General features: G+C 41.5%; 44 protein-coding genes, 2 tRNA genes and 1 pseudogene (1 of these 47 running past the window's edge). 18 read left to right on the forward strand and 29 right to left on the reverse strand.

Annotated features, from left to right (window positions below):
- Positions 1-280: 280 nt before the first annotated feature.
- Entirely contained in the window at positions 281-646 is a 366-nt protein-coding gene (locus HWQ42_RS00755) for a VOC family protein (protein ID WP_292808450.1), read from the forward strand.
- Between the two features lie 23 nt (positions 647-669).
- Here the strand turns inward: HWQ42_RS00755 and HWQ42_RS00760 are convergent, their stop codons facing one another.
- On the reverse strand, positions 670-1,965 hold the full coding sequence (locus HWQ42_RS00760) for a hypothetical protein (RefSeq protein WP_292808452.1): 1,296 nt from the start codon (positions 1,963-1,965) through the stop codon (positions 670-672).
- A 38-nt stretch (positions 1,966-2,003) separates the two neighbouring features.
- Positions 2,004-3,077: an undecaprenyldiphospho-muramoylpentapeptide beta-N-acetylglucosaminyltransferase gene (gene murG, locus HWQ42_RS00765; RefSeq protein ID WP_292808454.1), complete on the reverse strand. Its 1,074-nt coding sequence runs from the start codon at positions 3,075-3,077 to the stop codon at positions 2,004-2,006.
- Between the two features lie 84 nt (positions 3,078-3,161).
- Here murG and HWQ42_RS00770 point away from each other — a divergent pair, with 84 nt between their 5' ends.
- The 4 genes from HWQ42_RS00770 (at position 3,162) to HWQ42_RS00785 (ending at position 7,085) form a co-directional block, all read left to right on the forward strand.
- Positions 3,162-4,001: a nuclear transport factor 2 family protein gene (locus HWQ42_RS00770; RefSeq protein WP_292808455.1), complete on the forward strand. Its 840-nt coding sequence runs from the start codon at positions 3,162-3,164 to the stop codon at positions 3,999-4,001.
- Between the two features lie 125 nt (positions 4,002-4,126).
- The gene (locus HWQ42_RS00775; RefSeq protein ID WP_292808457.1) at positions 4,127-4,900 is read left to right on the forward strand and encodes an SDR family oxidoreductase; all 774 of its coding nucleotides are present in this window, start codon (positions 4,127-4,129) and stop codon (positions 4,898-4,900) included.
- Between the two features lie 597 nt (positions 4,901-5,497).
- Positions 5,498-5,570 (forward strand) — tRNA-Ala (locus HWQ42_RS00780).
- 387 nt (positions 5,571-5,957) lie between these two features.
- A complete protein-coding gene (locus HWQ42_RS00785) occupies positions 5,958-7,085 on the forward strand; it encodes a sulfate ABC transporter substrate-binding protein (RefSeq protein WP_292808459.1) in 1,128 nt (375 codons plus the stop codon).
- An 8-nt stretch (positions 7,086-7,093) separates the two neighbouring features.
- Here HWQ42_RS00785 and HWQ42_RS00790 read toward each other — a convergent pair whose 3' ends face one another.
- The 3 genes from HWQ42_RS00790 to HWQ42_RS00800 all read right to left on the reverse strand — a co-directional run bounded on the left by HWQ42_RS00790 (position 7,094) and on the right by HWQ42_RS00800 (position 9,410).
- The gene (locus HWQ42_RS00790; RefSeq protein WP_292808461.1) at positions 7,094-8,500 is read right to left on the reverse strand and encodes a 1-acyl-sn-glycerol-3-phosphate acyltransferase; all 1,407 of its coding nucleotides are present in this window, start codon (positions 8,498-8,500) and stop codon (positions 7,094-7,096) included.
- Between the two features lie 112 nt (positions 8,501-8,612).
- The gene (locus tag HWQ42_RS00795) at positions 8,613-9,059 is read right to left on the reverse strand and encodes a DUF2127 domain-containing protein (RefSeq protein ID WP_292735095.1); all 447 of its coding nucleotides are present in this window, start codon (positions 9,057-9,059) and stop codon (positions 8,613-8,615) included.
- 278 nt (positions 9,060-9,337) lie between these two features.
- A tRNA-Ala gene (locus HWQ42_RS00800) sits at positions 9,338-9,410 on the reverse strand.
- 71 nt (positions 9,411-9,481) lie between these two features.
- Here HWQ42_RS00800 and HWQ42_RS00805 point away from each other — a divergent pair.
- Positions 9,482-10,396, forward strand: coding sequence for a rhodanese-related sulfurtransferase (locus HWQ42_RS00805; protein ID WP_292808463.1), 915 nt, complete (start codon positions 9,482-9,484; stop codon positions 10,394-10,396).
- 15 nt (positions 10,397-10,411) lie between these two features.
- Here the strand turns inward: HWQ42_RS00805 and HWQ42_RS00810 are convergent, their stop codons facing one another.
- The 3 genes from HWQ42_RS00810 to psbA all read right to left on the reverse strand — a co-directional run bounded on the left by HWQ42_RS00810 (position 10,412) and on the right by psbA (position 16,169).
- Positions 10,412-11,911, reverse strand: a complete 1,500-nt coding sequence (locus HWQ42_RS00810) for an ATP-binding protein (RefSeq protein WP_292808465.1) — start codon at positions 11,909-11,911, stop codon at positions 10,412-10,414.
- A 10-nt stretch (positions 11,912-11,921) separates the two neighbouring features.
- The gene (locus HWQ42_RS00815; protein ID WP_292808467.1) at positions 11,922-14,246 is read right to left on the reverse strand and encodes a PAS domain S-box protein; all 2,325 of its coding nucleotides are present in this window, start codon (positions 14,244-14,246) and stop codon (positions 11,922-11,924) included.
- A gap of 840 nt (positions 14,247-15,086) precedes the next feature.
- Complete coding sequence (psbA, locus tag HWQ42_RS00820) at positions 15,087-16,169, reverse strand: photosystem II q(b) protein (protein WP_094348373.1); 1,083 nt, start codon at positions 16,167-16,169, stop codon at positions 15,087-15,089.
- A gap of 722 nt (positions 16,170-16,891) precedes the next feature.
- Here psbA and HWQ42_RS00825 point away from each other — a divergent pair.
- Positions 16,892-17,263 carry a DUF2237 domain-containing protein gene (locus HWQ42_RS00825; protein ID WP_292719525.1) on the forward strand — a complete coding sequence of 124 codons (372 nt, stop codon included), beginning with the start codon at positions 16,892-16,894 and terminating at the stop codon, positions 17,261-17,263.
- Between the two features lie 104 nt (positions 17,264-17,367).
- Here the strand turns inward: HWQ42_RS00825 and HWQ42_RS00830 are convergent, their stop codons facing one another.
- The 6 genes from HWQ42_RS00830 to HWQ42_RS00855 form a co-directional block, all read right to left on the reverse strand.
- Complete coding sequence (locus tag HWQ42_RS00830; protein WP_292808469.1) at positions 17,368-19,608, reverse strand: response regulator; 2,241 nt, start codon at positions 19,606-19,608, stop codon at positions 17,368-17,370.
- Positions 19,609-19,612: 4 nt separating this feature from the next.
- On the reverse strand, positions 19,613-20,185 hold the full coding sequence (locus tag HWQ42_RS00835; RefSeq protein WP_292808471.1) for a chemotaxis protein CheB: 573 nt from the start codon (positions 20,183-20,185) through the stop codon (positions 19,613-19,615).
- Between the two features lie 64 nt (positions 20,186-20,249).
- Positions 20,250-21,113, reverse strand: a complete 864-nt coding sequence (locus tag HWQ42_RS00840; RefSeq protein WP_292808473.1) for a metal ABC transporter permease — start codon at positions 21,111-21,113, stop codon at positions 20,250-20,252.
- 44 nt (positions 21,114-21,157) lie between these two features.
- Positions 21,158-21,937, reverse strand: a complete 780-nt coding sequence (locus tag HWQ42_RS00845; RefSeq protein ID WP_292808475.1) for a metal ABC transporter ATP-binding protein — start codon at positions 21,935-21,937, stop codon at positions 21,158-21,160.
- A gap of 150 nt (positions 21,938-22,087) precedes the next feature.
- Entirely contained in the window at positions 22,088-23,089 is a 1,002-nt protein-coding gene (locus HWQ42_RS00850; protein ID WP_292808476.1) for a metal ABC transporter substrate-binding protein, read from the reverse strand.
- 671 nt (positions 23,090-23,760) lie between these two features.
- Positions 23,761-23,901 carry a hypothetical protein gene (locus tag HWQ42_RS00855; RefSeq protein WP_292808478.1) on the reverse strand — a complete coding sequence of 47 codons (141 nt, stop codon included), beginning with the start codon at positions 23,899-23,901 and terminating at the stop codon, positions 23,761-23,763.
- Between HWQ42_RS00855 and HWQ42_RS00860 the strand changes: the two genes are divergently transcribed.
- Positions 23,883-24,383 carry a DUF2231 domain-containing protein gene (locus tag HWQ42_RS00860; RefSeq protein WP_292808480.1) on the forward strand — a complete coding sequence of 167 codons (501 nt, stop codon included), beginning with the start codon at positions 23,883-23,885 and terminating at the stop codon, positions 24,381-24,383. The genes HWQ42_RS00855 and HWQ42_RS00860 overlap by 19 nt on opposite strands.
- Positions 24,380-24,997: a DUF2231 domain-containing protein gene (locus HWQ42_RS00865; protein ID WP_292808651.1), complete on the forward strand. Its 618-nt coding sequence runs from the start codon at positions 24,380-24,382 to the stop codon at positions 24,995-24,997. Before HWQ42_RS00860 ends, HWQ42_RS00865 begins: the two co-directional genes overlap by 4 nt.
- Before the next feature lie 18 nt (positions 24,998-25,015).
- Here the strand turns inward: HWQ42_RS00865 and HWQ42_RS00870 are convergent, their stop codons facing one another.
- A complete protein-coding gene (locus HWQ42_RS00870; RefSeq protein WP_292808657.1) occupies positions 25,016-25,234 on the reverse strand; it encodes a hypothetical protein in 219 nt (72 codons plus the stop codon).
- Here HWQ42_RS00870 and HWQ42_RS00875 point away from each other — a divergent pair.
- The 3 genes from HWQ42_RS00875 to HWQ42_RS00885 all read left to right on the forward strand — a co-directional run bounded on the left by HWQ42_RS00875 (position 25,152) and on the right by HWQ42_RS00885 (position 28,463).
- Complete coding sequence (locus HWQ42_RS00875) at positions 25,152-26,066, forward strand: cytochrome c oxidase subunit II (RefSeq protein ID WP_292808482.1); 915 nt, start codon at positions 25,152-25,154, stop codon at positions 26,064-26,066. The two genes, HWQ42_RS00870 and HWQ42_RS00875, sit on opposite strands and share 83 nt — an antisense overlap.
- Before the next feature lie 13 nt (positions 26,067-26,079).
- Positions 26,080-27,741 (forward strand): cytochrome c oxidase subunit I, encoded by a 1,662-nt coding sequence (gene ctaD, locus HWQ42_RS00880; RefSeq protein ID WP_292737995.1) that lies wholly within the window; start codon positions 26,080-26,082, stop codon positions 27,739-27,741.
- A 119-nt stretch (positions 27,742-27,860) separates the two neighbouring features.
- Complete coding sequence (locus tag HWQ42_RS00885; RefSeq protein ID WP_292737997.1) at positions 27,861-28,463, forward strand: heme-copper oxidase subunit III; 603 nt, start codon at positions 27,861-27,863, stop codon at positions 28,461-28,463.
- 114 nt (positions 28,464-28,577) lie between these two features.
- On the opposite strand, the gene HWQ42_RS00890 is transcribed toward HWQ42_RS00885, so the two are convergent.
- Together HWQ42_RS00890 and HWQ42_RS00895 are read right to left on the reverse strand one after the other, a co-directional pair.
- The gene (locus HWQ42_RS00890) at positions 28,578-29,174 is read right to left on the reverse strand and encodes a hypothetical protein (protein ID WP_292738152.1); all 597 of its coding nucleotides are present in this window, start codon (positions 29,172-29,174) and stop codon (positions 28,578-28,580) included.
- A 202-nt stretch (positions 29,175-29,376) separates the two neighbouring features.
- A complete protein-coding gene (locus HWQ42_RS00895) occupies positions 29,377-30,729 on the reverse strand; it encodes an OB-fold nucleic acid binding domain-containing protein (RefSeq protein ID WP_292808484.1) in 1,353 nt (450 codons plus the stop codon).
- A gap of 353 nt (positions 30,730-31,082) precedes the next feature.
- Between HWQ42_RS00895 and gatA the strand changes: the two genes are divergently transcribed.
- Positions 31,083-32,543 carry an Asp-tRNA(Asn)/Glu-tRNA(Gln) amidotransferase subunit GatA gene (gatA, locus tag HWQ42_RS00900; protein WP_292808486.1) on the forward strand — a complete coding sequence of 487 codons (1,461 nt, stop codon included), beginning with the start codon at positions 31,083-31,085 and terminating at the stop codon, positions 32,541-32,543.
- Between the two features lie 99 nt (positions 32,544-32,642).
- Here gatA and HWQ42_RS00905 read toward each other — a convergent pair whose 3' ends face one another.
- Both HWQ42_RS00905 and HWQ42_RS00910 read right to left on the reverse strand, forming a co-directional pair.
- The gene (locus tag HWQ42_RS00905; protein WP_292808488.1) at positions 32,643-33,107 is read right to left on the reverse strand and encodes a helix-turn-helix domain-containing protein; all 465 of its coding nucleotides are present in this window, start codon (positions 33,105-33,107) and stop codon (positions 32,643-32,645) included.
- Between the two features lie 294 nt (positions 33,108-33,401).
- Entirely contained in the window at positions 33,402-37,649 is a 4,248-nt protein-coding gene (locus tag HWQ42_RS00910) for a Calx-beta domain-containing protein (protein WP_292808490.1), read from the reverse strand.
- A gap of 639 nt (positions 37,650-38,288) precedes the next feature.
- Here HWQ42_RS00910 and HWQ42_RS00915 point away from each other — a divergent pair.
- Both HWQ42_RS00915 and HWQ42_RS00920 read left to right on the forward strand, forming a co-directional pair.
- Entirely contained in the window at positions 38,289-39,416 is a 1,128-nt protein-coding gene (locus HWQ42_RS00915) for an acyltransferase family protein (protein WP_292808492.1), read from the forward strand.
- A 264-nt stretch (positions 39,417-39,680) separates the two neighbouring features.
- Positions 39,681-40,385, forward strand: coding sequence for a CAP domain-containing protein (locus HWQ42_RS00920; RefSeq protein WP_292808494.1), 705 nt, complete (start codon positions 39,681-39,683; stop codon positions 40,383-40,385).
- 139 nt (positions 40,386-40,524) lie between these two features.
- On the opposite strand, the gene HWQ42_RS00925 is transcribed toward HWQ42_RS00920, so the two are convergent.
- The 6 genes and pseudogenes from HWQ42_RS00925 to HWQ42_RS00950 all read right to left on the reverse strand — a co-directional run bounded on the left by HWQ42_RS00925 (position 40,525) and on the right by HWQ42_RS00950 (position 50,612).
- The gene (locus HWQ42_RS00925) at positions 40,525-41,907 is read right to left on the reverse strand and encodes a carotenoid oxygenase family protein (protein WP_292808496.1); all 1,383 of its coding nucleotides are present in this window, start codon (positions 41,905-41,907) and stop codon (positions 40,525-40,527) included.
- A gap of 131 nt (positions 41,908-42,038) precedes the next feature.
- On the reverse strand, positions 42,039-45,230 hold the full coding sequence (locus HWQ42_RS00930; protein ID WP_292738012.1) for an efflux RND transporter permease subunit: 3,192 nt from the start codon (positions 45,228-45,230) through the stop codon (positions 42,039-42,041).
- Between the two features lie 113 nt (positions 45,231-45,343).
- Positions 45,344-46,918: an efflux RND transporter periplasmic adaptor subunit gene (locus tag HWQ42_RS00935; RefSeq protein ID WP_292738014.1), complete on the reverse strand. Its 1,575-nt coding sequence runs from the start codon at positions 46,916-46,918 to the stop codon at positions 45,344-45,346.
- A gap of 379 nt (positions 46,919-47,297) precedes the next feature.
- Positions 47,298-47,393 (reverse strand): annotated as a pseudogene (locus HWQ42_RS00940) (TetR family transcriptional regulator); the annotation flags it as partial.
- 484 nt (positions 47,394-47,877) lie between these two features.
- Entirely contained in the window at positions 47,878-49,167 is a 1,290-nt protein-coding gene (locus HWQ42_RS00945; protein ID WP_292808498.1) for a glycosyltransferase family 4 protein, read from the reverse strand.
- A gap of 866 nt (positions 49,168-50,033) precedes the next feature.
- Positions 50,034-50,612: a PEP-CTERM sorting domain-containing protein gene (locus tag HWQ42_RS00950; protein WP_292808500.1), complete on the reverse strand. Its 579-nt coding sequence runs from the start codon at positions 50,610-50,612 to the stop codon at positions 50,034-50,036.
- Positions 50,613-50,864: 252 nt separating this feature from the next.
- Between HWQ42_RS00950 and glyS the strand changes: the two genes are divergently transcribed.
- Positions 50,865-53,018, forward strand: coding sequence for a glycine--tRNA ligase subunit beta (glyS, locus tag HWQ42_RS00955; protein ID WP_292808502.1), 2,154 nt, complete (start codon positions 50,865-50,867; stop codon positions 53,016-53,018).
- Positions 53,019-53,102: 84 nt separating this feature from the next.
- Positions 53,103-54,614, forward strand: a complete 1,512-nt coding sequence (gene murD, locus HWQ42_RS00960) for a UDP-N-acetylmuramoyl-L-alanine--D-glutamate ligase (RefSeq protein ID WP_292808504.1) — start codon at positions 53,103-53,105, stop codon at positions 54,612-54,614.
- Between the two features lie 442 nt (positions 54,615-55,056).
- On the opposite strand, the gene HWQ42_RS00965 is transcribed toward murD, so the two are convergent.
- The 4 genes from HWQ42_RS00965 to HWQ42_RS00980 all read right to left on the reverse strand — a co-directional run bounded on the left by HWQ42_RS00965 (position 55,057) and on the right by HWQ42_RS00980 (position 56,970).
- On the reverse strand, positions 55,057-55,281 hold the full coding sequence (locus tag HWQ42_RS00965) for a type II toxin-antitoxin system HicB family antitoxin (RefSeq protein ID WP_292719064.1): 225 nt from the start codon (positions 55,279-55,281) through the stop codon (positions 55,057-55,059).
- A complete protein-coding gene (locus HWQ42_RS00970) occupies positions 55,281-55,472 on the reverse strand; it encodes a type II toxin-antitoxin system HicA family toxin (RefSeq protein WP_292808506.1) in 192 nt (63 codons plus the stop codon). Before HWQ42_RS00970 ends, HWQ42_RS00965 begins: the two co-directional genes overlap by 1 nt.
- A 125-nt stretch (positions 55,473-55,597) precedes the next feature.
- Positions 55,598-56,206 carry a hypothetical protein gene (locus HWQ42_RS00975; RefSeq protein WP_292808508.1) on the reverse strand — a complete coding sequence of 203 codons (609 nt, stop codon included), beginning with the start codon at positions 56,204-56,206 and terminating at the stop codon, positions 55,598-55,600.
- Positions 56,207-56,382: 176 nt separating this feature from the next.
- Positions 56,383-56,970: a thylakoid membrane photosystem I accumulation factor gene (locus HWQ42_RS00980; protein WP_292738028.1), complete on the reverse strand. Its 588-nt coding sequence runs from the start codon at positions 56,968-56,970 to the stop codon at positions 56,383-56,385.
- 360 nt (positions 56,971-57,330) lie between these two features.
- On the opposite strand from HWQ42_RS00980, the gene HWQ42_RS00985 reads away from it, so the two are divergent.
- On the forward strand, positions 57,331-57,671 hold the start of the coding sequence (locus HWQ42_RS00985) for a Mur ligase family protein (RefSeq protein WP_292808510.1). The gene runs 1,018 nt beyond the window's last position; only the first 341 of its 1,359 coding nucleotides appear in the window; the start codon lies at positions 57,331-57,333; its stop codon lies off the right edge, out of view.

Raw genomic sequence — 57,671 nt, forward strand, 5'->3', positions numbered from 1 at the left:
AAGTCTTTGCCTGTGAAACTACTTTACACTGCTTTACAATTTTTAATCAAGTTTTATTACTTCAGGAAACCTGATGCAAGTTATTAGTTTTGCTTATTTAAGCTCGATCTTTCTAGTGTTTGCGGGTGTTCCAAATACAGTGAACACAGAATTTAGATATGTTTACTCTGGTGTTAGTGTTCGCGCCCAAAAGATAAAATAGATAAGGAACATTGTTGTTGTCGACTCTGAATAAAGAGTTGATATGAATTACTACCAAAATTAGGAGGGAAGGTGTGACATGACAATTACTCTAAATCACACCATAGTGCCCGCACATGACAAAGAAGCGTCGGCGAGGTTTTTTGCAAAAATTTTCGGTTTAGAGGTCGAGCTTCCCGTTGGTCACTTCGCTGCTGTGCATATAAATGATGCATTAACGCTCGACTTCGCCGACGCTGAAGCGTTTGAGCCACATCATTATGCGTTCCATGTCAGTGATGAAGAATTTGATGCAATTTTTGCACGCATCAAAGAGGCAGGTATTGAATACAGTAGCGACCCCATGCATCAGAATAAAGGACAAATTAACCACAGAAAGGAAGGTCGTGGCTTCTATTTCTATGACTCCGATGGCCACAACTTAGAATTGTTAACCCGTGCATAGATTTTTGATATCGGGTCAATGCATTATTTCTTGACTAAAAAATATGCTGTGGCATGGTCTGGTAATTGGCTAATATTCTGCCCAAATTCTTTTTTATTCTTAAAAATACCTGCCAAAAAATCGAGCTGATAAAGATTGGGTAAAAATGCTCCGCCTGTATCGGCGATGACTCCCATTTGCAGATGTTTGCGTCCACCTTGAGTATGCTCAATCACAATCACCTTACCTAAACCGATATTCAAAACATCTCCAGCAAAAGTAACTCCGGGTTTGATAGAAATTTTGGCATCTATTTTGTATCCATAGCCTTTAATAGCATCAACTTCTCTAAAATACCAATAGCGCTTTTGTGCTGTTGCCTTTAATCCCCGGATATAAGCCATTCCATTGTTTCTATCTACATTAAAAAAGGCCTTATAACCATCGGTAAAATTAATCAGGATTGTTCCTTCCATAATTGCTTCTTCTAAGCCATTTCTGGTTAGATAAGCAAGAGTATTAACTTTTCCAAATTCTCTACCACCTGGTTCATAAATACCAGATAAAACATCTTGCTTTGTGTAGCGAGTGTAGAACTTATCGTTATTAGAGTTATCTTTTAAGCTATAAATTGGTATATTAAAAGTAGAGGTTTTCTTGCGGGAACCAGGGTGAGTAAATACAGCATATTTGGTAATTCGTAATTGTTTTTGCTGTTTACTTTTGGGGTTGTAGGGAGACCATTTAATGACTCGAAAATTAGTATTAATAAATTTAGAGTCTTGTAAACGAGTAGCCCGATTATTCGCAATATCCTCCTTCAAAACAGCAATCATAAAATCCAAAGTTTTGAGGACATCTGGTACAGTAACTCCTTGAGTAGCAAGCACTCCTGTACGCATAATATCCGGGTCTTCGGAAGCATAATCTTGAAAATATTTTCTAGTATTAACAAGAACAGTTAATAAATCTCCTTGATTGAATTTAACCTTACTATTTGGTAGTTTTCCTGGAGTAGCAATCTGGCTACCATTAATGTTAAATTTATATTTTTTGAACTCATCAACAACTGGATAGGGTGCAGATGCTGCTAACAAATTCTGTCGAGATGAAAAAGCATTTTGAAACCTTGAGTTAAGTTGTTCGGCAGCTTGATTTGAGGTCAGCGAAATCTGTGATTGAAGTAGGACAGAATTTTCTTGTTGAGTAAATGACTGATTTTGTTGAGCTAGTTGTTTAGTTTTTGAGTGGGTATATAGATAACTACTTGCTAAACTGACAATTAATAAAGCAGTACAACCTACTGTGAAGCGAAATTTTTTACTCAATAACATATTCATAACTGGAAAAATACATTTCTAATGCTAAATAATTAACGTTATGTTTCTATTACCTCACGCACTAATTGCGCCAACTTTTCGGCACTATCAGGAACTGCGATCGCATAAGCTTTTTCCCTCATCTTTGCTAACTCTTGCGGTGACTGCAATAAATTCAACACATTATTTTGCAATACTTCAGTCGTCAACTCAGATTGCTTCAACGTTAACGCTGCACCAGCTTTTGTAAATACGTCTGCATTGTAAGATTGATGGTCTTCTGCGGCAAAGGGGTAAGGAATCAAAATCGCTGGCGTTCCACACACTGCCAATTCTGTTAAGCTACCTGCACCAGAACGACTAATAGCCAAAGAAGCACGTTGCAACAACGCCGCCATATTGTTGTAAAAAGGTAAGGCTATGTACTGTGGATGTTTGAGACTATCTGCTTCGGGATCGCGATCGCCAGTTAAATGTACTACATAAACACCAGCATCAAACCAAGCTTTTGCAGATTCGCGCACCAACTTATTCACTGCAACTGCACCCTGGCTACCACCAAAAACAACAATTAAAGGCACACCATCAGGAATAGCTAAATCAAGTGGTGCATTAATTGCCCCATCAAGAAATTGCTCTCTTACAGGAGTACCAACATAGACATTTTTGGCACGAGGTAAATACTTAGCAGCTACTTCAAATCCCAAGGCTACCGCACTACACCAAGGGCCAAAAAAGCGAGTTACTTTACCTGGTAAGGCGTTAGATTCGTGGAAAACCACAGGTAAACCGAGAGAACGCGCCGCAATGACGGCTGGTCCAGCAATGTAACCGCCTGTGGTAAACACCCCTTGAAAATGTCCCTGTTTGAGAATTCGTCTGACTTCTAGAATCGAAAGGGCGAGTTTACCCAAAATGCGAATCGAGGAAATTCCAAACCCTTGCTGAAACCCTTCAACTGCAATAGTATTCAAGGGATACTGTTTGGGGACAAGTTGAGTTTCTAGGCGATCGGGTACTCCCAGCCATTCTATTTGATAATCTGGAAGTTTTTGCGCCAGGGCGATCGCTGGAAACAAATGTCCACCAGTCCCACTGGCAGCTATTAATAATCGTATCGGTGCGTTTGCCATCAAACCTCTACCGTTTAGCGTCTAGCTTAACTAAGATAAAACAATTTGCTTACTTTCTCTAATCAAATCAGTAAATTCTTACCAATGACTAACATTATTACCGCCTTAGTGAGACGACAACTCAAATTTCCAGCAAATATCTGGCTAGTTTCGTTTCTGCTGACTATTGGTTTAACAAGCGGTTGGCAACGCACTCAGGCGACGACACCACAGCAGTTATCTCAAGCCACAACAGCCCAAAATGCACCAGCCGATCTGAAAAACCTGTTGACACAAGTTGATAGCGCTGCTAGCCGAGGCGATGTCAAAGGGGTGTTGCAATTCTACAGTCCCAATTTCACTCATGGCGATGGATTAAACCTCCAAACCCTGGAAAAGTCTTTGACTTCACTTTGGCAACGATATCCGAAATTGCAATACAGCACGAAACTGCTATCTTCAAAACCTGAAGCCAATGGGATTATTGCTGAAACAGAAACGAAGATAACTGGCTTACCCTCCGGTAATAGTAAGAAGTTAGCTCTTAATGCCACGATTAAATCACGTCAGCGCATTGAAAATGGAAAAATAGTCCGCCAAGACATTTTGTCAGAACGCACCCTACTTACTTCTGGCAGCAACCCACCCCAAATTGATATTAAATTACCACAGCAAGTACAAGTCGGTCAGAAGTATAATTTTGATGCGATCGTCCAAGAGCCACTGGGTGATGATTTTCTACTAGGAACGGCGCTAGAAGAATCTATCCAAGCAGATAAATTTCTTAACCCTACACCCGTGGATTTAGAATTACTGACATCTGGCGGACTGTTTAAAACGGGACAAGCACCATCTACCCCAGGTAGCCAATGGATTTCTGCTGTCATCCTGCGAGGTAATGGAATGACTATGGTAACTCAGCGCTTGCAAGTGGTGAAGAAGTAGTTAGGAGTTAGGAGTTAGGAGTTAGGAGTTAGGAGTTATAGACCGACTGATGATAAATTATGAACGATGAAACTTCTGCTAATTCATAATTCATAACTGTTAACTCCTCACTCCTAACTATCCTAATGACTTCCCTACAAAATCAAATCATTTTGATCACTGGTGCAAGTAGTGGTATTGGTACTGCTTGTGCAAAAATCTTTGCTGGTGCAGGTGCAAAACTGATTTTGGCAGCACGACGGTTAGAACGTTTGCAGCAGCTAGGAGATACTCTCAATAAAGATTTTGGTACTGAAATTCATTTATTACAGCTAGATGTGCGCGATCGCCATGCTGTTGAATCTGCTATTGCAACTCTACCCTCTGCCTGGTCTGACATCGACATTCTCATTAATAATGCTGGTCTAAGTCGTGGTTTAGACAAGTTGCACGAAGCCAACTTTCAAGACTGGGAAGACATGATTGATACTAACGTTAAGGGTTTACTTTATGTCTCCCGCTATGTTGTTCCGGGAATGGTAAGTCGCGATCGCGGTCATGTGGTAAATTTAGGTTCCATCGCCGGACATCAAACCTATCCTGGTGGTAATGTCTACTGTGCTAGCAAAGCTGCTGTGAGAGCCATTTCTGAAGGTTTAAAACAAGACCTATTGGGTACGCGAGTCCGTGTAACTTCCGTTGACCCTGGTATGGTAGAAACGGAATTTAGCGAGGTACGCTTTCACGGAAATACTGAACGCGCCAACAAAGTCTACCAAGGAGTTACACCCCTAACAGCAGATGATGTGGCTGATGTGATATTTTTCTGTGTGACGCGATCGCCCCATGTCAATATTAATGAAGTTGTGCTAATGCCTGTTGACCAAGCTAGCGCTACCCTAGTTAATCGACGAATATAAATAAAAGTAACCCATCTCATACCATTCTCAAAAAGCTTACCCTTGCCACTTACTCTACTCAAGAGACATTTGGTAGAAAAAATGTTAGAGACCCAGTAGTGCTACGTCTCTATAAGGCAATACGCTTGGGTTAAGCATTTCTTTCTTCTCTTTGTTTGCGTCCTTTGCTTTGCGTCCAACTCTTACGAGACGCTGCGCGTAGCTTGCTTCCCCGAAGGGGTATGCGGTTCGTTAAAAAAATTGACTTTGGCAAAGAGTTTCCTTTAATAGCAGACTTTTTCAGAGAAGAAAATAAACCACCATTAAAATGTGAAATTTTTGGTTTTGCGACCTCAATTTGTGAAAACATTGAAAATCAATAGTCACTTTTGAATAATCATATAAATTAATAAAACCCTTGCTATACAAGGTTTTTGCAGGATAAAATTAACAACATTAATTTGTTAAACTACGACATCTAAGTTTGTGAACGTACACTGATACATAAATTAATATAGTTGTCTTGACTTAAATTAGATAAACTGGCATAATAATTAAACTAATACAGTTTATAGAGCTAATTAGTAAGCTTAAAAATACTTACTTACTAAGGGTTCTGGGGTTATAGCGCAGTTGGTAGCGCACCTCAATGGCATTGAGGGGGTCAGCGGTTCGAATCCGCTTAGCTCCATTATTAAAACCTACCTACTCAAAACCTGTTGTCACTTCAAGGATAAAGTGGCCGCTCTTAAAACCTGGAATCCTTATTTTTACGTTGACAAAATTTGTAAGCGATAAATTCGTTAAGCTCCGCTAACATATTCAATGGTCAGCTATTGGTTGTCGCTTTGGACAATTAATGTTTGTTGTCGCATCAAGCTGAGTTGAACAGCCTCCGCTTCTGGCTGGTTGATTTCGATACGGAGATAATTTGTTTAAATTTAGGTTAACAAAAAGTTATTTGTCCTTAACCACTGTTTTATAATACCTCTTAACTACAGTATCTAGATAAAGCTACCGCAGATTTAAGGGAAATTTGATGAACCAGAGGCAACGTACTTTTCAATCAAGGAGATATTTGACTGAATTAGTTCAGACTTATATTGTTAAAGCTTTACACGCTACAAGACAGTGGTATGTACAACTAATACGAAATTGGTTGTACAAGTCTTCTTCATTGAGTGTTACGTCCCTATTCTTAGTCGGAGTTAGCTTGAGTGTCATGATAGCTGCCTGCTCTCCACGTGATATCAATAATACTGGCACAACTTCCCAGAATGATGTAACACTAACGTTTGTTTCTTACTCAGTTACTAGCGCAGCATACCAGCAGATCATTCCCAAATTTATTGAACAGTGGAAGAAAAAATATAACCAAAACGTCACTTTCAATCAAAGTTATGATGGGTCAGGTTCCCAGACCCTTGCTGTGATTGACGGTAAAGAAGCTGATGTGGTGCACCTGTCACTTGCCCTTGATATTAATAAACTTGTTCAGGCAGGGTTTATTCAACCGGGGTGGGAAAAAGAAGCGCCTAATGATGCAATTGTTACCAAATCTCTAGACGCGATCGCTATTCGTGAAGGTAATCCCAAAAATATCAAAACTTGGGCAGATTTAGCACGAGATGGCGTAAATGTGGTTACACCAGACCCTAGAACCTCTGGCGGTGCTCGCTGGAACTTCCTTAGTCTTTGGGGTTCCGTAACAAAAACTGGCAAAAATGAAAATCAAGCAATGGACTTTACCTCTAAAGTCTATAACAATGCACCTTTGTTACCTAAAACGGCTCGAAATGCCAGTGAACTATTCTTTAACGATAATCAAGGTGATGTTCTGCTCAACTACGAAAACGAGATGATTTTGTTAGCAAAAAATGGTAAAAAAATCTCATATATTGTGCCTGATATTAATATCTCCATCGACAATCCTGTTGCTGTTGTAGACAAAAATGTTGATAAACATGGTACTCGCCCGATTGCCGAAGCATTTATCAAATTTCTTTACACTCCAGAGTCGCAACGAGAGTTTACCAAATTAGGATTTCGTCCTGTTGACCTGACTGTTACAAAAGAAACGGAAGGCAAATTTCCTAAAATTAAAACAATTTTCAAAGCTCAAGATTTAGGAGGATGGGACGAAATTCAAAAGAAATTTTTTGATGAAGGTGCAATCTTTGACAAAATTCGAGCGAAAAAGTCTTAGAATTTCTGTTATCTAATCATCTTCTCTAAAGCGATTTGCAAATCTTTTGTCAAATCGCTCACAGCTTGTTTAGACGCTTGGCGATCGCCCTGACAATTTCTGAAGCGTTCTGTAACTGAAATTGGCTCTCCCACAGTGATTTGTGCCTGTCGCAAACCTAACCGAGGTCGCCCCGGAAGTGTTGTATTCTGAATTCTAGAAAGCATATCGAATACAAGCAAAGCTGTTTCCGCAAACCGTTCCGCCGTTGGTTGTTCTTGAATATAAGTAGCTGTGACTGCAACAAAACTTTCCACTATCCGCATGTGCCGCATTCGCAAGTCGGCTTCTTCAGCAATCCAGTTTGCTAAACCGCGTTTGAAGGGTGCTAAAGCATTAATATCTGGCAAATCTTCTCGGTAAATGTAACTCCAGCCAGCTTCTTCTAAACGACGACAGCGGTCAATAAAATTACCCTGCCCTTGAACTTCAAAATATTGCTCGGTAACTTGTAAAGCCTTATCTAGTAGGCGATGGAGTCGGGCAATTAATACCTGATTAGCACTAGTAGATTCATCAGTTAAGATGGTTTTTGGGATGTCTTGATGATAGAAGCGACGATAAAACTCTTCCATCTCGGTAATCAGATATTCAGCCAACCTACAGAGGCGTTGATAGTAAATCTCTTCGCGATTGCCCGAATCACTTTCCAAAACTTTCAAGCCACTATCAGCTTCTAACTTACTAAATAGCCAATCCAGCTTAGACCAAGGTGGCTCAACGTAGCGATATTGGATAGCGATCGGCACAACGATCACAGTCTCAGAACGGTTAGCTTTTTGTAAGTCTTCTACACACCAGAAGCCCATTTGAGCAACACCAGGTTCTAAGGGGCTAACAATGCCACTATGACCATTAGTACCGCCTTCCGGTGCCACTGCGATCGGTAGTTCGCCATTAGCAAACAACTCTCGTGCATTTTGGATAGCTTGCCGATCTAGTCGCCTACCACGACGAACCGGCACACCCCCCAGCAGAGAGAACAGCCAACCTAGCCACTTTCCAGCCCAAACTGTCATACCTCGGTCATAAAGAAAATAGCTATGAACCAGGGATTTTAGTGTAATACCTTTTTGACGAGCAACTTGTGGCACAATACGAGAAAGCAAATACAGCATACAGAGGGGATCTTCTACCTCTGGGTGGCGAAATGCTAACAAAAAGCGAATTTTTCCAGACTGGAATTGTTGGTATAGTTCAGCTAATACTTCAACATTCTTGGCTTCAATCTTGACAATCCCAGCCGATAGCCAAGGGCGAGTACGAAACCGTAGTGCGATCGGCAGTAACCACCGAACAATCTGGAGTACCAGCGGATTCAACCGTTGAGGAATAAATTTTAGTGGTGGTTGAGTAGACTGAATCGATCTAGGCAAGTTGCTCTCCAGATTGTATTTCTAGCGATTGTACAACGTGGGGTCTTGGTTTTACGGAAACCCGTAGGCTCTTGTCGTCAAACATTTCAAGTACCTTTCTTCTTATCAAAAATTAGTTTGGATGTTTAGGAAAATTTCGGAATAGATAGCCAAATACTGCTAAGTTCAACAAAAAAACGAATATTTTTATCAGAGATATTCCCTGAATCAATTCATAAATCTCTGGTGGAATACTGATACCGACAAGTCCCAATACCAAGACATGTGCCCAACGCTTTTCGTACCATAAACCAACGGCTTCAATAGCAGTAACAATAGCATAGATGCCTGTTCCGATACCGCTAAATGCCAGAGTTCTAGGATTTAAGTTAACAACTTTTTTTAAAAGCCAATCAATAATTATCGATTTACCTTCTAAAACATAATTTTCTGAAAATGCCTCTAGAGTTTGATAATTTTTTAATGTCAATAATAAAGCGATCGAAGTAACCATAAGCAGCAAGGCGGTAAATGATTTGTATAGAACAATTGCCACTAACCCCAATGGACGCTTTTCCAAACAACCCCCTAAGTATAGATAAGTCAAATTTTGAACGATTAAAATTACCTAAGTGCTGTCAAGTCAAAGTTTACCTCCTTATCCAGAGATTCTTCTAACTAAGTACGGCTTTGAATTGGTGCAATGGATGCAATACCATAATTTCCTCTCCCCGAACCCCTTGCCTCACAAGGAAAATAACCCCATTTTTTGATGATGAATGGGGTTTTAATTGATTTGAATGTGCGTAGGCTAGTAAAAACGGCAGCCATCGCACATTTCTAATCAAAAATTTGCAATGGAGGTTAGCGGACTCGAACCGCTGACATCCTGCTTGCAAAGCAGGCGCTCTACCAACTGAGCTAAACCCCCATAAAATTAAAATAGTAGATAACTTTGATTACCGTTGTTATTCTAACTTATATTGTTCTATTACCAAAGGGATGAAGCCAGAAAATATTCAAGTTGTTGCAGCACTGTATAAATTTGTTAAGCTGCCAGACTTTGCCGATAAACGAGATCCTCTGCTGTCTTACTGCCAAGCACAAGGTGTCAAGGGGACGATTTTGCTAGCACTTGAAGGGATTAACGGTACAATTGCCGGTTCGCGTCAGGCCATTGACTCAGTTCTCTGGTTTCTACGTTCTGACCCCCGTTTAGCAGACTTAGAATCCAAAGAGTCCTATACCGAAACCCCACCCTTTGAGCGGATGAAGGTGCGGTTGAAGCAAGAAATTGTTACTTTGGGGTTGCCAGAAATTGACCCTAGTGAGCAAGTTGGTATCTATGTCAATCCTCAAGAATGGAATGATTTAATTTCCAATCCAGAAGTAATTGTGATTGATACCCGCAATGATTATGAGGTGAATATCGGTACTTTCCAAGGGGCAGAAAATCCCCAAACTGAATCATTCCGCGAATTTCCTGATTATGTGAGCCACCATCTTGACCCAACTAAACACAAAAAGGTTGCTCTCTTTTGTACAGGCGGCATTCGCTGTGAAAAAGCTTCATCCTTCATGCTTGCTCAAGGCTTTGCAGAAGTTTATCATCTCAAGGGCGGTATTCTTAAGTATTTACAGGAAGTTCCAGCACAAGAAAGTTTATGGGAAGGAGAATGTTTTGTTTTTGATGAGCGGGTAGCCGTTAGTCATGGATTGGAGAAAGGAAGTTATGAGTTGTGCCTCTGTTGTGGGCGTCCGATTTCAGAAGAAGATAAAGTGTCTCCCAAATATGAGCAAGGTATCTCCTGTCCCGATTGTTTTGATAGCCTCACCGAGGAGAAAAGAGCGCGTCAGCAAGAAAAATGGCGCCACTACCGAACCCAAGTTGGCAACAAAAATCAGGATGTGAGTTGAAGAATAATTTATAACTCATGATTCAGAATTTAATGGCAAAATTACTGTAAATTTAGTACCAATTCCAACTTCACTTGTGACACTGATTTTACCCTGATGAGCATCAACGCATCTTTTAACAATTACTAACCCCAATCCAGTACCCTGAATTGATTTGACATTTGAGGCTCGGTAGAATGATTCAAACAGTCGAGCTTGGTCTGGTTCGGGAATACCCATACCCCGATCTTGAATGTAAAAAGTTGCTACTTTCTCAATTGGGTCACATATTAAATCAAACTGAATCTTGCCACCTTGGGGAGAATATTTAACCGCATTTGAGAGAAGATTTGCAAATAGGTAATGTAAGAGTCCTTCATCCATGACAGCGGACGTATTCTCACTATGACAGGTAAAAACAATTTCACACATACTGCTTTTAACCATCAAAAAATCTTCGAGTAACTCTCGACAAAATTGCTCTAGGTTAAGGAGAGCAGGGTTGAATATGAGTTTTTCTGCTTCTGCTCTACCCATAAACAGCACTTCTTCCATGAGTTGTTCCATAGATTGGACAGCACCTTGAATTCGCTTTAAATATATGCCTCTTTTTGTATCGGTCAAATTTGCTCCTTGCATTTCCATGAGTTCTACTGCGGTTTGAACAACAGTTAGAGGATTACGGAACTCATGAGATACGGTAGAGATAAATAGAGACTTGAGACGGTTAAGTTCTTGCTCCTTCTCTAATGCTTGCTCTAGCAATTTTGTTTGCCGTCGTTCGCTAAGATCCCAAAAAACAACTACTACACCATTTATCTGGTCAGTTCCTCGCTTCAGTGGGGAAGCACTATCGCCAATGGGAACTCTTTTGCCGTTTTTTGTAATCAGAGATGTGAATTCCCCTAAATAAACAACCTGTTGCTCACGCAGGACTTTTGTCACAGGATTTTCTAATGTAGCCTCTGTAACTTCATCGACAATATGAAAAATCTTCGCCGCCTCATTTCCTAAAGCATCTTTTTGCTGCCAACCGGTCAGGGCTTCGGCTGCGGGATTCATGAATGTCATCTTTCCTTGCTCATTAGTAGCGATTACAGCATCACTCATTGAGTTTAAAAGGGTTGCTAACTGATCTCGATTTTCCCGGAGTTCACGTTCTAACTGATGTTTTAAAAGACCGATCTCGATGGCAATTTTTAAATCTTTTGTAGTAAATGGTTTAACTATGTATCCAAAAGGCTGGGTAATTTTGGCTCTTTCTAAAGTATGATCGTCGCCATAAGCGGTTAAATAAATTACAGGTACATCTAACTGCTCGCGAATCTGGCTGGCGGTAGTAATACCGTCCATCTCACCTTTAAGAATAATATCCATTAATACTAGTTCTGGTTGAGTTTCCGATGCCTTGGCAATGGCAACTTTTCCAGATGAAGCTGTCCCCGTAACAATGTATCCTAGCTGACTGAGTTGACTAGCAATAGTTCTAGCCACAATCACTTCATCTTCAACAACTAAAATCCTAGCTTGGCCCATTTGATATTTATTAATGCAAAGTTAACTGCGTAAATTTTATTTTGAATACTGTTCCACGATCGCGTTCTAGAGTAATATCGCCTTCTAGTTGTTCTATAACCAAGTCATGTACTAACGACAGACCCAAAGAATCAGTATTTCTCCAATCTAAATTATCTGGTAAACCAATCCCATTATCTCGGATAGTCATCTCGATACTATTGCCAATATTGTGTAAAGCGATACTGATTTTGCCTACTTGTTGATTGGGAAAAGCGTGTTTGAGAGCATTGGAGATTAATTCGTTAATCACCAATCCACAGGCAATAGCTTGATCGACATTCAAGCTTACTGAATCTATATCAGTTTCTAGAGAAATTTTACCAGGACATATTTGATAGGAAATGAGCAAGCTGGCTGCTAAATTACTGATATAGTCAGCGACATCAATTTGTCCGATATTAGCGGAAGTATATAAATTTTTGTGAATTAGAGATATTGACTCAATTCGATTTTGACTTTCTCGAAGAACTTTGATTATTTCTGGATCTTTGAGCGTTTGAGACTGAAGTTGTAATAAACTGGAGACAATTTGCAAATTATTTTTAACTCGATGATGAACTTCTTTTAAAAGAACTTCTTTTTCAGCTAAAGCAGTTTTTAACTTTATTTGAGCTTTTTGTCTTTGAACAAGTTCAGTTTGAGCTTGCGCTAAGATGCTGGATTGTTGAATTGCGATCGCTAATTGGACTGTAACTTGATCGAGCAAATCTAATTGATTTTCTTCCCACTCACGAAAACTAGAGCATTGGTGAGCAATCAGTAAACCCCAAATGTGAGAGCCAGGGTTTTGAGAGCTTACTTCTAGTAAAATTGGCACAACTAAATTTGCTTTCACCTCAAATTGTTCTAACAGGCGAATATGGCAATCAGTTAGTCCAGCTTCATAAATATTAGCGATCGCTCGTTTGTGTCCCTGATAATATTCCAATCCTGCACCTGTTTGAAAACACGTATCAGGAATCTCCACACCTAAAGAAACTGTCCATCCAGGTTCCACTGATTCTGCCATAATTGTGCCGATCATCTCTGAGTCAAACTGATAAACTACTACTCGATCAACCCCAAGTAAATCTCGCACTTCCTGAACTGTTGCATTCAGAATATCTTGAAGATTCAAAGATTGACGAATCCGTTGAGCAACAGTTCGCATCAATTGCTCCCGCTCGGCTTGGGCTTTTAGAGCTAGTTCAGTTTGCTTACGTTCTGTGATATCTTGCCCAATACCGATAATTTGACCATTTGAAAGGTAAACATTAGTCCAAGACGTATCCAATAAACGACCATCGCGCACCTGAGTTTTAAAGTCACCCCAATTGCGTTGTGCAGACTGCATATAACTAATTACATACTGTCGATATTCAGGATTAGGGTATAGTGCTTCCAAAACATCACGAGTTTGGAAATCTTGAAATTTCCAACCGAGAATATTTTCCCATTCTTGGTTCACCCACTGGAGTTTACCATTGGCATTGACCAGGGCAATCATCAATGGTATATTCTCAAAAATTATCCGCAAAAACTCATTTTGTTCTTGAAGTTTTGTTTCCGCATTTTTGCGGTCATTAATATCATTAAATACTGTTAAAATGGCTGAATCATTGTTAAAAACTAAATATTGTAAGGAAGCGATCGCCCAAAAATAAGTTCCATCTGCTTTTTTTAATTGCAGTTCATAATTATGAATAAAACCTTGCTGATTAAGAACTTTTAACAGTGCTTCTAAATCTGTAATATTATGATATAAATCAACAATTTTTTTGCGATTAACTAAATACTCTGGGGAAAACTGAAATGTTTGAAGCAACTCTGTATTAGCGTATAAAATTAACCCATCAGACACACGCGAAATAATGAATGGAACAGGAATAGCTTCAGAAATAACTCGAAATCTAGCTTCACTTTGTTGAAGAGTTCTTTCTATTTGTTTGTGTTCTGTAATATCTCGTATATGAACTAAGCGAGCCTTATAACTGCCATAGTCTATTGTCTGTGTGAAAATTTCAACATCAATAATCTGTCCATCTTTTCGCTGATGTCGCCATCGCCCAGTAAAGTCTAAGCTAGAGTGCTTTTGTCCTAAATATTCAAGCAAGCTAGGCACATCTTCTGAAGGACGAATGTCAGTTATTCGCATTTGCAAGAACTCTTCTCGTGAGTAGCCGTAGTGAACAACAGCAGCTTCATTTACATCTAAAAATTGCAGATTATTCTGGTTATATACCCACATAGGATTGGGATTTTTAGAAAAAAGTAAATTAAAACTCCTTTGGCTTTCATTTTCAGGAAATAGCATTAGTGGTTATGTGATAAAAGTTTTTATTATGTACTAAATTTAATGAGTTAAAATCTGAAAAAATTATTTTTTATGATTCAATCTTCTACTGATTCAGAATTCCATGCATAAGCTCTTTGATATTTAGGGATAAAAAACATCAGTCTGTACTCAAAGAGACTTCCCACAGAGGTATATGTCGGTTCAATATTCATGCAAATCTCGCAGTGTAAAATATGTCTGATAGTTTACACTAAGGAAATATCACTTGCACAGCTTGGGGTAAGACAAAATAGCCTGAAATGCCTACATACTAAAGAATGTGGCAATTTATGATAAAACAACAAAGAGCCTTCATTCGCAATAAGCATTGTTTAATGATAAAAAAGTGGGTTCAGGCAACTTGTCAGGGCAACAAGCAGTATTTAATCAAGAATTACCACTGTTTAAAAATTATAAAATTGTAGTATTGGGAGAGCGCCAATTTTGTTCATCAAAATCCGTAAACTGCGTCATATAAAAGAAAGTGTACTTTTATTTAGGTATAAAAAAGGATGCCTTTAAAGAAATAGAAAATATTGCAGGGAAATGGAAACGTAAATATTTAGGAGTTGCACCATCGATATGGATGGTTTATTCTCACAAACTTAGATACTTTAGAATCTACTATCAAAGCTTATAAAGAACGGTTTGATATTGAATAAATAAGATTAATTTTATAGCACCCGCCGTGTTGTACTAGGACAAGAGGACAAGCGGATGAAATTTTACAAATGGACTGAGCTTACAATTCCTATACATTTAAACAAAAAGCGCTCTCCGTAAAAGGAGAGCGCTTTTTGATTTAGCTAAACTTCAGAATTAACCGTTGATAGCAGGAGCGGTAAGAGCTACAGGAGCAGAATCACCAGCAGCCAAATCGAGAGGGAAGTTGTGAGCGTTACGCTCGTGCATTACTTCCATACCCAGGTTAGCGCGGTTGATTACATCCGCCCAAGTTGCAATCACACGACCTTCAGAGTCAATGATTGATTGGTTGAAGTTGAAACCGTTCAAGTTGAACGCCATTGTGCTTACACCCAAGGCGGTGAACCAGATACCGATAACAGGCCATGCTGCTAAGAAGAAGTGCAGTGAACGGCTGTTGTTGAAGGAAGCGTATTGGAAGATTAGACGACCGAAGTAGCCGTGGGCTGCAACGATGTTGTAGGTTTCTTCTTCTTGACCGAACTTGTAACCGTAGTTAAGGGACTCGGTTTCGGTTGTTTCACGAACCAAGGAAGATGTAACCAAAGAACCGTGCATTGCACTGAACAAACTTCCGCCGAATACACCAGCTACACCTAATTGGTGGAAGGGGTGCATCAAGATGTTGTGTTCTGCTTGGAACACGATCATGAAGTTGAATGTTCCAGAAATACCCAAAGGCATACCATCAGAGAATGATCCTTGTCCGATGGGGTATACCAAGAATACTGCACTTGCTGCTGCAACAGGAGCAGAATATGCAATCGCAATCCAAGGACGCATACCTAAGCGGTAGGATAATTCCCATTCCCGACCCATGTAGCAGAATATCCCAATCAGGAAGTGGAAAATTACCAATTGGTAAGGACCGCCGTTGTACAACCACTCATCTAAGGAAGCTGCTTCCCAAATTGGGTAGAAGTGCAAACCGATAGCGTTGGAGGAAGGAACAACTGCACCAGAGATGATGTTGTTTCCGTAAATCAATGAACCTGCAACAGGTTCACGGATACCATCGATGTCTACTGGAGGTGCTGCGATGAAGGCAATTACGAAGCAAGCTGTTGCAGCTAGCAAGGTGGGGATCATTACTACGCCGAACCAACCGATGTAGATGCGGTTGTTGGTGCTGGTGATCCATTCACAGAATCGATCCCATACGTTGGCGCTTTCGCGACGTTGTAAGGTTGCTGTCATTGTTTTATAAGTGCGGTTAGTTATTTATGAATCAGGCGGTAAAGTCTTTGCCTGTGAAACTACTTTACACTGCTTTACAATTTTTAATCAAGTTTTGTTACTACAGTAAACCTGATGCTAGTTATCAGGTTTGCTTATTTAAAAGCAAGCAACGAGGCAGGAATACGCCGAAGTTATCTTTATATATGACATTACATATCTGGTTATATGCCTCTTTAGAATCGGTGTCTAATTTTATGTCTACGATTGCTGAATGGGAGCAACCCTCTATTCGCGCAGCCTTTCGTAGAAAAGGCAACAAGAAATTCTGATGTTGGAGGCTACAAGTATTATTTGCTTACTTCTCTGGGAATAATAAGTTTGTATATTACCGCTATTCTAAAAAATTAACCCTCAGCTTACCACTGAGGGCTTTTTTTGTTTGGCAAAATGGCATATCTGTAAATTACAGGGTTGCTATGGTATTTGAGTAGGATACATTCCATGCGAAAGTACTGACTTGCATTACCCCTGGTAGTTTGCCAGGGGTTTTTATTTTAACTGAGAGCGATCGCTCTTAAATATTCTGCTGAGAAATTTATTTTTAACGATTTTGAGATAAGTAATTATAGCATTCCCTGCTTTTGGGAATTAATTAGCGATCGCGATTTTTATTCAACCAGGAAATTGACAATAAATATAAGCTTATATCAAGTGGAAAAATCAAGTACAACGAATTAACGATGACAGACGCTAAAAATGTAATCGATGGAAACCTAGAGGTTTGCTGTACTTCTCCCATGACTGGGTTTCACCGCGACGGTTTTTGTCGTACAGGTGGTCAAGATTTTGGGTCGCATGTCGTATGTGCCCAAGTGACATCAGAATTCCTGGAGTTCACCAAATCACAAGGGAACGACCTCAGCACAGCAGTTCCTGATTTTAATTTTCCTGGATTGAAGCCTGGCGATCGCTGGTGTTTGTGTGCTTCTCGCTGGCAAGAAGCTCTAGAAGCTGGCGTTGCTCCACCCGTCATACTTTCAGCAACCCATGCTAGAGCTTTGGAGGTGGTTTCTCTAGACGAACTCAAAAAACATGCTTTAACTTCGTCTTGATTAGGCATTGGGGTTAGGGGAGAGGTTACAGGTGAGAGGTTATAGGGAATAATCTGTCACCTGTAACCTGTACCCTATTCCCTTCCCCAATCCCCAATTCCAAATCAACTCACTGGAACTTCAATAGGCAGTTCTAATACATTGGCAACCGCAGCAATCAATTTATTGGGGTCAATTGGCTTAGATAAATGCTGCTGAAACCCTGCTGAAAGGGCTTTCAAGCGGTCTTCCTCTCGCGTGTAGGCTGTTAAAGCGATCGCGGGGATGCGTCCACCTTTTTCTGGTTCTAGAGAGCGCAGTTTCCTAATTAGTGTATAACCATCTTGCTCTGACATACCGATGTCGCTAATCAGGATATCTGGTTTTGCTTGTTCAAGTACTGCAAGTGCTTCATCAACCGATGCTACCGCAGTGGCAAAAGCCCCATACTCCTCAAACATAAAACTCAGAAAGTTACGGGTATCTGCTTCATCATCTACAACTAACACCCTTAATCCAGCAAGAGGCGTAGAAGCAATAGGAGAAGAACTTTTTCCTGTTGCTTCTCTATTGCCTCTATTGTCTTGTAAGAGTGGTAATCTCACAGTAAAGGTTGCTCCTTGTCCACTACCTGAACTTTGGGCAAAAATTGTCCCCTTGTGTAGTTCCACTAGATGACGGACGATCGCTAATCCTAGTCCTAATCCATTGTGCGATCGCGTTGTGGTGCTGTCTGCTTGCCGAAAACGCTCAAATACTTTTGGTAAAAACTCAAAACTGATACCAATGCCTGTATCGATAACTTGAATTTGGGCGTACTGGGATTTTGAATTTTGAGATTTTGCGGAAAGTTTCAGGTTCGGCTCCCGACCATCAGAATTTTCCAAGACGGATTTTAGATTATTGCTTTCTTCAGTGTTTGAAGAGTCTAAATTTTCACTATGAGATTCCAATCCAAAATCGTTCGATTGGGTTGTACTGAAGCTTGTGGAAGTAGAACTCACACCGTTCGCGTAGCGTTCCGTAGGAAAGTCTGAAATCGGCAATCCAAAATGCTTTGACAGTCTGACTTCGACCCTACCACCTTTAGGAGTAAACTTTATTGCATTAGTTAGTAGGTTCCAGACAATTTGCTGTAGACGGGCTGGATCGCCATAGACTGACCCGATCGAAGTATCCAGCACAGTACTTAATTGAATATCTTTTGGCTCTGCTAGGGGACGCACTGCCTCTAAGGCTGCCTCCATCACCGAGATTAAATTCACTGCCGATACGTTTAACCGCAACTGACCACGGATAATCCGAGATACGTCCAAAATATCCTCAATTAGTTGCATCTGAGATATGGCGTTGCGTTCGATCGCCTCCAAAGCGCGGGAAGTGGCTTTTTCGTCAAGTTTCTTAGCGCGGAGAATTTTTGACCAGCCGAGCATTGAGGTTAGAGGCGTGCGGAGTTCGTGGGAGAGAACAGCTAGAAACTCATCTTTCATCCGATTCGCAGCTTCTGCTTCCTGTCTTGCCGTTTGTTCGCGAATCACTTGAGCGCGGACTTCTTCTGCTTGCTTGCGTTCGGTAATATCTTCAAGAGTGCCTACATAACCCAACAAGTCTCCTTGACTGGAAAGCATCGGTGATGAGCGAACTTGAACCCAACGAATGTTACCGTGAGCAGCTTGAAAGCGAAATTCTTCTGAGTATTCCCGACCTTCACAAATGTAAGCAGACCAACTAGCGATCGCTCGTTCTCTATCTTCTGGATGAACAGATTCCAGCCATTTCTTTTCTAAACTCTCTGACGCTTTCAAGCCACAAATTGCCTGATAGCGGGGATTAGTATATTTACAGTCGCCTTCTGTATCAGTTTCAAAAATACCAACGGGTGAGCAGGTACTTAGCGATCGGAATCGTTCTTCACTTTGCCTGAGTTCGGTATTTACAGCTACCAGCTGCGCTGTTTGTTGATTGACAGCTTCTGTTTTCTTAAATAGTTCTACGAATACTGTGACTTTAGAAGTCAAAATATTGGGGTCTAGTGGTTTGAGCAGATAATCAACAGCACCCAAGGCATAACCTTTAAACAGCATTTGGTCGCTGGTGCTAAAAGCGGTAAGAAAGATAATTGGAGTATGACGCGATCGCCCCCGATTGCGAATTAAGGTAGCAGTTTCAAAGCCATCCATCCCTGGCATTTGCACATCCAGCAAAATCACCGCAAAGTCTTGATGTAGCAGACACCTCAAAGCTTCTTCCCCGGAAGTAGCTCTCACGAGATTCTCCCCTAATTTTTCTAGGATTGCCTCTAGTGCCAGCAAATTTTCTAGCTTATCATCTACTAGGAGGATGTTGACTTTGCGTTCCATCTGCATCGGTTTATTTCTGTGATAATTGACAAAGCTTGACCATCTGGGAAGCAATGTTTGAGAGTGTCAAAATCCAGTCTACTGTAACAGCAGAAATTGCTGCCTCTGGCATAATGCCGCTCTCCGCTGTGCCAGGTTCTTGTACAATAGTAATTCCTCCCCGCGCTTTTATTTTCTTAAGACCTTGCATACCATCTTGGTTTGCTCCTGTCAATATTACACCAATAACTTCCTCTGTGTAGACATCGGCTGCCGACTCAAACAGCACATCAATAGATGGTCTAGCATAAGAAACAGGCTCATCAGTCGAAAGGGCAAAGTGACCTGGTTCAACCAGTAAATGATAATCTGCTGGGGCTATGTAGATATGTCCTGGTAGTATTTCGTCCTTGTCTTCCACTTCACGAATTTTCAACAAAGTGGATTCTTGTAATAAATCCTGGAGTGTGTTGCTAGATTCTTTATGACGGTGTTGCACGATCGCGATCGGTACAGGGAAGTCTGCTGGTAAATTGCCCAGGATAATTTTCAATGCTGATAATCCGCCTAAAGAAGTACCAATTACCACAATTTTAAACGACACTTGTTTCGCCCTCACACCTGTGGAATGGGGGTTACGTAAATAGCAAAGGGTATTTCATACTGAATCAGTCAATGTTTTCTTGCTTCTTTGCTCTTACCATTAACCCATGTTTAGGTGCAAAAATCATTGCTATGACAAACAACAAGGTTTGCAACACAACTATGCAACCCCCTGTTGCACCATCGATATGATAGCTGATGTAAGTCCCCATAACACTAGAAAATACTCCAGATGCCATTGAAATTAGTATCATGTGGTCGAAACGATCGGTTAATAAATAAGCCGTTGCTCCCGGAGTAACTAACATAGCGACAACCAGAATAATTCCCACTGTCTGAAGTCCGGCGACAGCAGTTAGTGATAGTAATGATAGTAAAATATAGTGAAGCACTCCTGTGTTCAAGCCGATGGAACGTGCATGAGTGGGGTCAAAACAAAATAATAGTAGGTCTTTGCGTAAAATAGCTATTGTTACTAAAGTAATTACGCTAATAATCACCGTTTGGATGATGTCTTCATTAGAAATACCCAAGACATTGCCAAACAAAATGTGCGTCAAGTCTACGCTGCTTGGAGTTTTGGAAACTAGTACTAAACCCAGAGCAAAAAATCCTGTAAATACCAGTCCAATGACAGTATCTTCTTTAATTCTCGTCTTTGCTTTGATATAACCGATCGCAATAACTGAACCCACTCCAAAGACGAAAGCGCCCACAGCAAAAGGGATATTTAAAACATAAGCAATTACTACCCCAGGCATTACTGCATGGGAAACAGCATCTCCCATTAGTGCCCAACCTTTGAGGGTCATAAAACAAGATAAAACAGAACATACCACCCCAACTAAGGCACTTACACAAATTGCCTTCACCATGAATTCATGCTGAAGGGGTGTGGTTAACCAGTCTAAGAATGCGAGAGTATTCATATTTTTATAACTCTATCCAAGCAATATCAACTAAAAATTCTCAATCAATCAGATTCACCTTGATTTCCACGGATTATCTGACTTTTGTTGAGAGATAAATCTCCAAGAGAACCGCCAAAAGTCCGTGAGAGATTCTCTTCTGTAAAGACTTCCGATGTATCACCATAAGCTAAAATAGTACGATTAATGAGTACTACTTGGTCACAGAAAGTAGTGATAGAAGCTAAATCATGGGTAGAAATCAAAATTGTATGACCTTCTTCTCGCAATTCCAGCAATAAGTCAATCATCGCTTTTTCTGTTTTGATGTCTACCCCAGTAAAAGGTTCATCTAATAGTAAAACTGTTCCCTGTTGTGCCAAAGCGCGAGCGAGAAAGGCACGTTTCTTCTGTCCCCCAGAGAGTTCTCCAATTTGGCGATCGCGCATCGACCACATTTGTAACCTTTCCAAACTCTCCCTCACCACTCTTTGATCTTTCTTCGACGGAATTCGTAGTATATTCATGTATCCGTAACGCCCCATCATCACTACATCATGAACACTTACTGGAAAATTCCAGTCCACTTCTTCTGACTGTGGTACATAAGCAACCAAGCTTTTTTTCTGTACAGTCTTTATTGGTAAGCCATTAATCAAAACCCGTCCTGTAACTGGCTTCAAAAACCCCATAATCGCCTTAAATAGGGTTGATTTACCGCTACCATTCATCCCCACTAAACCACTGATTGAACCTGCTTGAATTTGCAAAGAAGCGCCATGTAAAGCAACTTTGCCGTGGTAAGCTACTGTCAAATTTTCGACATCAATACTAATAGATTTCACTAAAAAGCACCTCTAAAATTAATCAGTATTTTGTAGTAAGCGGCTCTATCCCCATTTGCAAATACTTAACGTTTTTCAGAGAATAAAATAGGACTAAAGTTCTTACTACAAGCCAATTTTCAATAATTAGATTTATTCTGGCATACTTGCTTACCTTTCCTCTAATCCCTGAGTTAGAGTATTAATATTAAGTTCTAGCAACTTGAGATAAGTTGGTGCTGGCCCATTGGCTGGAGACAGAGAATCAACGTAAAATACTCCACCAAACCTTGCTCCCGATTCTCTCGCTACCTGACGTTGCGCTCCATCGTTAACTGTACTTTCACAGAAAACTACAGGTATTTTATTTTTTTTAACTATATCAATGACTTTCTCTAGCTGTTTGGGAGTAGCTTGTTGTTCAGAGTTGACTGCCCAGAGATAAGCTTCTTTCAAGCCATAATCGCGGGTGACGTATGAGAAAGCGCCTTCACAGCTTACCATGTAGCGCTTGTCTGCTGGAACTACCGACACGGCTTTTCGCAGTTTCTCATCAACTTCCTTAATCTTTTGGCTGTATGCTTTGGCATTGGTATTATAAGTCTCTGCATTCGCTGAGTCTAAATCAACTAATGCCTTGCGAATATTATCTACGTAGATCAAGGCGTTTTGTGGTGACATCCAAGCATGGGGATTAGGCTTACCTTTGTAGGCATCCTCCGTAATTTCTACAGGTTTAATTCCCTCACTTAGGGTAATATGAGGTACTTTAGGAACGCTGTTATACAATTTCTGTGCCCAACGCTCTAAATTTAAACCATTATTCAAAATTAGGTCTGCTTTTTGCGCCCTCACCAAATCGCTAGGAGTTGGTTCGTAACCATGAATTTCTGCCCCTGGTTTGGTCAAAGATTCAACAATCGCCTTGTCTCCTGCCACGTTTTGCGCCATATCTGCAATGACTGTAAAGGTGGTAAGAACCACTTTTTTACCTTTTTTATCTAGGCTGCTAGTGGTAGTTGTGCCTGGGTTTGGATTTAACTGTGGTTGAGAATTGGAGATTGACGGGCTACACGCACTCAAACACAGTCCCAATAGCAGCCCAGATACTACAGCCAATTTTTCTCCGTGCTGCGGTAATTGCATCTGAAAGTTATTGATATTAAATATCATTATACTAATTTCATAATCTTCTCACTTTTATCTCACTTTAGCAGAAGTAAGATAAAAATGAAAGAATTATGAAAATAATATCAGAACAAAAAAGCGAACCTGTTGCAATAAAGTGTATTTCTGAGTTCTGGCTTAAACATGATTCCTTACTTTTGTCTTTTGAAAGTTTTTTTTGAGTGATTCAAATATTTTTGTTATTTACATCACAAACAAATATTTTGTTATTGTGAAATACCTTACAGACAAATATGATATTTCGACTTTTTTGTATTTAAAAATATGCAAAAATAAATACATTCTTAAAATATTTGTTTGTTAAATAACCAACTTTTAAAAGTTTAATATTTATTGTTTTGACAATTCATAAAAATTTACTTAAGCTAAAGGATAGGTTAAGCAAATCAACAAACGACAGCGATTTGATTTAGCTCCATCAAGAATTGCTGTTGCAGACTATTGGCATAAGGAAATGAATCAAAACCCAAATTATTCCATGTAGGTAATTTAACCAAATTTGGCTACAAAAAGCTAAGACATGATTAAGCGTATTGAACCGCGCAGATATTGAACAGAATTCGGTCAATTATGGATGGATACTTGTGGTGATGTTAGTGAGTGTCCATCAATTATTGAAGTTTGACTAGCGATTTTAGATTTTTGATTAGGGTCTTCTAGTTTATATCTCGTCTGGGACGGAATAAATCTAAAAGACGCTCGCTAAGACTGCGCGATCGCCAATCCAAAATCCAAAATTGATTGACCAAAGTGCGGTAGATATGTCCAGGAGAAGACGATGCTTGAGTATTTGACATCTTTGAACGACCACAATTTGCCCTATCCAGATACGATTCATCCCATCGTTGTCCACTTTGTAATTGCGATGGTGTTGTTTTCCTTCTTCTGCGATGTCATTGGCTATTTTACTGGTAAATCCGGTCTTTTTGAGGTGAGTTGGTGGAATATGTTAGTTGCGACGATCGCCATCTTCGTCGCGATTATTTTTGGTCAGTTTGAAGCAGGGTTAGCACAGCCTTACAGCCTAGCGAAATCGGTGCTGAATTTGCATACGCTAATTGGTTGGTCGCTTTCGGGAATTATCACAGCGATTACAGCTTGGCGTTATGTAATTCGTGCCCGCAATCCGAAAAAAGTACCGATTTATTATTTGGGAGCCGGACTAGTTTTAACCCTAATAGTTGGCTTACAAGTATATCTCGGAGATGAACTTGTTTGGATATATGGATTACATACCGTGCCAGTTGTGGAAGCAGTAAAGGATGGTCTGTTGCGATGAACTCAGAATTAATTGACCAATTGACCGGCTCTCTAGGCGCAAACGGACTGCCTTACACAATTCCCATTCATCCCAATTTAGTCCATCTGACAATAGGTTTGTTCATCATTGCGATGACTTTTGATATTGTTGGTGTTCTGTTCCCCTTTGAAAAATGGGTCTTCAAATTTTTGGCAATTACTGTCGAACGCGACAACTTATTTGCTGTTGGCTGGTACAACATGTTAGCTGCCAGCATCATCACATTTTTCACAGTGGGAGCAGGCTTTTACGAAATGCTGTTGGCAGCACCACCAGCTGATATGAAGAGTGCCTGGGGATTGCAGGCAATGGAAACTATGCTCTGGCATGGTGTGGGTGGTGTGTTCTTATTAGCGCTGATTGTTGGCATGACCATCTGGAGAGCATGGCAGCGCTTCGTTTGGGGCAAACAAGAATATAAACAGACAGATAGAGAAGTGCAATGGATCTATCTGTTCGCAGGCATAGCAATCATGTTCATTCTGTACATCCACGGCACACTAGGAGCGCAACTAGCCGCCGAATTTGGCGTACACAATACAGCAGATAATTTGCTGCGATCGCACCAAGACCTCAACACAACACTCAAGTAAATCATTTGTTATTTGTCCTTAGTTCTTAGTCATTTGTCCTTTGACTAATACCCAATGCTCCATGCCCAATACTTCGGCTTCTCTACGAGACGCTACGCGAACGCTCAGTACAAGTGCCCAATGCCCCATGCCCAATGCCCAATAACCAAAGACCATGAAAATCCAGAAGATTTTAAATATTTTGACGCTGCTTACAGGCGCGATCGCAGTGACTTCTATGAGTCTCTGGATCGGCAAGCAGTCTTACTCTTGGCTTCCTCCCCAAGCAGCAGCCGAATCCCTACTCATTGATGATTTGATTAGCTTTTTAGTAACCCTCGGTGCCTTCATCTTCTTGGGAGTAACAAGTACTCTGATGTATTCTGTCATCTTCCATCGGGCAGTCAAAGATGACTTCACTGACGGCCCCCCGATTGAAGGTAACGTCGCCTTGGAAGTTGTCTGGACAGCAATCCCAATTCTCTTGGTGTTTTGGATTGCAAGCTACAGCTACCAAGTTTACGAACAAATGGGAATTCAAGGCCCATCAGAACTAGTTCATCTGCATAATCCTCTGGCAATGGAATCAGCTTATGCAGCACCAGCTAAAGCCTTGGCAGAACCTGTTGAGAAAATCGACGTACTAGCTAAACAGTGGGCGTGGGTTTTTCACTACCCAGAAAGAGATATTACCAGTACCGAATTGCATTTACCAAGCGATCGCCGGATACGTTTAGCGCTGAAATCGCAAGACGTTCTCCACGGCTTCTATATACCTGCATTTCGCCTCAAGCAGGATATTATTCCTAACCACGCGATCGACTTTGAATTTACTCCCATCCGTCCCGGACAATACCGATTAACCGATTCTCAATACAGCGGCACATACTTTGCGACGATGCAAGCGAATGTAGTCGTTGAATCTCCTGAAGATTATCAGCAGTGGCTAGCCCAAGCTGCAACTCAAAAGCCATCCGTAGCAAAAAATCAGGCGGCTTCTGAGTATGCCCAAACATCCAATCAATCAGTCCAAACTGGTTGGGTTACAGTTCCACCTGCTGCACCTCCTCTAGTCAATTCACCTGGTTGAAAGGAAAGTAACCATGACTAATGTTCCTATTGAAGGTATCCTTCTCCCTGATGAGAAGCCTAACCACGAATCTCCGAGTAGCTGGAAAGAATACTTCAGCTTTAGTACTGACCACAAGGTAATTGGTATCCAGTATCTCGTTACCTCATTTTTCTTCTTTCTCGTCGGCGGTATCTTTGCGATGGTGATGCGGGGAGAACTGATGACACCCGAATCAGATTTAGTCGATCGCACCGTCTACAACGGGATGTTCACCATGCACGGCACTGTGATGCTGTTTTTGTGGACATTTCCCTCACTGGTTGGTTTTGCCAACTATCTAGTGCCCCTGATGATTGGGGCGCGAGATATGGCATTTCCCCGCCTGAATGCCGTCGCCTTTTGGATGGTACCAGTAGTTGGGATTTTGATGATGGGTAGCTTCTTTGTACCTGGTGGCCCAGCCCAAGCCGGTTGGTGGTCTTACCCGCCAGTCAGTCTCCAGAATCCCACAGGTAACTTAATTAATGGTCAAGTTCTCTGGCTGCTAGCGGTAGCAATATCCGGCGTATCCTCAATTATGGGGGCAGTGAACTTTGTCACCACAATTGTGAAGATGCGGGCCCCAGGAATGGGCTTCTTCAAAATGCCGTTGTTTGTCTGGGCAGTATTTAGCGCCCAAATCATCCAACTATTTGGACTTCCAGCACTGACAGCTGGTGCGGTGATGTTGCTACTTGACCTCACAGCTGGCACCGCCTTTTTTGACCCCGCCAAAGGTGGGAATCCAGTGATGTTTCAGCATTACTTCTGGTTTTACTCCCACCCTGCCGTTTACGTGATTATTTTGCCTGTCTTCGGCATTTTCTCAGAAATCTTCCCAGTTTATTCACGTAAACCCCTATTTGGTTACAAAGTAGTTGCCATTTCATCCATCTTGATTGCCGTAGTTAGCGGCATTGTTTGGGTACACCACATGTACGTCAGCGGGACTCCTGGCTGGATGCGGTTGATTTTCATGCTGACAACGATGTGTGTGTCTGTCCCCACAGGAATTAAAGTATTTGCTTGGGTAGCAACTATTTGGGGCGGGAAACTGCGGCTAAATACCGCCATGCTGTTTGCCTTGGGTGCATTAGTGATGTTTGTCTTCGCCGGAATCACAGGCATTATGCTTTCCTCCGTGCCCGTTGATGTCCACGTTAACAATACCTACTTTGTAGTCGGACACTTCCACTACGTCCTCTACGGCACCGTGACGATGGGCTTATTTGCAGCCATCTATCACTGGTTCCCCAAAATGACCGGGCGGATGTACTCCGAAAGCTGGGGTAAAATCCACTTTTGGTTAGCCTTCATCGGCACCAACCTCAACTTTTTACCCATGCACCCCTTGGGATTGCAAGGAATGTTACGCCGAGTTGCTTCCTACGCCCCAGAGTATCAATTCTGGAACATCATCGCCAGCCTCGGTGGATTCCTATTAGGAATGTCCACCTTGCCCTTCATATTCAACATGGTGATTTCTTGGATGCAAGGCGAGAAAGCACCCGCTAACCCTTGGCGAGCAATCGGACTAGAGTGGTTAGTTTCTTCACCCCCCCCAGTAGAAAACTTTGAAGAAACTCCCATCATCATCTCCGAACCCTACGGCTACGGCAAATCAGAACCCTTAACAGCCAACCTCCCAGAATAAACGCAAACAATCGGGAAGATGCAAAAACCCTCCGCGTCCCTCTGCGCTTCCCTCCGCGTTCCTACCCTGCGGGAAGGCAAAGTGCCTATGCGTTTCAAATTCATTCCTCAAAAAGCAAAATGGACAGCTATATCAATTCCGAAGAATTGCCCCATCCAAGCGCAGAACACAGCCACGACGAAGAAGGCAACAAAATGTTTGGCTTCATTGTCTTCCTACTGTCAGAAAGCGTCATTTTCTTGAGTTTTTTCGTCGGATATGCCATCTACAAAACATCAACGCCTAATTGGCTACCAGCAGGTGTTTCTGGATTAGAAATCAAAGAACCGGCAATCAACACAGTAATCCTTGTCGCTAGTAGCTTTGTAATTTACTTAGCAGAACGCGCCCTTCAACGCCACGACTTAGTGAAATTTCGCCTGTTTCTCTTGGCAACAATGGCGATGGGAACTTACTTTTTAGTTGGACAGGCGATTGAATGGAACGGCCTCGCCTTTGGTTTCACCTCCGGGGTATTTGGTGGAACCTTCTATCTGCTTACAGGCTTCCACGGTTTGCACGTTTTCACAGGTATTCTGTTGCAGTTGATAATTTTGGTACGTTCTTTCCTACCTGGCAATTACGATACAGGTCACTTCGGCGTGAATGCAACTTCATTGTTTTGGCACTTCGTCGATGTGATCTGGATTATTTTGTTTGTCCTTATCTATGTTTGGCAGTAAAGATTGATGGGAAGGAAAACCCAGATAATTTCTCTGGGTTGGTGTATGTGGCATTGTTAATTACTTTTATGCCCCATACACCATTCACTGTAATAACTATACTTGGGTCAAGTCTCATCCTTTCAAATTCACCTTCTCCTCAAACTTTGAACCATCTTGATGAGATAAAAATTTATCACTATTGTGATAACTTCTTCGCCATTGTTCGAGCTTATCTATAGATATTGATTTAGATGTGACATTCACACCATTTCCTCGCCAAGCAACTTCTGCATCTGTTGTGAAAACCCCGCACTCTAATTGATCTAGCCTCATATTCCAATATTCGCTAAATCGACCTTTTAAAGTAATAACTTGCTCAAATACCTTGTTTCTATGTTTATTTCTTCTTTTTCGTTCTGTTGCTCCAGTTGCTTCTGTATCAATAAACTTAGTTTCTATTAAAAATAGACTACCTTTAAAGGTTAGGAAGACAAAATCACACTTTCCTAAATCTGTATAATCTGAAATTGGAGACTTTTCAAATAACAGCAATTCAGCGCACGAGGGAAACAATTCTGTAATATTCAGAAATAAATAAGCTTGCAATAGAAGTTCCTTATCATAAGGAAATAATATCACTCCTTCAAAAAATTTTTGAATGTCCTCGTGAGTTTGGGGTTGAATTTTTTTACAGTATGAAACAAATCTATGTAGCTCGTTGACAATCATCAAGTTATAACTCCTTCCCCCGGTCGCAGCCTTAAGGGTATTAGCATCAAAAGATACCACTCCCTCAAGGAAATTATCATCCGCATAAGTAACTAAAAAAACGATTAAAATCCTGAATACTTAAGGCAATTTACTGTTGACAGTCCAATAAAACTAATTCTTAATTTGCTTTTCAGTATTGGTGGATTTGTCACTCCTGGCGTCAGCTACCAGTCAGCGATTTTATATGAGCAGGAAAACTAGCGTTTTGCAAAGCTTGAACAGTTATTCTAGAATCCTGTACACAAAATTGCCAACCTAAGCGGACAAGTTTACGAGAAGTTTCAGTTTGGATAATTCCAATCACTGGCATTTTTGCCTTTTCTTTGTCTACTGAATGGTCTTGCAAAATTGTTTTCAAGCGATGTAAATCTTCCATATTACCTGCTTGCTGGGGATTTAATTCCACCATCACCATTTGTACTGTTTCCACTGGTTCTGCATCTTCAAGAATAAATTGAGTTTGCTCATCACGTCGGTCTACTTTTCCCCAAATAATCAATCTAGTATCAACTTGAAGTAGGGAACTAATGCGTTCATAAGTTTTAGGAAAAACTACAGCTTCTGATTGTGTAGTTAGGTCTTCTATTTGCAAGATCGCCATCTGATCGCCTTTCTTTGTCACCACTTTTTTGACGTTATTCAACATCACAACTGCACAAAGCCTTATATCTTCTCTTTGTTCTCCCAACTGCGAAAGGTTAATAGGAGTCAAAAGTGGTGCTATTTGCCGTAAGGATTTCAGGGGATGATCTGATACATAAAAGCCTAGTAATTCTTTCTCCATCTGTAACTTTTTCTGTGGGGGTAAATCTGTCACAGGTTTAGATTTGGGAGCAGTTTCAAAGGCATTATTTGCTCTTTTATTCTGAGTCGAAGAAAAGCCGTCGCCCAATAAATCAAATAGATTCCCTTGACCACTAGCTCTATCTTTAGCACGAGATTGTGCCCAATCATACACTAATTCTGAGTCGTTAATTAACTGTTGGCGGTTAGATTCAATTTTGTCAAAGGCTCCACAGTAAATCAACGACTCCAGAGTTCGGCGGTTAACAGCACGCAAATCCACGCGATCGCAAAAATCAGCGAGTGATTTAAACTCTCCTGTCTCATTTCTCGCCTCCAAAATACAAGCGATCGCATTTTGTCCCACGTTACGCACCGCCGAAAATCCAAACAGAATCTTGCCTGCCGTTGGCGTAAAATCAACACCAGAACGATTTATATCTGGCGGATCTATGGATATCCCCATATTTGTACAGTTGGTAATGTATCGCTGTACCTTATCGGTATCGCCGCTGTTAGCTGTTAACAGAGCCGCCATATATTCCAATGGGTAATTAGCTTTTAAATATGCTGTTTGATAAGTTACATAACCATAGGCAGTTGAATGGGATTTATTGAAACAATTGGAAGCTATAAAGCCATTTTTTATTGTAAAATTATGGTCGCGTTCAACCCCAATGTCATAAACATTTTGTTTGCCTAAATATCTACGCGTGGCTATTTTTATCATCCTACCTTACCTCGAAAAATTTTGTGGAATTGAATAAAATTATGAAGTTTGTAGTATTAATAAGGTTGTAATACAAAATTATATCACTTAGAAAACACTGCTATACTCTTACACAAAAGTAGCCAATATAGATGAAAACTTTGGCAAACTATTCAATAGATGGTTGATAGCCATGTATTTGCTGTTTTTAAAACCTTATTAAACACATTTCAATACATATTAATCCGCTTAGTCAGATGAATGGGGAATGGCAAGCAGAGGAGAATAAGCAATGCCCAAAGCCCAATAACCAATACCCAATTTTGACCAATATGTACTAGAATCAATGACTTGAGTCATCAAAGAGAGCAATCATGGCATCCATCCGCGAGTTGCACCACCAGCTGGTTAAAAAAGAACGTTCTGCCGTTGAAATTACCCAAGAAGCTTTAGAGCGCATTCAAGCGTTAGAGCCGAAATTGCACAGCTTTTTATGTGTGACGGCAGATCGGGCATTAGAGCAGGCGGATGCTGTGGATGCCAAAATTGCCGCAGGAGAAGAAATTGGGCTGCTAGCGGGCATTCCTGTGGGTATCAAGGACAATATGTGTACCAAGGGGATTCCTACCACCTGTGCCTCTCGGATTTTAGAAAATTTTGTGCCGCCTTATGAATCAACAGCGACGCAAAAACTGGCAGATGCTGGGGCGGTAATGGTAGGCAAAACCAACTTGGATGAGTTTGCAATGGGTAGTTCCACTGAAAACTCTGCCTATCAAGTCACGGCTAATCCTTGGGATTTGTCACGAGTTCCAGGCGGTTCTTCAGGGGGTTCGGCAGCGGCGGTGGCGGCTCAAGAATGTGTAGTTGCGCTCGGTTCTGATACTGGCGGTTCGATTCGCCAACCTGCGTCTTTCTGCGGTGTTGTGGGGATGAAACCCACTTATGGTTTGGTTTCTCGTTATGGTTTGGTGGCTTACGCTTCGTCTTTGGATCAAATTGGGCCATTTGGAAATACGGTAGAAGATGCGGCAATCTTATTAAGTGCGATCGCAGGTTACGATCCCAAAGACTCTACCAGCCTAAAAGTTGCCATTCCCAACTATGCTGCTAGCTTAAAACCAAACTTCAAACCCAGAGGTCAGCTGAGAATTGGTATCATTAAAGAAACTTTTGGTGAAGGTTTAGACCCTGTAGTGGAACAAGCTGTTACCAAAGCAGTAGATCAATTACAAAGCTTGGGGGCGGAAATTCATATAATTTCCTGTCCCCGCTTTCGCTATGGCTTACCCACCTACTACATTATCGCCCCATCTGAAGCATCAGCAAACCTGGCTCGTTACGATGGCGTGAAATATGGGTATCGCGCTCCTGATGCCGATAATCTGCTATCAATGTACACTCGTACCCGTGCCGCTGGTTTCGGTACAGAAGTCAAACGCCGGATTATGATTGGCACTTACGCCCTTTCAGCTGGCTATTATGACGCTTACTACCTGAAAGCGCAAAAAGTCCGTACTTTGATTAAGCAAGACTTTGAAAAGGCTTTTGGTGCAGTTGATGTGTTAGTTTGTCCCACATCTCCCACTACAGCATTCAAAGCAGGGGAAAAAACTACTGACCCCTTGAGTATGTATTTAACTGACTTGATGACTATTCCTGTAAATCTTGCTGGTTTACCCAGTTTAAGTTTGCCATGTGGTTTTGACGATCAGGGGCTACCGATAGGATTACAGCTAATTGGCAATGTACTGCGAGAAGACCTACTGTTTCAGGTAGCTTATGCTTATGAGCAATCCACTACTTGGCATCTGCGTAAACCGCAAATATCTTGAAAATTGTCATTGGTCATTTGTCATTGGTTCTTAATTCTTCTTCTCTACTGAGTAGAGACGCGATTAATCGCGTCTCTCCACTCTTTGTACTTGTTTTGGTCATTTGTTAGTCTGGTTACTGACTATTGATTGTTGATTATTGTCTCCTGGGGTCAGAGATTCAGCTGTAAGCTGTGGATTAAGTATATGAAGAAGACCAGCAGATGCACCGACCAATAATAAAATATAGGTCAGAACAAGAGGAATATATGTATTTTGTTTGTTGTCTGAATTGTGATGAGTATTTTTAGAATCTTGACAGACAACATTGGTTATAAGGCTGTATGATAAAGCATTTCCATCCAGCCCTAAAGCATCTCCATAACGACGGATGAATCCTTGAAGAAAAATCGGCTCAGGCAATTCTTCAAATCGATCTTCTTCTAAAGCTTGTAAAATACCTGCTCGAATCATTGTTTGAGAGGCTATTTCTTCTATGCGGATAGATTTTTCTTGTCTTACTTGTCGCAAGCGTGTGGTTATTTCCTTTAGTTGCTCTAATTGAGCTTCATTTAAGAGCGTCACAGTCTTCTCCTCTATGGGCTAATTCTACTATTCATTGAGAAGACTTCAATTCGCATACGTAAATTTACTGAATATTTGATTTTAGGATAAATTTTTTTGATAATGGCTTAATCCTGCATTTTAAAATGCTAGCTCAACTAATTTTAAGTATATTTTATATTCTCGTTTATACTTTAGATACAAAAGGTTGGACGAGTAAATTAAGAAACCGTAGTTTTTAATATAAGTATGTCACCAACGGCTACTCTAGGCTGAGATAATTGCAGCGATCGCTAATGTTTTGCTCAATAACGATTAGTCATCATTCTTGATTGTGCCAACTCCTTGGTTATTATTAAATGTGGCATTTGCTGCACCATAGATATTGACAAAAAATGTTTCATTGGGTTCAACTTTATTATCACCTCTGACGCCAATACTAATAACTTTGCTGGTTTCGCCATAGTCAAAAATAATTGTCCCCAGCCCAAAATTGTAATCCGAGTCAGATTCTTTGGCAGTACCATCACTCGTACTGTAATTTACAATCACCCGTTGATAAAATTCATTCGAGAGAGTGACGACAAAATTGGCATTAGTTATCATCCCTGTTGTGCCTTCTTTGACTAATACATCTGCAATGCTAATGGTGGGGGGATCATCATCATTTGTGATAGTAGCCACTCCCAAGCTATCAGTAATTGTGGTGTTTGTAGCACCGAAGAGATTAACAGAAAATGTCTCGTTGGTTTCAGCTTTGCTATCACCTATGACACCAATACCAAGAGTTTTGGTGGTTTCGCCAGGATTGAAAACGATTGTCCCGGAAGCAGCGTTGTAATCAGAGTCAGAAGTTTTCGCAGTGCCATCACTCGTGTTGTAATTTACAGTAACCTGCTGATAACTAGGATTAGAAAGACTGATAGTAAAGTTAGCATTAGTTGTTGTACCCGTGTTCTCTTCAGTAACAGAGACATCCGAGATAGTGATAGTTGGTTGGCTGTCATCATCAATGATGGTATAAACCCCTAAACTATCTGCGATCGCGGCATTTGTCGCACCCAAAAGATTGACAGAAAATGTCTCGTCAGTTTCAGATTTGTTATCACCAATAATGCCAATGCTAAGAGTTTTGCTAGTTTCGCCAGGATTGAAAGTAATTATCCCGTAAGCAGAGTTGTAATCAGAATCAGCAACTTGAGCAGTACCATCATTCGTGTTGTAATTTACCGTAACTTGCTGATAACTGGCATTGGAGAGAGTGACAATAAAGTTGGCATTAGTTGTTGTGCCTGTATTGCCTTCAGAAACTGAGACATCAGAGATGCTGATAGTTGGTTGATTATCATCGTTGATGATGGTAGCAACTCCTAAATTATCTGCGATCGCGGCATTTGTTGCACCCAAAAGATTGACAGAAAATGTCTCGTCAGTTTCAAATTTGTTATCGCCTACAACTCCAATGCTAAGAGTTTTACTAGTTTCGCCAGGATTGAAAGTAATCGTCCCAGAAGCAGAGTTGTAATCCGAGTCAGCAATTTGGGCAGTGCCATCAACCGTGTTGAAATTTACAGTAACTTGCTGAGAATTAGGATTAGAAAGACTGATAGTGAAATTAGTGTTAGCTGTTGCACCTGTGTTGCCTTCAATAACAGAGACATCTGAGATACTGATAGTTGGTTGGCTATCATCGTTGATGATGTTTACTGTAGCCGAACTGTTAGTAATTGTGGAATTTGGCGCTCCAGTTATGAGGCTGGGGTTACTTAGGATAACAGTAATGTCTTCATTGAGTTCAAGTGTATTGTCACCCAAAATATCGGCTGTAATTGTCTTTGTGGTTTCCCCAACAGCGAAGCTTAAAGTCCCAGATACAGCAGTTCCTCCACCCATCACTTGAATATTGTTATAGTCACTGCCAAAAATTGCTGCACCGCTAAAAGCGTAATCTATGGTACTAGCCACGCCAATACCACCACTGCGAGTAACCGTGAAGCTAACAGCTTCAGTACCACTATTACCTTCAGTTAAAGTTGAGGTGGGAGTGGAAATTGCATATTGAATCGCATCATTAGCAGCAATATTTAGAGTAGTTTCAGTTATTGTCGCCAAATCAGCCCCTATTGGTGTACCGAAGTTGAGTACAACTGTTTCTGCATTCTCAGGTAAATCGTCTGGGTTAATAGTAAAAGTAATTAGCTGTGTTAAATTTGCGCCTGTTGCCCCAGCAGTAAAGGAGATGGTAGTGGGGGAAAAAGTGTAATCGTTGCCACTAGTCGCCGTACTACTATTTTTAACGACAATAGGAATTGTGACAGCGGTTTCAGGAGAGGCATCTAAGGTAACAGAAATAGTTACTGTAGTGGCGGTACTATCTTCTGTTGTATTGTACGTAGCAGCACCAAAGCTGACTTTTGGAAGTACATATTCAAATGCTCCAATGTCAATTCTGCTGCTTTCAATACGGTTAAAATCTGTGCCGCGTTGGTCGGTAGTTAAGCCACCATTGTAAGCCGGATCGCCAGCATTCCTGGCAGGACTGTTAAAGTATAGAGCGTGAGTTTGTGTCGAACCACCGTAATCTCCTAGCGGTTTGAGTCCGGGGTTGGGGTTAATAATATCTGTACCCGTACCCAAAGTCCCCGATATTTTACCAGCAATTTTGCCAATCAGGTTGTAAGCATTACCATTGAAGTTGGCACCATAGACATCGGGTGCATCATCACCTAAATCAATATTGCCAGCAATGATGCTATTGCTAATGCTCCAAGTACCAGCAGATCTATAAATTCCGCCACCATTACCTGTGTTATTGTTATCGCTATCAGCGGTGTTGCCAAATATAGTGCTATTACTTACGGTGCCACCGCCAGAATAGATACCGCCGCCGTTGACTTTTGCGGTGTTACTGGAAACAGTGCTATTACTAAGTGTGTTAGTGCTGCTGTAGATGCCGCCGCCATTAGTGTTCGCTGTGTTGCCAGAAATAGTGCTATTAGTAGCTGTGACACTACTAGTGCTGTAGATGCCGCCGCCGCTAGTGTTCGCTGTGTTGCCAGAAATAGTGCTATTAGTAGCTATGACACTACTAGTGCTGTAGATGCCTCCTCCAAGGGCCGCTATGTTGCCAGAAAGATTACTATTGCTGACTGTGACACTACTAGTGCTGTAGATTCCGCCACCGTTACTAATGCCTGCATTTCCCCCAGTTATTTTCAACCCATCAATTGATAGGGAGGCACTGGCATTAAAAATACGGGAAGTATTGTTACCACTGATGGTGAGTTTATACGCCCCAGTTCCTTGAATGATCACTCCTTCAGTGATATTCAATTCCCCAGAAGTGAGGGTAATGGTGTCGGGGGTAGCATCACCGAATATCCCAGTCGGATCAAAGATAATTGTCTCAATCCCTGGATCATTATTGGCATTGATAAGAGCTTGCCTTAACGAGCCAGTACCACTGTCATTGATGTTAGTTACTAGGTAAGTGGTGTTATCTACTTTGATAGATACATCGTCAATGGCTAAACCATGATCCTTGCCTCCATCATCTATATCTTCCCAACGCAATATAATCTCTTCACCGTTAGCTATTGGGGTCGCTAGATTAAATATTACAGGCGTTATAACAACTCGATTGGCAATTTGATTACCATTCAGGAGACCTGCGGTTGCAGTTGCAATTGGCCCGGTGAAATCTAGCGAGGTGACAGGCGTCCATGTTCCTGTTGTTAAACTTGTGACAGTTGACCCAGTTTGATAACTGAATTTCAACTGTTGCTGCGATGTATTACCACCATTACGCCATTGTTCACCTGTGTAACTTACTTGCAACTTAGTAATTGCTAAACCTGTGTTGTTTTGGAGGCGCAACCCATAATAAATAGTTCCTGTAGTACCAGAAGCTAGAGAACCAAGTGCCCGGTCTGGGTTATTAGAGCTACCAAAACTGTACAATCCACCTGTGTTATTACTGCCAGTACCAGGGCTGTAAGTTGTTCTCGTAGAATACCAGCCCGAAATAGTTGAATCATTAACCCAAGCTGGTGTTCCAGAAATAGCTAATGAGTTAAAGTTTTGAGAGTATGTGCCAGTAAAAGTAGCTGGCAAAATCGATTGATAAGCCTGTATTATTTCAGGTTTAAATGCCAGAGAAGCCTCAATTTTCCCTGTCTTCACTTCTAAATTCCAGTCGCCACCTAAAGCTGCACTTCCGGTTTTGTCAGTAGAAGCGGCAACATCTGCTCCAGTAATTTGGCTAATCTGCTGTACAAATTTTGTGCCTTCACCGCTGGCTATATCACAGCCATAAAGTAGGATGTCAGCTTTATCAGTTAAAGCACTTGCCCACTTTTGTAACTGATTTTTGTAGCTATCCAGATTGCTAAAGTTGAAGTTGATTGACCCTAGTTGCAAACTTCCCAGACTTCCGTGGGAAACAATGTGAATTGATTGAAATGAATTGGTTTCACGTTTTGCTAGAAACTCGGTGATTTGTGCTAACCCGTCTCTATTAGCATCAAGAATAACAACTTCACTGCCGAGTGTGATCCCAGCCACTAAGCTTTAGTAATCTATAACTTTTGGATCTATAAAAACAAGATTTGTGCTGGCTTTTAGTAATTTTATAGTAGACTTATTTCTAGTTTTAAGTTGATGAGTATCTGGCAGTTTTATCATAATTATTATCCTTAAATATAATTTATTAGCTTTAGCTTAGTAATATTTATCGTGCATAGCAAAACAGAAAGTGAACGACTCAGCATCCGCTTTCATTCCCAAATTAAATCGGTAATTAAACCTTTTATCTAATGAGATAAAACCCCAATATTTTTAGTTGTTATATAAGCAAGCACGCCTTGAATAAAGTTAGCTGTTTTTTAGTCACAGCTTTTGTTTATAGCAATTTATACTAAGTCTAATGACAAGACAACTGCATTTCCACTTAAATAACAATAGGTAGATTGACTGAAATTTGAGTATATCTAGCTTTATTAACAGTTCTGGTACTACTAATCCTTTTTGGATAGCTAAAACTGTGGTCTAAGTGCGATCGCGTACTTCTGGTTTCGCACAAGTATGGTATTGGCAGAAACCCTAACTGTTCCAAGAACCTTGATGAAAAGACCTATAAATTTTGCTTGATTACCTTCATCAACCGGGGTAACTTAGATACTCATCTAACATAAAATTTCGTCTATGCGCCTGACTTCACTGGATGTTTTTCGCGGTATTACCATCGCTGGAATGATTCTCGTCAATATGGCGGGTGTCGCAGATGATGTATATCCTCCCTTAGCCCACGCCGATTGGCATGGCTGCACACCAACGGATTTGGTATTTCCCTTCTTTCTCTTCATTGTCGGTGTAGCGATGACTTTCTCGCTGTCAAAATACACCGAAGGCAATAAACCAACCTCAGCTGTTTACTGGCGGATATTGCGTCGCGCCACCATTCTCTTTGCCTTCGGCTTGCTACTAAATGGCTTTTGGAATCAGGGTATTTGGACTTTTGATTTGAATAGTATCCGCATTATGGGAGTGTTGCAGCGCATCAGCCTTACCTATCTGCTGGCTTCCCTAGCTGTTCTCAACCTTCCGCGCAAAGGTCAATGGATACTAGCAGCAGTGCTACTCATTGGCTACTGGCTAACGATGATGTATGTAGCAGTGCCAGAATATGGTGCGGGAGTTTTGACACGAGAAGGTAATTTCGGCGCTTATGTTGACCGCCTGATTATTCCCAAAGCACATTTATATAAAGGTGATGGTTTCAACTTTATGGGAGATCCAGAAGGGCTTTTCAGTACTATTCCCGCGATAGTAAGTGTCCTTGCTGGCTATTTCACAGGTCAATGGATACGCAGTCAACCTGTACAGTCACGCACAAGTATCGGTTTAGGATTATTTGGAGTCGGTTGCTTAATTATTGGTTGGGCATGGGGGTGGACATTCCCAATTAACAAAAAGCTGTGGACAAGTTCTTATGTAGTATTTACAACAGGTTGGGCGTTACTATTACTAGCAGCTTGCTATGAACTCATCGAAGTCCGATTGGTGCGTCGCTGGAGTAAGCCTTTTGAAATTATGGGCTTAAATGCGATCGCTCTTTTCGTTGCATCGGTTTTGTTAATTAAAATTTTAGTCAAAACCACTATTGGCACTGGTAAAGACGCTCCCAGTACCTACAATTGGATTTACCAGAATTTTTTCGCATCTTGGGCGGGAGTGCTGAATGGTTCCTTGTTATTTGCCTTAGTCACCGTGTTGTTGTGGTGCGCTGTTGGTGTTCTAATGTATCGGCAACGCTGGTTTCTGAAAGTGTAAAAAAGATTTTTGTTATTATTTACGTTTTAGTGTTTTCAATGTTACAACAGGTGTTAAGTGATAGATTGTAACACTTTAGGAACAAAGGCAATCGCAACTTTATCAATATTATTGGCGCGTTAATCTGCGCTTTGTTTAGCAAACTTACTTAAGCCCTGATATCGTTTCTAACGGCAGAAGCGTCTACAGACTTATCTGTGCGTTGAAAATTCTTATTTCTTCTAATTCACTAAATTAATCCATAAAAAAATTGTGAGGTAATGGATGCGTCGCATAAAATTTTGGGTATTTTTGCCAATTGTTTTAATATTCGGCTGCTCAGATCAACTGTTTCAATCTAACCCGTCTGTAGCCAACTCTAACCCAGCAGTAGTTGAACAAACTAGTCCAACTTTATTAGCAAAGGCGAGTTACCTTTCACCGTTGGAACAACAGGTAATTGTTGAAACCAATAAGGTAAGAACAAATCCTAAAGCATACCTCCCCATTCTGGAAAACTATAGAAAGCGTTTTGAGGGGAACCGAGTCAAAATTTCTAATAATACTTATTTGCGAACTCAAGAAGGAGTCAAAGCAGTTGATGAAGCGATCGCATTTCTCAAATCAGCACGTCCTATAGGAGTCTTGAGTGCATCTAAGGGTATGTCTTTAGGAGCAAAAGACCACGTAAAAGACCAAGGCCCAAAAGGTGCTATAGGTCATGATGGTAGTGATGGTAGCAACCCATTTACTCGCATCAACCGCTATGGTAAATGGCAAACAACCGCAGGTGAAAATATCAGTTATGGGCCAAATACGGCTCAAGATATTGTTATGCAGTTAATTATTGATGATGGTGTGCGCGATCGCGGCCATCGAAAAAACATTTTTAACGGCGCTTTTAAAGTTTCTGGTGTTGCTTATGGAACTCACAAATCATATAGAACAATCTGTGTGATTGACTATGCTGGGGGGTATAGGGAAAAATAATTTGCGATCGGGAATAGAGAGGATTCTACCTGGAGATTAGAAATCGCGGTTACACAAACCAAGTTCACCTGCCAAAGAATTTGAAACCCGCTTAGGCGGGTTTTGTCTGTGTAGACGCGATTTCTAACTACCCATTTAGCTATTCCTCGGCAAACCAAGCACCATGAAACCCATAAGGCACTCGTTGGGGAATTATCACCCGCGCTACAGGTTCAGCCATCACATCTTGAGCATTCAGCACTACTAATTCTGAAGTGTTTGAATTCTCATCGTGGACGAAAGTCATCAGCCAACCATCATCTTCAGCCGTTGCACCAGGACGCGGCGCAAACACAGTTTCACCGTTATAGCGCCCCTGCCCAAATTCATGTATTTGGGATTTTCCATTGCTGAAGTCGTATTTGATGATACCGTCAAATAAAGGTACGGGACTGTTTGCCGCTTTGTTAGTGTAGCCATATCGGTTTTGTCGCCCCAATCGGTTTTCGTTGACGCGGGGAAATTCCGAGGCGACATCATCCAACATCTCTTCACGCACTGAACCGGTGTTGAGGTTAAATCGCCAGCGATGCAAACGGGGAATATTTGCGTTTGGATCGGGTTGTGAATCATCAGAACTCAAAACAGTTGTAGAACTCATGCGGCAGGCAATTAGCACTACTTCGTCTCCCTCTTCGTAAGCGTTGAGGGTATGGAAGACGTAGCAAGCAGGACTTTCAAACCAGCGGATATTACTGTTGTCACCGTGACGTGGTAGAATCCCGAAACGACTGGGGCGATCGCGCTCAAACATCATTACAGGTTCTCCCCGTTGCGATCGCTCTGGGTTAAAAGTCAGGGGCAAATCCATGAAAATCGTGTAGTTTTCAGTGATGGCAAAATCGTGCATCATCACGCCTATTGGCAGTTCAATTGGCACTGTCCGCAACAGTTCACCTTGTGCTGAGACGACACTATATTGCAGATACGGTGGCGCAAACAAAGAGTAGCCAAAGAAGATCATTTCCCCTGTAACGGGGTCTACCTTGGGATGGGCTGTGAAGGCAGAAACCAGCTTGCCATTGTAGCTATACTCACCAATAGTTTCTAATTCAGGCAGTTTAATAGCGTGAGGTTTACCTCCCTCGTTCAGCGCCAACATCTGACCAGCGTGCCACACTAAAGCAGTATTGGCAGTATTTTTGTAGCGGCCGTGGGGGTTATCCATTTGTGGTGGTTCTAACAACCCAGTCCAGATAGCTTTACCTGCTTCTCGTTCTTTTTTCCATCCGGCTGTCTGGACGTAGCGGTTACGATAAGTTGCTATGCCGTTGCTAATTTGCACACCATGCAACATCCCGTCCCCGTCAAACCAATGATATTGACCGATAGGCGTCCATTGAGGGTTAGGGCCATTCCGCACAAACATCCCTGATAGATCAAGGGGTAATTCACCGATGACTGGTAATTGGTCGGTGGTGATTTCTTTATGGACTGGAGCAAAATTGCCATCGAGATAGGGATTGACTGCTATTGTTACCATTGTCTTGATTTCAGCGTACATTCGTACTATACATTCTGGTTTGTTATCATGCCCACATGGAAATTTTGAGGGCCTTGTAGAATTTTTACAAGTCCCTAAATTGATTTGCTCCAACCGATAACGAAAGATACTCAATCCTCAGCTTTTGTTGAATATACAGCAGTGCTACCATTCAATGACGCAGCTTCTACTGATATTTCTTGATGCCGATTTGGTTTGATAAATCTCTCTGTTGTCGTCTTAATTACGATATACAAAATTGGCACTACAAACAAACTTAAGAAAGTAGCGATTAACATTCCACCAAAAACTGCCGTTCCCAAAGATTGCCGACTTCCTGCACCAGCACCCGTGGCAGTAGCTAAGGGGAAAATCCCCAAGAGTGTAGAAAAAGCAGTCATCAAAATTGGGCGTAACCGCTCTTGTGAAGCCTCAATTACTGCTTTGGTCATCGAAAGCCCTTGGTCTCGTAATTGGTTAGCAAATTCCACAATCAAAATCGCGTTCTTACTAGCTAAACCGATCAACATTACTAGACCAATCTGACAGTAAACATCATTTGCAAAACCCCGCATTGATTGAGCTATAAGCGCTCCAAAGATAGCTAAGGGAACTGATAACAGAATGATAAACGGGTCAACATAGTTCTCGTATTGAGCGGCTAGTACCAAAAACACAAAGATTATTCCTAATCCAAAAATCAGGGGTGCTAAACCACCAGAATCGATTTCTTCTAATGCAGTCCCTGACCATTCATAACCATAACCTGCTGGTAAAACTTCTTTAGCAACTTTTTCCATTGCTTTAATTGCGTCTCCAGAACTAGAGCCAGGGGCAGCGGCACCATTAATTTCAATTGAGCGGAATAGATTGTAGTGATTTATCGTTTGCGCTCCCACAGTCGGAGTAACTGTGACTAAGTTACTCAAAGGAATCATTTGATTCTTTTGAGAACGAACATATAGTTTACCAATATCTTTTGGGTTGGAACGAAACTGTTGATCTGCTTGGATATACACCCGATAATTGCGCTGCTGGAGATTGAAATCATTAACATATTGAGATCCCAAAGCAGTTTGTAATGTACTGAAGACATCATCTATGGAAACTTGCAATGATTTAGCTTTATTGCGGTCTACTTCCACAAGCAATTGTGGTGTATCTGCGGCAAAGGTGCTAAATACAGCTTGTAATCCTGGTGTTTGATTAGCTTTACCCAGCAATTGACCCATCGACTGGACTAGATTTGCTAAACCACTGTTACCTCTGCGGTCTTGCAGTTGAAATACAAAGCCGCCAAAGTTGCCTAAACCCTGAATTGGTGGCGGATTCACAGGAAAAACTCTGGCCTCTGGAATTGCCAATAACTTCCCTTGCAAGCTGCCAATAATCGCCTGTACTGATTGATTGGGTTTTGAGCGCTCGTCCCAAGATTTTAAAGTTGTAAATATGATGCCGCTGTTAGCTGTGCTACCACTAAAACCAAATCCACCGATCGCAAAAGTCCCTAGAACTTCTGGAATTTGCAGAATTTCTTTTTCTACCTTTGCAATCACATCGCTGGTATATTGCAGCGAAACTCCTTGCGGCCCTTGGATAATTGTGATGAAGTAGCCTTCGTCTTCGTCTGGGAGAAAGGCTGTTGGTACTGTGGTGTACAGCCAAGCAGTCATTCCCAAGGAGACGATAAACAACCCAATCACAATACCTTTGATGCGTGTTAGAAAGGTAAGCGATCGCTTATAACCATTCTGTACCCAGTCAAGAAACCGATTAATCTGGTCAAAAATCCAACCCAGCCAGCCTGAAGGTTTTTGTCCTTGACGCAGCAGCAGCGCACATAAAGAAGGCGTTAGGGTCAAAGCCAAAAAAGTTGAAATCGCAATGGAGAAAGCGATCGTCAGCGCAAATTGTCGATAAAGTGCGCCTGTGGTTCCCGGAAAAAACGCCACTGGCACAAACACTGCCATCAATACTAGTGAAGTGGCAATAACTGCGCCAAACAGTTCCGCCATTGATTCACTAGCGGCTCGGCGAGGACTAATTCCTTTATCCTGAATAAAACGGCTGATTTGCTCTACCACCACGATCGCATCGTCTACTACCATCCCCGATGCTAAAGTTAGACCAAATAAAGTCAAACTATTGATGGAAAAGTTAAAAACTTTAACGAAGGCAAACGTTCCAATTAAGGAAAGCGGAATGGTCAGTGCAGGAATTAAAGTGGTTCGCCAGTCTTGTAAAAACACAAAAATTACAATTACAACCAACACCACCGCTTCAATCAGAGTCTTGACTACTTCTGCCAAGGACTCTTCTACAAAGGATGTTGTGTCAAAAGCTACCTGATATTTCATTCCTGGCGGAAAACTCGGTGCCAATCGCACCAGTTCAGCTTTGACTCCCTTGGCTACTTCCAAGGCATTACTGCCAGGAACCTGATAAATCCCTAAACCGACAGCATCATTGCCCCGAAATCGCAGAAATGAACTGTAGTTTTCTGCGCCTAGTTCTGCTCTACCTATATCTTTGAGCTTAACTAACGTACCATCATCTTGAGTTTTCAGGACAATTTCTTCAAATTCTGATGGTTCTGTTAATCGGCTGACAGCACGCACATCCAGTTGATATCTTTGTCCTTCAGGAGCCGGTTCTTGTCCAATTCTCCCTGCACCAACTTGCAAGTTTTGTTCGGATAGGGCATTTGCTACATCCTTAGTCGTTAGTCCCCGACTGGCAAGCCGACTCGGATCTAACCACAAACGCATTGCGTAGCGACGTTCGCCAAAAACTTGGGCGTTGCTCACGCCCTTGACTCTTTTTAAGGCATCTGCTAGGTAAAGGTCGGCATAATTGCTTAAAAATATGTTGTCGTACTCTTTATTTTCAGCGTATAAACCAATTGCCAAGAGAATGTTGCTAGACTCTTTTGATACCCGAACTCCCGTGCGTTGCACACTCTCTGGTAGTTGTGGTTGGGCAACAGAAACACGGTTTTGCACATCCACAGCCGCAATATCTTTATCCCGTGATGAATCAAAGGTGGCTGTAATGGTACTTGTACCATCGTTACTGCTGCTAGAAGTCAGATATCTTAGTCCCTCAACCCCGTTGATTTGCCTTTCTAAGATATTTGTCACACCGCTTTCTACGACTTCTGCACTAGCTCCGCTATAGTTGGAAGTTACACTAATTTGAGTGGGACTAATTTCTGGGAATCTAGCGATCGGTAGTGTGGGAATACTGATTAATCCGATTAAAAGGATGACGATCGCACATACCGACGCAAAAATTGGCCGCTTAATAAAGAAGTCAACAAACATAGTTTAAAAATTGGGCTTTGGGTATTTGGTATTTGGCATGAGGCATGGGGCATTGGGCATTGGTTATTTCCCCCCTGCTTCTCTGCCCCTGTGCCCTCATCTTCCTTCTTCAGCTAAGGCTTCTGGCTACCAACTTCTTCTGTTTCAGGAGTAATGGGAGCGCCATTGGTTAAGTTAAGAATGCCGGAAACAACAATTTTGTCCCCCGCTTTTAGTCCTTCGATAACTTGATAATTATTCCCCTCAATAACTCCTAATTTCACCGGTTTTTGTTGAGCTACTAAAGCTGGCGCTCCAGGTTTAGACTTTTCTTGCGGCGCTTGCGCCACAAACACAAAAGTCTCTCCACCCAAGCGAGATATTGCTGTAACTGGAATTAAAATTCCTGGACGTTCGTTCCAGATCACTTTGGTTTGCACTGACTGAAGATTAAGCAGTCGATTTCTCGAATTGCCAAAGTTGGCTTTTACCAAAACTGTCTGCGAATCGGAACTAGCATTTGGGGAGATAAAACTGATTTTACCGGTTGCGATGGGTTTGTCTTGGACATCCAGCATTTGCACAGGTAAGCCCAAGCGTAACTTTCTGGCTTCAGCTACGGGAACAGAAATATTCAGTTCTAAAGAGTCGTTTCTGGTGAGTGTAGTCAGTTGATCTGCTTTTTCCACATAATCTCCCACTTTTGCGGGAATATCACCAACAATGCCAGTGAAAGGTGCCAGAACTTTTGTGTATTGCAATTGGACTTGAGCGGCTTGGAGTTGTCCAGCTGCTTGAGTTACTTGCGATCGCGCTTGGGCAATTTCTTCTGGACGCGAACCATTTTCTAGCTGTCTTAAGTTTTGTTTCTGTTGTTCCAAAGCACCAGCTAGCTCATTAACACTCGATCTTCTGCTTTGGCGGAGTTGATCTAAGCGTTTCTGGGCTACAACCAGGGCAGCTTCAGCACTTTGCTGTTCTTTGACATATCCTTCTAAGGTATCTTGGGAAACTGCTCCCTCTTTTCTCAATTGTGCATATCGCTTGGCGCGTGACTGTGCTAGTTCCACATCGGATTTAGCTGACTGAATTTGAGCCTCAGCCTGAGCAATTTCTTCTGGTTGCGATCCCGATTGCGCATCTCTAAAGCGAGCTTGGGCTTGGGTTAACTGCGCTCTAGCTTGGGCAACTTCTTCTTGTCGTGTACCTGCTTTGAGTTCAGCAAGACGTGCTTGGGCTTGTTGCAGTGAGCCTCTAGCCTGTAACAATTGAGCTTGGACATTATCACTTTGCAGACTAATGATGACTTGTCCTTGTTGAACGCGGTTGCCCTCTTGGATGAAAATATCGGTAATTCGTCCTTCAACCTGTGGCTTGATGATTACTGAACGTGGAGCCTCTAAGGAGCCAATAAACTCCGAACTTTCTTGAACAGTTTCAGTTTGCACAGTTGCTAGCTTGACCGGAACTGCTCTAGGTTGACCGGCATTTGCTTCAGCCGCTGGTGCATTACTAGTTTGCCACCAGCGCCAACCAAAACCTACACCTCCAATTAATAAGAGGATTCCTAATAGTAGCGGCCAACGACGTTTTTGAGGTGGCTTAGGCGATCGCTGTGGCAATTGTTGCGACTCTTGACTAGAATCATTAACAGCAGGCTGTTCTATTTCAATCGGTAAGGGAGAGTCAGGGAACTCAGAATGGGACATCTTCGTTTTCTCGTCTTGTGGATTTAGACTTGGGCAATCTACTCTTCGCTAAAAAAGCATTATTTGAATAGTTTTTTAGCCCTTTTTTCTCTATGTTGGTGACAAATATGTTTGGGTATTTGGGCGATCGCTCACGATGTCTAGCACCTAAAATGAAGCAATTTTGTTCAACACATTATGGTTAATTTGTATATTACTTAACTCCGTTCAATTTCTTAAAGTGTAATTTATAGTTTTTTGTTAGTCAGTAAAAACCCAGTGCCTTAGCTCAGAGAGAAAGCACGGTTCATGTTGTTGCAGCTAAAGTTTCGGTCTGTAAAGCGTAGGGGTAGCCCGCCTAAGGCATCGCTTCGGTAATTGGAGCAAGCTAAGTTGCTTTTCAGTTTTGGAAATGACGAAATAAAGTTACCTCATTGACCGCAGCAACACGAGCAATTTCTCGCGTTGTCGCCGTGGTTAAACTTGCCGTTGCAAATACCTTAGTTGCTGACTAGATCAAGGGTGCATAAGTTTGTGCCGTACTTGACGCTAAGTTCTCTATGAGTGTTTGCAAGCGCTTGCTTGCATTATAACCACATAGCAGACGAGATTGGTATAAGTTACAGATGAGTTTATCGCCCTTAAGTATTAGTGAATACTGATCTTAAGGAAGAAAAAAGTCTGGAGCGATGCCTGATTTACGAGACGCTACGCGTAGCTTTGCTTCTTTACAGGAGTATACGCCTACGCTGATTAATTCAGCTGTCTTAATCAAAGTTGCGAGTTTCATCAAGTTATCCTCACCAAGAACGACGTGCAATCAGCCAGTGTTCTCTAGATTCCTATTTTTGAGCAGTCTCAACTTCCTACAGTTAGTTCACCCGATCGGTTGATCTTTAACTCACCCGAATGGGTGATTTAATTGATCCCAATCGGGGTTTTGTTTGTGTAGCTGATGAGTGATACATCCTCAATCCCCTTCAACCATCCACAACTGATTTCTTAGAATCGAATTTCGGTAAAATCCCCACAGTTGATTTTCGGTTGGTAACAATATGAGAAAAAAGCCACTCATACCGATCGAGCGCTTGCTCTAAGGAATAGTTTTCTTCGGCAAATTGTCTTCCTGTGTTACCTAGCTTCTTGGCTAGAGCCGGATTAGCATATAAATCATGTACCGCAGCGGCCATTGCTTGGGGTGATTCTGGCTCAACAACTATCCCACCACCACTGAGTTCGATGGCTTTGGCAGCAGTACCAGTGGCGGGAACTGAACCCACAATTGGGCGACCACTCGCCAACAACAGTGGTATTTTTGAAGGCATATTGAACGAAATCACATTGTGCTTTTGCACAATTAGCCCGACATCAGAAGCTGCTAGCATTTCAGGTAGTTTTTCTCGCGGCTGTAACGGTAGTAGCAAAACATTATCTGCTCCATTTGATAGACAATATTCCTGCAACCTTTGCAATGCTCTTGATTCGCCAACAATGACAAAGACAATATCTTTGATATGACGTAAACAAACGGCTGCTTCAATTACTGTCTCTAAACCTTGCGTTAGAGCAATGTTACCTGAATAAAGTACTACAAATTTCCCATTGAGTTGATGGCTAGATATCCAGGAGTTGCTCTGTTTCGGTAACGGGCGAATAAAATTTACATTTACCCAATTGGGAATACAAACAATTTTATTAACAGGTACTCCCTTATTGACTAAATTCTCACGAAACCCATCAGTGATCACACTAATAGTGTGTGCAGTTCGATATGCAAATTTCTCTAAAGCTGCAAGAGTTTGGATCATCCACTTGTTTTTTAATAGCCCGATACGCACAGCAGCTTCTGGTAAAATATCTTGCACATTTAGAACTACTGGGCAGTTGTATAACCAGCCCAATGTTGTTGCTGGTAACGTACCTAGTAGCGGTGGGACTGTTAAGATAATCACATCTGGTCGCCCACCTTTAATGGCTTGGGGTAAGCTCGTGAAAACAAAACTCAACTCCAATAACAGCCGATCTACGAGGTTCGGTTTAGACTTAATACGGACGTAACTTCGCGCAATTGTAACGCCATTTTTTTGTTCTGTAAGATACCACTTATTCTGATACCCATCGTAAATTTCGCGCTGAGGATAGTTGGGCATTCCCGTAATCACTCGCACTTTATGACCTCGCTTTACTAGTCCTTCTGCCAATTCAGTCATTAACGGAGCAATTCCAATTGGCTCTGGATGATAGTTGTAGGAATAAATTAGAATATGCATGAACTATTTGTGAATTTTGTGAAGAGAGCATGAGACGAGCAGATTACTTATTAATAGCCAGTGGGGCTGCTATTTTTATTATTTACAGCATTTTTTTGCATGAAGTACAAAGCCACTGATTTGGAAGCAGGAGGCAGAGATAGAAACTATTTATATCTGATTTGTATCCCTGCATTTTGTTACCTCATTTATTTACAAATGCTGTATTTTGATTGGTTAAATTGTTTGATTAAAAAAAATGTGTTAAACATTAGTTAGAAATTTTCTTCGTGGTTTTCAACAGAGAATTTTTGTCCTGCATAAAACACTGAAAAATCAAAATATGACTTTGTATACACAGGTTAGACTATTGATAAATATAGACTTTATTTTCTGGTGATTATGACAATAGTTGGTCTGTTTATCTCCGAACTAATGCCTCAATTTATACTTGGAGAATTGTAACATTATATTTCCTACTATGTATATAACCCTCATTCCGCCTTCTCAACTGGCACATGAAGTATTCTTAACCAAGTTATCAGTATTGTATTCATTAAACAAAATCCCACTTTTTAAGTAGTTCAAAAGCACTGACCAAAACAGTCTTAGGTGCTGAATTATAAATGCTGAGGTAAAAGTAAAACTAATTTCACTCAGCACTGAACGTTGTAAAAGTGTTGATGACAAACTAATAGACATTTGGTAAAATTAAATATGCGTTATCTAAAATCCTTGTATAGACTTAGCAGTGCTACGTCTCTAAATTTTTCTTTCACTCATATTTATAATGAGGTTATATGATAACCCCACTAGTTAACTGAACTAGTAGGGCTAGAATAGAGATTCAGTAAATTTGGCAAGCTTTGACTAGAAAGCCCTAATTTCTAGTAAGAGGCTTGCTTTTTCTTGAAAGTTGAACCTACACCCAAACCAGCAAATGCTAGCAAACCCAAGAGAGAAGTAGGCTCTGGGACTTTGGACACTTGAATAGAGCCAGAATTTTGATCTAGTGTTGTTGACGTTCCCTGTTGATCGACATCCTGACGTAAGAACAAAGAGTCGCCAACCGTTCCCTGAAAGAAATATTCTCCAATTACACCCGTCCCTCCGGCGACATCAAAGGGGCCAAACAATGTGTGAGTGGAAGTATTAAAATTGAAAGCGAAGAAGTTAGATTCTGATACTCCACCACTAACGGTGTTATAAGTTCCCAGAAGATTTTTAGATGGGTCTAAGAAGGAGACATTCAAGGATTGTAAAAAGTTGGTGGCTCCACTACCAAGTTCTGAAATGATTGTTGGTGCTGTAGTTTCGTCGTAGCTGAATGAACCTGTTGCAGAGTAACCAGCATCACCTTGCCAGTTAAAGTTTAATTCAATAGCTTGGGCTGGGTTGTTAGCACCAGCAGCGATCGCAACGCTGGTTGCTGCGATCGCGGTGATTTTGGCGAAAATATTTTTCATGGTCATAACTCCAAAGTTGATTGTGATGATGCATATATCAATGCATCAATCAACACTAAGCTTACGATAGAAATATATATCCGTAAATACCGCATAAAATACAAGATGTAATGTAATGAATCTATGAAGAAAAGTACTTGTTTTATAAAGTTTTGCATAAAATGTCAAGTCTATGATTCAGCTAAAAATCACGAGCGATCGGCTGAGAATAACTGATAAAGTTGAGCTACGCAAAGTTGAAAACAGTGTTATATGCCTGGGTTTCTATTAGAAGTTGGTACAGAAGAACTACCTGCAAGTTTTCTCAGTGATGCTTTAGTGCAATGGCAGGAACGCATTCCCCAAAGCCTGGAAGCAAACAGCCTCAAGGGCGCAAGTGTCCAGATATACGGTACTCCCCGGCGGCTGGCGGTATTGATTACAGGTCTACCATCGCAGCAACCAGATCGAGAAGAAGAAATTAAAGGGCCCCCCGCCCAAGCCGCCTTTAAAGATGGTCAGCCAACAGCAGCAGCAGCAGGCTTTGCCAAAAAGCAAGGTGTGGAACTGGATGCGCTGTCTGTTCGCCCCACTGACAAAGGGGAATTTGTCTTTGTGCAAAAAAGAATTCGCGGTCGTCCTGTGGCGGAAATTTTGACAGAACTTGTTCCCCAGTGGATTTGGGGTTTAGAAGGTAAGCGGTTGATGCGTTGGGGGAATGGGGATGCGAGGTTTTCCCGACCAATTCGTTGGCTGGTAGCTTTGTTAGATGAGACAGTACTGCCTTTAGAATTAGTGAATGGTTCTAAAACGATTCAGAGCGATCGCATTTCTCAAGGTCATCGGGTTTTGCATCCTGAACCTGTGACAATTGCCCAAGCTACTGATTATGTTACTGCCCTCAAGTCTGCTTATGTCACCGTTGACCCAGAAGAACGGGTAAATCTGATCAAAGAGCAAGTAAATGCAGTCGCAGAGAATTTAGGTGGGTATACAGTAATTTACCCCGATTTGTTAGCGGAAGTAACCAACCTTGTAGAATATCCTTCTGCAGTTGTTGGTAAATTTGAACCAGAATTTTTAGAATTACCAACTGAGGTAATTACTGAAGTCATGGTTACTCATCAACGTTATTTTCCTGTATTCAAACCAGGGAGTTTTGAGCAAGAATTATTGCCAAACTTCATCACCATTTCTAACGGCGATCCCAAAAAATCAGATATTGTTGCCGTCGGAAATGAAAGGGTAATTCGTGCCAGACTAGCTGATGGCAGATTTTTCTACGATGCTGATTTAACTAAGCCAATAGATAGCTTTTTACCCCAGTTAGAAAAAGTCACTTTTCAAGAAGAATTGGGTTCGGTGCGTGCCAAGGTAGATCGAATAGTTACAATTGCCGAGCAAATTAGCAGTCAATTAGAATTAGCGGAAGATCAAAGCCAAAGGATCCAACGTGCTGCTTTATTATGTAAAGCAGATTTGGTAACACAAATGGTGTATGAATTCCCCGAATTACAAGGCATTATGGGAGAAAAATATGCCTTAGCCAGCGGTGAAGATGCCGAAGTAGCAAAGGCAATTTATCAACATTATTTGCCAAAGGGAGCCGGTGATATTTTACCTGAAACACTCACAGGTAAAATTGTTGGTTTGGCAGATAGATTAGATACTTTAGTGAGTATCTTTGGTTTAGGTTTAATTCCCTCTGGCTCCTCTGATCCCTTTGCCTTGCGCCGTGCAGCCAATGCTGTAGTTAAAATTGTTTGGTTTGATAACTTGCCGATAAATTTAGATGATTTATTGAAGCAGATAGCAACAGACTTTGCAGCAAAATATCACAAAGATGGGGCGTCATTAACCACAGCATTACAAGAGTTCTTCTTGCAACGCATCCGCACTTTACTACAAGAAGAAAAGCAGATTGATTACGACTTAGTAAATGCAGTTTTGGGAGAAAACGATCCAGAATACACAGAACGGACGTTAAAAGATTTATTGGATGTACGCGATCGCGCCTTATACTTACAACAAATCCGCAACGATAGTACCTTAGATAACATCTACGAAACCGTTAACCGTTCCACACGATTAGCCGCCCAAGGTGATTTGGATACAAAACAGCTAGAACCAATAACCGTAGTTCGTCAAGAATTATTCCAAAAGCCCTCTGAGATCGCTTTGTATAATGCGCTAATCGAATCAGTACCGCAAACTCAAGCAGCACAACAGACCCGAAATTATCAACTATTAGTAGCAGCACTAGCAAAAATTGCTCCGGCAGTTAGTAACTTCTTTGATGGTCCAGATAGCGTTTTAGTTATGGATTCCGATCCAGAAGTCAAGCGTAATCGACTACATCTGCTGGGACTAGTTCGCAATCATGCCCGTGTTTTAGCTGACTTCGGTGCGATCGTCAAAAATCTGTAGCGTAGGTCAACAAAAACTTGTGTAATTTTTGCCAAGAAACGCTACTATAGGGAGTGCTTAACCAGGGACACTCTGCTGCAATCTATGTCCAAAGCTACTGTTATTGGATTGGGAAAGTCCGGTGTTGCTGCGGCGAGATTGTTGAAACGGGAAGGTTGGGAGGTAGAGCTGAGTGATGGCAACACCTCCAAAACCCTCCTAGAACAACAACAAGAACTCGCTGCCGAGCAAATAACCGTTAAACTAGGACAATCCCTAGAATTGAATGGTGCTAATTTACCCCAATTAATAGTCGTTAGTCCTGGCGTGCCTTGGGATATTCCCGTATTAGTTGAGGCACGCCAATTAGGTATTGAAACCATTGGCGAAATGGAACTCGCTTGGCGAAATTTACAATCGCTACCTTGGGTAGGAATTACCGGCACTAACGGCAAAACTACTACCACAGCTTTAATTGCTGCCATTTTCCAAGCAGCAGAATTAAATGCACCTGCCTGCGGTAATATTGGCTACGCCGCTTGTGAAGTTGCTCTATCCCAGAGGGGGAAAAGAGCAGGGGGGGCAGGGGAGGCAGGGGAGGCATTTGATAATTCCTCACTTTTAACTCCTCACTCTTCACTCGATTGGGTAATTGCGGAAGTTAGCAGCTATCAAATAGAATCTTCGAGTTCTCTTGCTCCCCGGATCGGTGTTTGGACGACTTTCACGCCGGATCATCTTAGTCGCCATCAGACTTTAGAGAACTATTACAATATCAAAGCCAAGTTATTACGTCAGTCTGAGTTGCAAGTGTTCAATGGCGATGATGCCTACTTGAGCCAGTTAGGTTTAAGTGCTTGGCCTGATGCCTATTGGACAAGTGTCAAAGGAAAAGATTTTCTGATTAGCGAAAAAGGCTTTTACATTGAAGACGGCTGGGTTGTAGAAAAATTGACTGCAACCTCGACACCAGAACCGATTGTGAAAGTATCTAGTTTACGAATGGTGGGAGAACATAACCAGCAAAATCTTTTGATGGCAGTAGCAACAGCAAGATTAGCAGGAATTAATCGTGATGCGATCGCACGTGCAGTTCGGGAATTTCCTGGTGTTGCCCATCGTTTGGAGCATATCTGCACATGGGAAGGTATTGATTTCATTAACGATAGCAAAGCTACCAACTATGATGCGGCTGAAGTAGGTTTAGCATCTGTTAACAGTCCAGCAATTTTAATTGCTGGTGGAGAAGCGAAAGCAGGTGATGATACTGCCTGGTTAGCACAAATTCAAACCAAAGCTGCTGCTGTGTTATTGATTGGCTCTGCTGCACCTGCATTTGCCAAACGTCTGCGAGAGGTGGGGTATCATACCTACCATATTGTGGAAACTATGGAAAGGGCAGTTCCCAAGGCGGCAGAATTAGCCAAGCAGTATCAAGCGCCTGTAGTATTGCTATCTCCAGCTTGTGCAAGTTTCGACCAGTACCCGAATTTTGAGGTGCGGGGCGATCGCTTCCGTCATCTATGTCTTGCTTGGGCAGGTGGTTGGAAACCCGCCAGAGTAGAACTTCCAGAACTTGAAAACTCTAGTAAAGAGTCCATAGTTCAAAGTCGATAAGCATTGTTTCTTAACAAGTTCGTAGTAAGGACTTTAGTCCTTGTTTTCTAAGCACTAAAGGGGAGCATCCCGTTTTGGCAGATCGCCCTGCGCTAAGGCGCACGCTACGCGAAGAGAAGTGAAGTCTGGGGCTATACAAACTTTCGTCCGCCTGCGCGGACTCTATAAAACCCGCGCAGGCGGGTTTAGTCTGTATAGCCGTGATTTCCAATCGCCCGGTGTTTCTTCCAAAACTAACTTTAACGTGAATTCGATGAACCTCTCCCTCCCAGCCCCCTCTGGGAAACAGAAAGGGAGGAGCAACGAAAAATTCAGCTTTTTGCTCCCCTCTCCGACACGGAGAGGGGTTGGGGGAGAGGTCAAATAAGACTTGTCGAACTCACGTTAACTTTACAAAATATCTAGAAGGATTGTTTAGTGCTAATTTAGTAGTTTTTTATAATTATATTTTGCTGTAGTTTGCAACTTCAACCTCATGAGCAATGCTTGTAGGTTTAGGAATAGGTAAACCATCTTCTAGCATTCCTTCTATATGAAATTCAATAGCTTCTGCAATCATCTGCTTGACTTCTTCTAAAGTTTCACCCACAGCTACACAACCTGGTAAATCAGGGACATAAGCACCATAGCTAGTTGCTCCCTTTTCAATCACAACTGTATAACGCATCAGTCTTCCTCCAATTGAGCTTGTCTCCAGATATTTTTCAGAGTACCAATTGGCACATCCACGTTTGGCTTACCAGCCACTGTTACAGTACCAGCTTTATCAGGATGTTTGAACTGTCGATGACTACCTTTAGTTCTAGCAAGATACCAACCATTAGCTTCTAGTCGTTTGCTCACTTCGCGTACTTTCATGCTACTACTTATCTGTACAGTTAAAATTTCTGTTACAGATAGAGTGCCTTATTAAGAAAGCAAAGTAAACGCAATTTTATCCGTCATTTTGTCGTGGTTTTCAGTATTGCTACCCAACACATCAATCAACCAATAGGGCGATTTCCGGGATTGACTGCATGAATATATTCACTACCCGATCGCGGTCTTCCTCGTTTATAATAAGCTTCTTCTGGTTTACCCCATCCTAACTGCAAAATCATTTCCAAAAAGCTAGAATTTTCCCACTTGCACAAACTTGCCCACTCTGTTCTTTGAACAATTCTCTCTACATCAGATGTGACAATTTGTTGGTGTTGTTTACTATTATTGAAACTCAAGTATAAATCCATTCCTATAGTGACTTCATACCAAAATTCTACGATAGAATTTTTAGCGGCTTTTAATATCTCTAAGTCACCATTGAGGGCAATTAACTCAGTATCTATTTCGGGATAGTGCAAGTTTTTTCCTTTAACTGTCACTTCTCGCCAAATAATACCGGAAACTCGATTTTCTTTCTGATACTCGTGAATTGCAGTTTTAAAATCTTGATAGGCAGTAAACTGTTGCAACCCATCAGTTCTGATAAACTGGTCAATTACAGGATTGCCAGAGACTTTTATTTCTAACTTTAAGCGCTTTCCTTTGAGGCAAGCTTGGCGTTCGGCTGCCAAAATTTGAATTAGTTCCTGGGTGGTGTAAACCTTTGACATCAGAATACACTCTAGTTAATTATTGGACAATGGGCATTGATTACGGACTATAGACTATGGATTAATTTCCTCATTTGCGAATACAGATATTTCAATATTATGCTTTGACATCGGCGGCAACGTAGTAACAGATATAACTAAAAATTAGGGCAGACCAAATTGGTCTACCCCATAAGTTACTTAGCTAACTCACTACTAAACTCGTTAAAGGCTCGCCGCTTTAGCTGTGCTGTTTCAGTGCGTGGTAATAAATCAAAGATTTTACGAAATTGATCGTCTATATCTTCAAAAGCTACTTGACCCTTTTTATTCAAAACTACCTCACCTGATTTATTTAACACCACGACTTGAGGAACACTCCCAGCAAAGTAATATCCTGGTTCTGTAGGGTCGTAGGTCTCTTTAGGCGGGATAGTATCTACATTAATCGGCATAATCTCTGCTACCCGACCATAGAATTCCTGTACCCGTGAAATGGAAATGGCATATCTTTTAGAATCGCTACTATCATCCAGATAAAAAGCCAAAAATACGGGTTTATGTTCCGCTAAAGTCTGTGCGAGTGTCTGTCTGGGAGGAACCAATGAACCATTGCCAGCATAAACGACAAAGATGTTGCCATCATATAAATCATTATTAAGACCAGCAGATGCAGGTTGCATACTTATAATGAAAAGACTTACAAGCAACAACAGGCATTTGGACAACCACCTTCGCCAGCCAGTAATTTGTTTATGTAAAAAAAGAAACTTTGTGCTATTCATCAAAAGGAACCTTGCAAGCTACTACTTGTTGTGAGTTTGTGCTGAATTTGGCCAACTGGGCTGGATATGTAATTACGCCCACGCACTATTTTTTAAGATAACGCCTACTGAGATTATCTCTCGCAAGTGGCTGGTATCGCTACGCAGAATTCAAAACAGAGGTAAAGTAGCGCAACAATCCAAAATCATTCGACTGAGCGTAGCCGTACCCTTCCGGGGAAGCAAGCAACGCGTAGCGTTCCGCAGAAAAGTCTAAAATTCAAAATTGCGAATACTGGCTTTTTCAGCCAGGATTCGCTAAACTCACAAGATTAAATTTGCACTTTTAATTAGCAACCGCCAGAAGACTAGGGTACAGATGTGGGAAACAAAATACAATTCATAGATAGGCTGCGATTGGGTTTCGCAGTGTCAGTGGCAAAGAGTGTAACCTTTATTGTGCAATGTCTTCGACGGGCTGCGCCTACGCTCCGTCTAGGTGCTGGTAGTGTATTACCAGGCGCAATTGCTCGTCGCATTGAACCCCGACTTTTACAATTATTGAGTCAGCAAGTTAAAAATGGGGTGATTTTAATTGCTGGTACTAACGGCAAAACTACTACAGCGCTGCTTTTATGCACAATACTAGAACGCAAAGGTTTTCGTGTCACTCATAATTCTACAGGTGCAAATCTGGAAAATGGCTTGATGACAGCGCTGTT

It is taken from the genome of Nostoc sp. JL23 (genome assembly GCF_017115065.1).
In the GTDB taxonomy this organism is placed as follows: Bacteria; Cyanobacteriota; Cyanobacteriia; order Cyanobacteriales; family Nostocaceae; genus Nostoc; species Nostoc punctiforme_A.

What these genes read in the sequence shown, in the direction of transcription:
- HWQ42_RS00755 (WP_292808450.1), top strand. Translation starts at nt 281, where the DNA reads ATGACAATTACTCTAAATCACACCATAGTGCCCGCACATGACAAAGAA.
- HWQ42_RS00760 (WP_292808452.1), bottom strand. Translation starts at nt 1,965, where the DNA reads ATGAATATGTTATTGAGTAAAAAATTTCGCTTCACAGTAGGTTGTACT.
- murG (WP_292808454.1), bottom strand. Translation starts at nt 3,077, where the DNA reads ATGGCAAACGCACCGATACGATTATTAATAGCTGCCAGTGGGACTGGT.
- HWQ42_RS00770 (WP_292808455.1), top strand. Translation starts at nt 3,162, where the DNA reads ATGACTAACATTATTACCGCCTTAGTGAGACGACAACTCAAATTTCCA.
- HWQ42_RS00775 (WP_292808457.1), top strand. Translation starts at nt 4,127, where the DNA reads ATGACTTCCCTACAAAATCAAATCATTTTGATCACTGGTGCAAGTAGT.
- HWQ42_RS00805 (WP_292808463.1), top strand. Translation starts at nt 9,482, where the DNA reads ATGAAGCCAGAAAATATTCAAGTTGTTGCAGCACTGTATAAATTTGTT.
- HWQ42_RS00810 (WP_292808465.1), bottom strand. Translation starts at nt 11,911, where the DNA reads ATGGGCCAAGCTAGGATTTTAGTTGTTGAAGATGAAGTGATTGTGGCT.
- HWQ42_RS00815 (WP_292808467.1), bottom strand. Translation starts at nt 14,246, where the DNA reads ATGCTATTTCCTGAAAATGAAAGCCAAAGGAGTTTTAATTTACTTTTT.
- psbA (WP_094348373.1), bottom strand. Translation starts at nt 16,169, where the DNA reads ATGACAGCAACCTTACAACGTCGCGAAAGCGCCAACGTATGGGATCGA.
- HWQ42_RS00825 (WP_292719525.1), top strand. Translation starts at nt 16,892, where the DNA reads ATGACAGACGCTAAAAATGTAATCGATGGAAACCTAGAGGTTTGCTGT.
- HWQ42_RS00830 (WP_292808469.1), bottom strand. Translation starts at nt 19,608, where the DNA reads ATGCAGATGGAACGCAAAGTCAACATCCTCCTAGTAGATGATAAGCTA.
- HWQ42_RS00840 (WP_292808473.1), bottom strand. Translation starts at nt 21,113, where the DNA reads ATGAATACTCTCGCATTCTTAGACTGGTTAACCACACCCCTTCAGCAT.
- HWQ42_RS00850 (WP_292808476.1), bottom strand. Translation starts at nt 23,089, where the DNA reads ATGATATTTAATATCAATAACTTTCAGATGCAATTACCGCAGCACGGA.
- HWQ42_RS00860 (WP_292808480.1), top strand. Translation starts at nt 23,883, where the DNA reads ATGCTTGAGTATTTGACATCTTTGAACGACCACAATTTGCCCTATCCA.
- HWQ42_RS00855 (WP_292808478.1), bottom strand. Translation starts at nt 23,901, where the DNA reads ATGTCAAATACTCAAGCATCGTCTTCTCCTGGACATATCTACCGCACT.
- HWQ42_RS00865 (WP_292808651.1), top strand. Translation starts at nt 24,380, where the DNA reads ATGAACTCAGAATTAATTGACCAATTGACCGGCTCTCTAGGCGCAAAC.
- HWQ42_RS00875 (WP_292808482.1), top strand. Translation starts at nt 25,152, where the DNA reads ATGAAAATCCAGAAGATTTTAAATATTTTGACGCTGCTTACAGGCGCG.
- ctaD (WP_292737995.1), top strand. Translation starts at nt 26,080, where the DNA reads ATGACTAATGTTCCTATTGAAGGTATCCTTCTCCCTGATGAGAAGCCT.
- HWQ42_RS00885 (WP_292737997.1), top strand. Translation starts at nt 27,861, where the DNA reads ATGGACAGCTATATCAATTCCGAAGAATTGCCCCATCCAAGCGCAGAA.
- HWQ42_RS00890 (WP_292738152.1), bottom strand. Translation starts at nt 29,174, where the DNA reads ATGATTGTCAACGAGCTACATAGATTTGTTTCATACTGTAAAAAAATT.
- HWQ42_RS00895 (WP_292808484.1), bottom strand. Translation starts at nt 30,729, where the DNA reads ATGATAAAAATAGCCACGCGTAGATATTTAGGCAAACAAAATGTTTAT.
- gatA (WP_292808486.1), top strand. Translation starts at nt 31,083, where the DNA reads ATGGCATCCATCCGCGAGTTGCACCACCAGCTGGTTAAAAAAGAACGT.
- HWQ42_RS00915 (WP_292808492.1), top strand. Translation starts at nt 38,289, where the DNA reads ATGCGCCTGACTTCACTGGATGTTTTTCGCGGTATTACCATCGCTGGA.
- HWQ42_RS00920 (WP_292808494.1), top strand. Translation starts at nt 39,681, where the DNA reads ATGCGTCGCATAAAATTTTGGGTATTTTTGCCAATTGTTTTAATATTC.
- HWQ42_RS00925 (WP_292808496.1), bottom strand. Translation starts at nt 41,907, where the DNA reads ATGGTAACAATAGCAGTCAATCCCTATCTCGATGGCAATTTTGCTCCA.
- HWQ42_RS00930 (WP_292738012.1), bottom strand. Translation starts at nt 45,230, where the DNA reads ATGTTTGTTGACTTCTTTATTAAGCGGCCAATTTTTGCGTCGGTATGT.
- HWQ42_RS00935 (WP_292738014.1), bottom strand. Translation starts at nt 46,918, where the DNA reads ATGTCCCATTCTGAGTTCCCTGACTCTCCCTTACCGATTGAAATAGAA.
- HWQ42_RS00945 (WP_292808498.1), bottom strand. Translation starts at nt 49,167, where the DNA reads ATGCATATTCTAATTTATTCCTACAACTATCATCCAGAGCCAATTGGA.
- HWQ42_RS00950 (WP_292808500.1), bottom strand. Translation starts at nt 50,612, where the DNA reads ATGAAAAATATTTTCGCCAAAATCACCGCGATCGCAGCAACCAGCGTT.
- glyS (WP_292808502.1), top strand. Translation starts at nt 50,865, where the DNA reads ATGCCTGGGTTTCTATTAGAAGTTGGTACAGAAGAACTACCTGCAAGT.
- murD (WP_292808504.1), top strand. Translation starts at nt 53,103, where the DNA reads ATGTCCAAAGCTACTGTTATTGGATTGGGAAAGTCCGGTGTTGCTGCG.
- HWQ42_RS00965 (WP_292719064.1), bottom strand. Translation starts at nt 55,281, where the DNA reads ATGCGTTATACAGTTGTGATTGAAAAGGGAGCAACTAGCTATGGTGCT.
- HWQ42_RS00970 (WP_292808506.1), bottom strand. Translation starts at nt 55,472, where the DNA reads ATGAAAGTACGCGAAGTGAGCAAACGACTAGAAGCTAATGGTTGGTAT.
- HWQ42_RS00975 (WP_292808508.1), bottom strand. Translation starts at nt 56,206, where the DNA reads ATGTCAAAGGTTTACACCACCCAGGAACTAATTCAAATTTTGGCAGCC.
- HWQ42_RS00980 (WP_292738028.1), bottom strand. Translation starts at nt 56,970, where the DNA reads ATGAATAGCACAAAGTTTCTTTTTTTACATAAACAAATTACTGGCTGG.